Raw genomic sequence first — 56,585 nt, forward strand, 5'->3', positions numbered from 1 at the left:
AAAATGGAAGCTCTGGTTGAGCGTCGCTTCGCGATCGATATCCTTCTTGTGCTTCAGGGCCCGGATCTCGTCCCACTCGCCCAGCATGGCTTCGATCGACGCGATCTGGCGCGGGCTCATGCGCCTGGCCGCAAGCGCGATCGCTTCGCCTTCGATGAGGGAGCGGGCACGCAGGAGGTCGTCGATGCGCTCCAGCGTGATCGGCGGCACGCGCACCGAGCGGTTGGGCAGCGCCTCCAGCGCCTTTTCCGTGATCAGCCGGCCGAGCGCTTCGCGTACCGGCATGGTCGAGGTGACCAGCGCATCGGCAAGACCGCGGATGGTCAGCACCTGGTTCGGCTCGAAAAGGCCACCGATCAGGGCACGGCGCAGCTCGGAATAGACGCGATCCTGCACGGTCTCGCGGCCGACCGGCGTAAGCTGGGCTGCGATCGTCTCGTTGTTCTTTTCGATGGCAGCCTTCTGCATTACCGGCATTTGCCCCGTTTTCGGCTTGCGAATGAAATTAAAGCCGAATAGCGTGATCAAAGCAAGTGTGATCACAAATCAAAAATCAGGAGGCGACAACGATCGTCTTCGGCCAGAGGGTTTGATGAGCGATGCAGCGGAGCGCCAACGGCAGGAGACCCGTGCGCCGGTTCTGACGGCACGAAACGTCGTCAGGCGTTTTGGCGGCCTTGTCGCCGTCAACGATGTCTCGTTTGATGTCAAAGCGGGCGAAATCCTCGGCCTGATCGGGCCGAATGGCGCCGGCAAGACGACGATGTTCGATCTGTTGGCGGGCAGCATATTGCCAACCAGCGGCGATATCCTGCTCAATGGCACGCGCGTCTCCGGCGAAGCCGCTCATCTGCGTATCGGCCGTGGTCTTGGCCGCACCTTCCAGATCCCGCGCCCCCTGCCCAATCTGACGCTGATCGAAAACATCATGCTGGCGGCGCAGGGCCAAGCCGGCGAAAAATTGCTCGCCAACTTCGTCACGCCTTGGCGGGTCGCAGCACAAGAAAGGGCTGCCAGGACAAAGGCGCTCGAGCTGCTGGAGTTGGTCACTCTCACCCATCTCGCGCACGAGCCCGCACGCGTGCTTTCCGGCGGCCAGCGCAAGCTGCTCGAACTCGCCCGCGTCATGATGGCCGACCCGGCGATCATCCTGCTCGACGAGCCGGCGGCCGGCGTCAACGCGACGCTGCTCGAGATCATCATCGACCGCATCCGCGACATCAACGCGCACGGCATCACCTTTCTGCTGATCGAGCACAATATCGACATGGTGACGCGGCTCTGCCATCGCGTCCTCGTCATGGCGAGCGGTCAACTGCTCAGCGAAGGCACGGCGGAAGAGGTCGCCCGCGACCCGCGCGTCATCGAGGCTTATCTCGGGGGCGCCACATGAACGAGACCGTCCTCCACGTGCGCAACCTCGAAGCCGGCTACGAGCCCGGCGTGCCGATCGTGCGCGGCGCCTCGATCACCGTCGGCAAGGGCGAGATCGTCGTCGTGCTCGGTCCCAACGGCGCCGGCAAGTCGAGCTTCATCAAGGCGATCGCCGGCCTTGTCCCGATCACCGGCGGCGCCGTGCTCCTGGACGGCAAGGACATAACTGCTGCTCCCGCCCACACCATGGTTCGGCTCGGCCTGGCCTTCGTACCGCAGACGGAGAACATCTTCCCGCTGATGTCGGTCGAGGACAATCTGAAAGTCGCCTGCGGCATCCTCGAGCGACGCGAAATCCCTGCCCGCATCGAGGAAATGTACACGGCCTTCCCCGACCTCGTCCGCCAGCGCCGCACCGCCGCCGGCAATCTGTCGGGCGGACAGCGGCAGATGCTTGCCGTCGCGCGCGCCCTGATCGTCCATCCCAAGGTGCTGGTACTCGACGAACCGTCGGCCGGCCTGTCGCCGAAATTCGTATCGACGGTGTTCGAGATGCTGGCCGGCATCCGCAAGTCCGGCGTCACCATCCTGCTGGTCGAACAGAACGCCAAGGCAGCGCTGGCCATCGGCGACCGCGCCTATGTGCTGGTCGAAGGCAGGGACCGGCACGAGGGTGTGGCATCCGAATTGTGGAACGATCCTGTCGTCGCCGAACTCTATCTCGGCCAACGCCCGTCCCCCGTCGGCAAGGGAGGCGCGGCATGAGCCTGCAATTTGTCGTCGATGGGCTGCTGACCGGCTCGATGATCGGCCTTGGCGCCATCGGCGTGACGCTGACCTACTCGATCCTGCGCTTCTCGAACTTCGCCCATGGCGACTTCATGGCCTGGGGCACCTATGCGACGCTCGCCGTCGTCAGCGCCATCGGCGCGATGTTCGGCAAGGTGGCGCCCATTGGTCCGCTGTCCTTCGGGTGGCCGCTGCTGGTTGCGCTGCTTGTCGGCATGGCTTTCACCGCCCTGCTGGCGCTGTTGCTCGACAAGGTGCTGTTTTCGCGGCTGCGCTCGCAGGGGCAAGCGATCATCGTGGTGATGGCGAGCTTCGGCGCCTCGATGGCGCTGCGCAGCCTGCTCGAATTCACCTTCAGCTCACGCCCGACCTATTTCAGCCGGGCGATCCAGATCGCCATGCCGGTCGGCTTCGGCATCCGCATCACGCCCGATCAGATCGCGCTGCTGCTGCTGACCGCAGTGCTGGTGCTCGGCGTGCATCTGTTGATGACACGCACGCAGACCGGCCGCTCCATGCAGGCGCTGAGCCAGAATGCAGCGCTGGCCCGCATCGTCGGTATCGACGTTGCCTCCGTTGTGCGTGTCACCTGGATCATCGGCGGGGCGCTGGCCTGCGTGGCCGGCGTGATGATCGGCATTCTGGTGCAGATCCGCCCGTTCATGGGCTTCGACATGCTGCTGCCGATGTTTGCAGCAGCCATCCTCGGCGGCATCGGCAGCATTCCGGGCGCTGTGCTCGGCGGCTTGATCATCGGTCTTGCCGAAGCCGGTGCGGTGCAGCTGATCGGCGCCGAATGGCGCGCTGCAATCTCCTTCATCATCCTGATGGCGGTGCTGTTCGTGCGGCCGATCGGCCTGTTTGGTGTGAGGGAACGCTGATGGACCTGCTCGGCTACGGCGCCTTCTTCCTGACCACCGCGCTGATCTTTTCGCTGGTCACACTGGGGCTCAATCTGCAGTGGGGGCTGACTGGCCTTTTCAATGTCGGCCTTGCCGGATTCCTCGCCATCGGCGCCTATACATCGGCGCTGCTGACGACCCCGGACGATGCCGCGCGCTTCGGCGGCTTCGGTCTGCCGATCCTGGTCGGCTGGGCGGGCGCCATGGTCGTCGGCGGTATCGCCGCAGCACTTACCGGCATGGCCACGCTGCGTCTGCGATCCGACTACCTGGCGATCACCACCTTCGGCGTCGCCGTCGTCGTGCAACTGGTCGCGCTCAATGCGCAGAAGCTGACCGGCGGGCCGTTCGGCATCGGTTTCATCCCACGCCCGTTCGGCAGCCTTGCCGAAACGCCGCTGCTGTTCAACCTGTCGAACCTTGCGGTCGTTTCGGCTGTGACGCTGATCGCCTATCTCGCTCTGGAGCACCTGTCGCGCAGTCCGTGGGGCCGCGTGCTCAAGGCGCTGCGCGAGGACGAGCGAGCGGCGATTTCGCTAGGCAAGAGCGCGCGCTTCTACCGCGTCCAGGCCTTCGCCGTCGGCGGCGCCATCATGGCGCTGGCCGGCGCTTTGCAGGCGCATTTCACCGGCTTCATCGCGCCGGACAATTACCTGCCGATCCTGACCTTCCAGATCTGGGTGATGCTGATCGTCGGCGGCTCGGGCAGCAATGCCGGCGCCATCGCCGGCAGCATCCTGGTCTGGGCGATATGGGCGGGGTCGGGCACGCTGACCAGCGTGCTGTTTGCGCCCGAGCAGCAGGCACGCGCGGCCTCACTGCAGATCGTCGCCATCGGCGTCATGCTCTGCGTCATCCTGCTGATCCGGCCGAACGGATTGTTCGGCGACCGGCCGCGCCGGCCGAAGCCCGGCAAACAGACAAAGGTGGCGGCCAGCGAGAACGAGGCCGGACCATGAATGCCATGATCCGGCAAGACGTGCATGGCGTTTCACTCTGGCATGCCGTCAGCCGCAACCGCCGCGACCGGGGCACGCTGCAAGGCGGGCTCGACGTCGATCTCGCAATCGTTGGCGGCGGCTTTTCCGGCCTGTCGACGGCATTGCATGCCGCCGAGAAAGGGCTTTCGGTCGCGGTCCTTGAAGCCGAATTCCTTGCCTGGGGTGCGACCGGCCGGAATGCCGGCTTCGTCGTTCCGAACTTCGCCAAGCGGGATCCAGACGACATCATCGCCGAACTCGGACCCGAGCGCGGCGGGCGCCTGGTTGACTTCGCCGCCGGCAGCGCCGACCTGGTCTTCGGGCTGATCAAGCGGCACGGCATCGAATGCGACGCTGTGCAGAATGGTTGGATCCAGCCGGCGCATTCGTCCGCCGCGCTGGAAAAGACGCGATCGCGCGCCGAGCAATGGGCGGCGCGGGGCAGGCCGACCGTTGCGCTCGATGCCATGGCGGTCACGGAGCTCACCGGCATCGACGGCTATGCCGGCGGCTGGATGGACAGATCTGGCGGCGTCCTCAATCCGGTCGAGTATGCGCGCAGCCTGGCCGATGCCGCCGAAAAAGCCGGCGCGCGGATCTTCGAGCAGACGCGCGTCGCTTCCATTGACCGCGCTGCGGATGGCTGGACCTTGACGACCGCATCCGGCGCCGTGCGTGCGGGCAAGGTGGTGATCGCCACCAACGCCTATGGTGGAGCGCTGAACCCGACACTGGCGCGGACCTACATCCCGCTGAAAGTCTTCCAGATCGCCACCGCGCCGCTGCCGCGCGCCATACGCGCGCGCCTGCTGCCGGGCGGCCAGGGCGTCGGCGACACCAGGCGCAACCTGTTCACGTGCCGCTTCGATGGCCAGAACCGGCTGATCAGCGGCGGCATGCATGTCGTCGGAGCCGGCGCTGAGACGCGCATGCCGCAAACGATCTGGCGACGGCTCGCCAGGCATCTCGATTTGCCTGACCTGCCGCCGCTTGCCTACAGCTGGACAGGCGTGGCGGCGGTGGTGCCGGATTTCCTGCCGCGTCTCATCGACCTCGGCCCGGGCCTGATCGCCGGCTTCGCCTGCAACGGTCGCGGCATCGCCATGACCACGGCAATGGGCAAAGTGCTGGCGGACTGGGCGAGCGGAACGGACCCCCGATATCTGCCGCTCCCCTTCGCGCCGCCAGCGCCGATCCCGCTGCATAAGCTCGTGCGCTATGCACCGAATATGCTGCTCCCCTGGAGCATCCTGCGCGACCGGCTGGATTAGACAGCCAAGCCAGGTGATCCCCCTGCCGGCGCGCTCATGGCGACCCGAAAAGGACCGCCACCACCTTCCGCAATCGATGACCATGGTGGCCCAAGAGGATATCGTCAGATCCCCTCCCCAGCCAGCCGCATCTACTCCGCAGCCTGAACCCGATTGGCCCGGATGACCGCCCGGATCTCGGACCGGCAGGAGCCGCAATTTGTGCCGGCCTTCAGGGCGCCGCCTACGGCTTCGACTGTCGTGCACCCGGCCGCCACTGCCGCCACGATCTGGTTGACCCCGACGCTGAAACAGGAGCAGACGGTCGCGCCCGCATCGGGCCGATCGGCGCCGGCGCGACCGGCGACGATCCTGAAGCGTTCGCGCTGGCTGGTGTGAACCTCCTGGAGTTGCTGTGCCGCCCAACCCCGCGAAACCGCCACCGGTCCCGACGCGATAAACAAAGCCCCGGCGAGGTGCTGGTCGTCGAAGGCAGCAATACGATGCTGGCCGGTATCGCGGTCGTGATAAGCGAGCGTATCGGCTACGGGAACATCGAAAAGCGAACCAGCAAAACCAGCCCAGTCGATGTCGTCGTCAGCAAAGGCAAGCTCCACCCGCCAGCCGCCCTTGCATTTGGCCACGGCCCAGTAATCTGCTGCGACCGCCACCGGCTTGCGGCGCACCACGGCGAAGCCGAAGGCTCTCGCGGCGAACTTCTCGATGCGGGCGCCGACATGTTTCAGCGCAGGCTGACCGGAAACCGGATCGGTCAGAGGCGCGGTCAGCGTGTCGAGCCGGCCTTTTGCCGAAAACTGGTCAGTCCAGTGCATCGGCGCAAACACGCTGCCCTGGCGCTGGCGTGCCGTCACCAGCGCGCGCACCAGCACATCGCCGCGCGGGCTGGAGACGCGCACGATGTCGGCGTCGCCAATGCCGTGATGCGTGGCATCCGCCGGGTGGATCTCGACGAAGGGCTCGGCCATGTGCTGGGAGAGACGTGGGCTTTTCCCAGTGCGGGTCATCGTGTGCCAATGGTCGCGAACACGGCCGGTGTTGAGGATCAGCGGATAGTCCGGGCTGGTGCGTGTCTCGACGATGGGACGAATGGCGATGAAGCGGGCCTTGCGGTCGGGATTGTAGAAATTGCCGTTGGCGAAGAAGCGGGTGCTGGAAGGGTCAAGTCCCGCTTGAACACCCCCCTCTGTCCTGCCGGACATCTCCCCCGCAAGGGGGGAGATTGGCAGCTTTGACGCCGGCATATCTTCTGCATCGTTGGTAATTGGCGAAGGCCGAGGCGACGGCTGATCTCCCCCCTTGCGGGGGAGATGGCCGGCAGGCCAGAGGGGGGTGGCTGTGCTCGGCGCCGGCCATTGGAAAGGCTCAAGCGCTGCATAGGCCTCCTTATCAACACCAGCATAAGCGCCAATATCAAAATCCCGTGCGCCGTCATTCTCGAACCCGGACAGCGCGGCGTGTCCGGCGAAGATTTCCGCTGGCGACGAATAGGAAAACGCCTCGTCAAACCCCATCCGCTTGCCCACCTCGGCGACGATCAACCAATCCGGCCGCGCCTCACCGGGCACAGCAAGAAAGCTGCGCTGGCGCGAGATGCGGCGCTCTGAATTGGTCACGGTGCCGTCCTTCTCGCCCCATGCGGCGGCGGGCAGCCGCACATGGGCGTGGCGCATGGTGTCCGTGCTCGCCAGCACATCCGAAACCACGACGAACGGGCAAGCCTTGATCGCCGCCTCGACGGCATCGGCATCCGGCATCGAGTCGACCGGGTTGGTGGCCATGATCCACAATGCCTTGATGCGGCCGGCGGCGATCGCCTGAAACGTCTCGACCGCCTTCAGACCGGGCTTTGGGGCGACGGCCGGCGCATTCCAGAAACGCTGCACGCGGTCGCGGTGCTCGGGGTTTTCGATCTCCATATGGGCGGCCAGCATATTGGCCATGCCGCCGACCTCGCGGCCGCCCATGGCGTTGGGCTGGCCGGTCACTGAAAACGGTCCTGCCCCAGGTTTGCCGATGCGGCCGGTGGCGAGATGGCAGTTGATGATGGCGTTGACCTTGTCAGTGCCCGAAGACGACTGGTTCACGCCTTGGCTGTAGACCGTCACTGTCTTTGCGGTGGTGGCAAACAGGCTATAGAAGCGGGCAAGCTCCTCTTCGCTCAAGCCGGTGGCGGCGGCAACGCCGGCAAGATCGAGTTTCGAGGCAGCGAAGAGCGCTTGCCCGAAGCCGGTCGTGTGGGCGGTGATGTAAGCGCGGTCGAGTGCGTTGTGCTGGCCGAGCCAGGCGAGCAGACCAGTGAACAAAGCAACGTCGCCATCCGGCGCGATCGCCAGGTGAATGTCGGCGATATCAGCGGTCATGGTGCGGCGCGGGTCGACCAGCACGACCTTCATCTCCGGTCGTTTTTCCCGGGCCGCCGCGATGCGCTGGAAGAGCACGGGATGGCACCAGGCGAGATTGGAGCCGACCAGCACGATCAGGTCGGCGAGCTCGAGATCCTCGTAGGTGCCGGGCACGGTGTCGGAGCCGAAGGCGCGGCGGTGGCCGGCAACCGAGGAGGCCATGCATAGCCGCGAATTGGTGTCGATGTTGGCCGAGCCGATGAAGCCCTTCATCAGCTTGTTGGCGACATAGTAGTCTTCGGTCAGCAACTGGCCGGAGACATAGAAGGCGACGGAGTCAGGACCGTGCTCGGCGATGGTTTGCGAAAAGGTCGAAGCGACGCGGTCGAGCGCCTCGTCCCAGCCGGCACGGCGACCGTGGATTTCGGGGTAGAGCAGCCTGCCATCGAGGTCGATGGTTTCGCCCAGGGCCGAGCCCTTGGAGCAGAGCCGGCCGAAATTCGCTGGATGGTCTGGGTCGCCGCGGAGGCTGACTTCACCGTCCGCGGCGACTTTCGCCAGCACGCCGCAACCCACCCCGCAATAGGGGCAGGTGGTCCTCACCTCGCGCGCTTCGCCAAGTTCCATGCTTCAGGCCGCGCGGCTGGCCAGCGCTTTCAGCGCAATGAACAGGTGCTCGCCCTCGATGCGCACAGGAATGGTGCGCACCGCGCCCTCGTCGGCGCCGAGCGCCTTGCCCGTCTCCAGCGAAATGACCCAATTGTGCAAGGGGCAGGTGACGGCGGTGCCGTGGACAATGCCTTGGCTCAGCGGCCCACCCTTGTGCGGGCAATGGTCGTCGATGGCATAGACCTGATCGTCCTGCGTGCGGAAGACGGCGATCTTACCCTCGGGTGTAGCGATGCAGCGCGCGCCGCGGCGGGGGATGTCGGAGAGTGAGCCGATTGCGATCCAGTCCATTTTAATCACTCCGCAGCCTGCGCAAACCCGACAGAAGCCATTGGCCGGAACTCGTGCTTGTCCTTGCCGGAGACGCGTTCCGACCACGGGTCGACCTGGGCGAATTTCTGGCTGAAGACGAAGCGTTCGTAATAGGCCTTGCGCTTGGCACCGTCGTCCATGATCTGGCGCTTGATCTCGGGGATGCCGATGCGCTTGGCCCATTTGTAGATGCGCTCGAGATAGCGGCCCTGCTCGCGATACATCTGCGTCAGCGCCACGATATGCTCCAGCGCCTCGTCCTCGGTCTTGACCAGGCCAAGCACTTCGGTGCCCTTGATGTCGAGGCCGGCGGCGCCGGCGAAATGGATCTCGTAGCCACTGTCGACACAGATCACGCCGACATCCTTGCAGGTCGCCTCGGCGCAGTTGCGCGGACAGCCCGACACCGCCATTTTGACCTTGGCCGGCGTCCACGAGCCCCACATGAATTTCTCGATGCGAATGCCGAAGCCGGTCGAATCCTGCGTGCCGAAGCGGCACCAGTCGGAGCCGACACAGGTCTTCACCGTGCGCAGGCCCTTGGCGTAAGCATGGCCTGAGACGAAGCCGGCCTGGCCGAGATCGCCCCACACCGCCGGCAGATCCTCCTTGCGGATGCCCAGCATGTCGATGCGCTGGCCGCCGGTGACCTTGACCATCGGTATCTCGAACTTGTCGACGACGTCGGCGATGGCGCGCAGTTCGGCGGCGTTGGTGACGCCGCCCCACATGCGCGGCACCACCGAATAGGTGCCGTCCTTCTGGATGTTGGCGTGGACGCGTTCGTTGATGAAGCGCGACTGATAGTCGTCGGCGTAATCGTTCGGCCAGTCGCAGACGAGGTAGTAGTTGAGCGCCGGCCGACATTTTGCGCAGCCGCAGGAGGTCGTCCATTCCAGCTCCTGCATCACGGCGGGAATGGTCTTCAGGCTCTTGGCGATGATCAGCCGGCGCACCTCGTCATGGCCGAGCGTGGTGCAGCCGCACATCGGTTGCACGGCGGCCGGGTTGTATTTGTCGCCGATGGTCAGCACCATCAGCTTCTCGACCAGCCCGGTGCACGAACCGCAGGAAGCCGATGCCTTGGTGTGGGCGCGCACGTCGTCGAGCGAAGCCAGGCCCTTGGCCGTGATCGCGCCGGTGATCTTGCCCTTGCAAACGCCGTTGCAGCCGCAGATTTCCGCATCATCCGGCAAGGCTGCAACGGCCGCCATAGGGTCCAGCGGGGCACCCCCCTGGTAGGACTGGCCGAAGATGAGCGTGTCGCGCATCTCCGATATGTCGGTCTGCTTCTTCTTGAGATCGTTGAACCAGGCCCCATCCGCCGTCTCGCCATAAAGCACGGTGCCGATGATGCGGTCGTCTTTCAGGACAAGGCGCTTGTAGACGCCGGCGGCGGCATCGCGCAGCACGATCTCCTGGCGGTCCTCGCCTTCGGCGAAGTCGCCAAGCGAGAACAGGTCGATGCCGGTGACCTTGAGCTTGGTCGGCGTGTCCATGTGGACGAAGGCCGCTGCCTCGTTGCCGGCCAACTGGTTCGCGGCAACGCGCGCCATCTCGTAGAGCGGCGCGACCAGCCCGTAGACCTGGCCGTTGACCTCGGCGCATTCGCCGAGCGCGTAGATGTCGGGGTCGTTGCTGCGCATGCCGGCATCGACGACAATACCACGATTGACGGCTATGCCGGCCTCCCTGGCCAGCGCCGCATTCGGCCGGATGCCGACCGCCATCACCACCAGCGTTGCCGGGATAATAGTGCCGTCGGCAAGCTCCACCTGCCCGACCTTGCCGTTGCCGGTGATCGCCTGGGTGTTGGCCTTGGTGATGACCTTGATGCCGCGCTGTTCCACCGCGCGCTGCAGGAGATAGCCGGCGGCTGGATCGAGCTGACGCTCCATCAATGTCGGCATGACATGCAGCACGGTGACGTCCATGCCTTGGGCGTTCAAACCTGCTGCCGCCTCCAGCCCGAGCAGGCCGCCGCCGATGACCACGGCCTTGGCGCGCGACTGGGCGGCAAGCATCATGGCCTGAACATCGTCGAGGTCGCGATAGGTCAGCACCCCCGGCAGATCATGGCCGGGCACCGGAATGATAAAGGGCACCGATCCGGTGGCGATGACGAGCTTGTCGTAAGGCTCGGTGACGCCGTGATCGGAGGTGACTGTCTTGGCCGCCCGGTCGATGGCGACGATCTTGTGACCTTTGTAGAGGGTGATGTTGTTGGCGATGTACCAGCCGTCGCCGTGGATGATGATTTCCTCATAGGCCTTTTCGCCGGAGAGAACCGGCGACAGCATGATGCGGTCGTAGTTCACCCGCGGCTCGGCGTTGAAAATGGTCACGGTGTAGCGGCCCGGCGCCTGTTCGAGCAGATGCTCCAGCATGCGCCCGGGGGCCATGCCGTTGCCGATGATGACGAGTTTTTCGGTCATGGCGTTACTCCGCGGCTTCGACGAAGCGGTGGCGTTCATAGAGGAACTTCAGCACCGCTTCGCGGCAGCGCAGGAAGGTGCGGTCGGAAGAGAGTTCGACGCGTCGACGCGGCCGCAGCAGCGGCACCGCAAGCACCTCGCCGATTGTCGCCGCCGGACCGTTGGTCATCATGACGATGCGGTCGGACAACAGCACCGCCTCGTCGACATCGTGGGTGATCATGATCGTCGTCGAGCCGAGCCTGGAATGGATGTCCATAACCGCATCCTGCAGATGGGCGCGCGTCAGCGCGTCGAGTGCCCCGAACGGCTCGTCGAGCAACAGGATCTTCGGCTCCATGGCAAGCGCCCGGGCAATGCCGACGCGCTGCTTCATGCCGCCCGATATTTCCGCCGGCCGCTTGTCCTTGGCATGGGCCATCTGCACGAGATCGAGATTGCGCATGATCCAGTCATGTCGCTCGGTCCTGCTCTTGGAACGGCCAAAGACTTTCGACACCGCCAGGCTGATGTTTTCGTAGACGGTGAGCCATGGCAGCAGGCTGTGGTTCTGGAACACCACGGCGCGCTCGGGTCCGGGGCTGTCGACCTCCTTGTTTTCAAGCAGCACGGCGCCGGCGGAAACCTTGGTCAGCCCGGCGATCAGATTGAGCAAGGTCGACTTGCCACAGCCGGAATGGCCGATGATGGAGACGAATTCGCCCTTGTCGATGGTCAGCCTGATGTCCTTGAGCACCTCGCTGACCTGACCGCCGCGGGCAAAGGATTTGTCGATATGGTCGAGCTTCAGATAGGCCGTCATCGCCCTCTCCTCACTTTGCCGATGTGCCGCGGGTGACGAAAGCGCCGACCGCAGCGACCAGGCGGTCGAGGCAGAAGCCGGTGACGCCGATATAGGCGAGCGCGACGATGATGTCGGGCAGCCGCGACGAGTTCCAGGCGTCCCAGATGAAGAAGCCGATGCCGACGCCGCCGGTCAGCATTTCGGCGGCGACGATGGCGAGCCAGGACAGGCCGATGCCGATTCTGAGGCCGGTGAAGATGTAGGGTGCGGCGGCCGGAACCATGATCTTGACGAAGAATTCGAACTGGTTGAGCCGCAAGATGCGCGAGACGTTGCGGTAGTCTTCCGGAATGTTTCGCACGCCGACGGCGGTGTTGATGATGATCGGCCAGATCGAGGTGATGAAGATAACGAACAGCGCCGACGGGCTGGAATCGCGGAAAGCAGCCAGCGACAGCGGCAACCAGGCCAGCGGCGGCACGGTGCGCAGTATCTGGAACACCGGATCGAGGCCACGCATGGCCCAGATCGACTGGCCGACCAGGGCGCCGAGCGCGACGCCGACGATCGCCGCCAGGCCGAAGCCGATGGCGACGCGCTGCAGAGAGATCAGCACCCGCCACGCAAGGCCGATATCCTGCGGACCGTTGTTGAAGAACGGATGCGCGATCAGGTCATAGGCCTCGTTCCACACCTGGCTGGGCGGCGGTAGGCTGGCGGTCGGCGACGAGCAGGCGATCTGCCACACGACCAGCATGAAGGCGATAACGATGACCGGCGGCACCAGGGCGGTGGCCAGCCTGCCGGCGATCGCGATCGGGTCGAAGCGGCGCCGCGCTTTGGCGGTGAAAGCGATGACTGCGGCAGGCTTGGCGGGGAACGCCTTCACCGTGGTTTCCTCAATGGCTTGGATGGACATGTCTGGGTATAACTCCGGGGTCGATGCGGGCGACAACGGCGAAGCGCCGTTGCGCTGGGGCGACAAACGGCGGAACGCGCCGTTTGCGCTGGTCAAGCCGATGCCTTGATCTTCAGGCTGTCGAGATAGGCCGACGGGTTGGCCGGGTCGAAAATCTTGCCGTCGAAGAAGGTCTCGACGCCGCGCGACGACGAGGCCGGAATGTCGGCTGCGGCAACGCCGAGATCCTTCGCCGCCTCGCGCCAGATATCCTCGCGATTGACCTGATCGACCAGCGTCTTGATGTCGGTGGTCGGCGCGAATTTTCCCCAACGGATGTTTTCGGCGAGGAACCAGCTGTCGTGGCTCTTGTAGGGATAGGAGACGCCACCCTTCCAGAATTTCATGTAGAGGTCAGTGCCGGTGGCCACGCGGCCGTTGCCGTAGTTGATGTCGCCCTTGAGGCGGCCGATAATGTCGGCGACAGGCACGTTCATCCATTGCCGCTTGCCGATGATGGCGGCCATCTCGTCCTTGTTCTCCGTGGCCTCGCACCATTGCTGGGCCTCCATGACGGCCATCACGATCGCCTTGGTGGCGTTCGGGTATTTGTCGATGAATTCGGCGCGCAGGCCGAGCGCCTTTTCGGGATGACCCTTCCACAGTTCGCCGGTGGTAGCGGCGGTGAAACCAACGCCCTGGTGGACGAGCTGTTCGTTCCACGGTTCGCCAACGCAGAACACGTCCATGTTGCCGACTTTCATGTTGGCGACCATCTGCGGCGGCGGCACGACAATGGTCGAGACGTCCTTGTCGGGATCGATGCCGCCGGCGGCCAGCCAGTAACGGAGCCACAAATCATGAGTGCCGCCCGGGAACGTCATGGCGGCCTTGATTTCCTTGCCTGCCGCCTTCTTGGCGGCGAAGGCGTCCTTCAGCTTGGAGGCGTCGAGGCCGACACCGGTGCCGGCGTATTCCTGCGCAACCGAAATGCCCTGGCAGTCGTAGTTGAGCCGCGCCACGATAGCCATCGGCATCGGCTGGTTGTTCTGCGTCACCTTGCCGGTGTGCATGAGATAGGGCAGCGGCGTCAGGATGTGAGCGCCGTCGATGCCGTTGGCTTCGCCGCCGAGCATCAGATTGTCGCGCGTCGCGCCCCAGGAGGCCTGCTTGAGCACCTCGACGTCGGGCATGCCGAACTTGGCGAACAGCCCCTTCTCCTTGGCGATCATCAGCGGCGCCGCGTCGGTCAGCGCGATGAAGCCGAGCTTGGCGCCGGTGGCCTCCGGAGCGGTCGTGGCGGCATAGGCGCCCGAGGGGCAGAGCTTGCGGGCCGCCACGAACAGGCCGGCCGTCATGGCGCTGCTGACAAGAAAATCGCGGCGCGTCACATCCTTGAGCGATGTTCCCGTCCCGATCCATTTCCCTATTTTTTCTTTCATCGTGATCTCCGGTTGAACGCTTCGTCGAGTGGCCCAAAACAAAAAAGCCGCCGTCCAGGCCTCGCGCGTCCGTACATCCGGGATCGCGTCGTTGACCTGAGCGGCAGCTTTGCCTGTGGCGCCCGCCATTGGACGCCTGTTCCGTGACCCGCGAAGGGCCTGGCTAATTCAAAGCAGGAACCGTGCCAGTTCTGAGTGAAACGAAAAACCTAAATGAAATCAACCGCGCCAGACGCCGGGACGCGAGGCGACATCGCAAGCAGGTCAAAGATTGTTCATTACAGCAATCGCACGCACATTTTTTGTGCAATGCACAAGAATGGCGCGAGAATGATCAGGCTTCCGCGCGAGCGGCTTTCTGGCGCGCTATATAGCCGTCGATCTCGTCGGGGTCGAAGGTCTGACCGTCGAAGAAGCCGTCTGGCCCAAGCACCAAGCCTGCCCCGGTCGCACCGACAGCCGTGGCGACCTTAAGCGCGCCCTCGACCTTCGCATTGGCGCCGGGAAGTGCAACGCCAAGCGGCTTTAGCGCCGAGCGGTAGAGGTCGGGACGGTAGCAGTCACGGGCGATAGCAAGGTTTTCCGGCGTGTGCTCGACATGCCCCCAGCGCACCATCTGCGTATAGAACCACAGCGCATGGCTCTTCCACGGAAAGTTCGCCGCCTTGTCGAAGGGCAGGAAGAAGTCGTCGACATCCAGTTCGGCGCCGCCGCCCAGTTCAAGATGGCCGGTCAGGATCGGCATCTGGACAGCTGGTGGCAGGCCGAGGAAGCCAGCTCGAGCCATCACAGCAGCCAGTTCGGCGTGGTTGCCCCGATCCTGGCACCAGCGCGCCGAATGATGCAGCGCGCGCAGCAATGCTGCCAGCGCGACCGGGTTCTCCTGCGACCAGGCCTTGCGCACGCCGATCACCTTCTCCGGACTGTTGCGCCACAGCAGCGCCTTGACGGTGACGATATGGCCGGTGCCGGCAGCGACCGAGGCGCTGTTCCAGGGCTCGCCGACGCAGTAGCCGTCGATCCGCCCAGCGGCCAGCGCATCGGCCATGAAGGGCGGCGGCACGATGACGATCTCGATCTCGCGCTCCGGATCAATGCCGCATCCGGCAAGCCAGTAGCGCAGTTCGTAATTATGCCCCGAATGCGGGTGCACCACGGAAAAGCGCAGCGGATCGCCGCCAGCCCCGGCGCGCTCGCGAATGAAGGCACGAAGGGCTGCGCCCGCGCGCGCGGGCTCGAGATCGGGTATGGCGCCGTGTGCCGCCATGCCTTCCCAGACGGCGTTGGAGATGGTGACGCAATTGCCGCCAAGCCCGAGCGAAAACGGCACGATGGTCTCGGAAGCAAGCGGCGTCAGCCCGAGATTGCAGGCGAGCGGCATCGGCCCCAGCATGTGCGCCAGGTGGAAATGGCCGATGGCGATGCGGTCACGGATGTTGGCCCAGGAGGTCTCGCGGTGCAGTGTGAGATCGATGCCCTCGCGCGCGGCAAATCCAAGCTCACCCGCCGCAACCAGCACGGCACTGTCGAAGAGCGGCATGAAGCCGGCGGTGATCTGGTGCTCGGCGCTCATGCTCATTCGTCCTCCGACGGCCCGAGCAGCCCGGCGGCAGTCACCAGGCTCTGGGCAATGTCGCCGATCTTGCGGTTCTGGTTCATCGCCGTCTTGCGCAGCAGCGTGTAGGCGGCCTCTTCGGTCAGGCCGCGCGACTTCATCAGGATGCCCTTGGCACGGTCGATCACCTTGCGGCTCTCAAGCTCCCCTCGAACCTCTTCCAGCTCGCGCGCCATGCGCGAGAAAGCGTTGAAGCGGCTGACCGCCATGTCCAGGATCGGCTTGACGCGCTCTTGCCTGAGGCCGTCGACGACATAGGCCGAAACGCCGGCATCGACCGCCGCTTCGATCGATGCCTGGTCCGATCGGTCGACGAACATGGCGATCGGCCGCTTCACCGCACGCGACAGCTGGAACATGTTTTCCAGCATGTCGCGGTTCGGGTTTTCCAGGTCGATGACGATGACGTCCGGCTCGATCTCGGCGATGCGCCGCGCAATGCCGGTCACGTCGTGGATGACGGTGACCCGCTCATGGCCGGCCTCGCGCAAACCTGCCTCGATGATCGCGGCGCGGATACGGTTTTCGTCGATGACCAGGACGGCGAGTGAGCTGCGGACCATGCGTGCATTGTGGGCAAGGTCGCAAAATTGTGCAATGCGGCATGGTCACAGGCTCCCGCCGCGGAGCAACCGACGACCGACAACGACCCGGTCTAGGTGGTCGGACAAGGAACGCAGCGCAACGCTGGCGCTGGTGATGACAGCCTTGCCGGTCGCCTGGTGCCCTACCCAACGGTCTAGGTGCGATGAGACTTGCACCGCAACATCGGCTTGTTAAAGGTGGGGGCAACGACGGACATAGCTGTCCTTGCTCGCCGATCTGACCGGAAGGTTACCGCACGATGCTGCTCATGAAACGACGATTGGGAGCCAGCAAGCTGGCGCGCCCGGCACGGCGTCCCGGAGGCCTGACGACGATGTTTGCCCTGATTGCCGGGCCGCTCATCCTTGGCATCGCCCTCCTGCTGGCTGGCCCGGCACAGGCGCAGTCACCGGCCGCCGTCGCGCCCGACAAGGTCAAACAGCTGTTCGAGCTTCTCGACGATCCGTCGGTGAAGGCCTGGGTGGCCGAGCAACGAAATCCGGCCGCTGGATCAACGGAAGCGCCTGCCGAGGCTGGCGCTCCGCCCGCCGACGCCGTGGCCGCACCGAGCCAGATGAATACAATGGCATCCTCGACGCTCGATCGGATCAAGCATCACATCGAGAAAATCATGCGAACCGTGCCCACACTGCCGGGCCAGTTCGCGCGCGTCAGGGCCCAGACAATGGACGATATGTCCAGCAAGGGCCCCGTCAGCATATTGGTGCTGATTGCGATCTTTATCGCTGCCGGCCTGGCGCTCACCTGGGCAATATACAAGCTCACCCGTCCATTTCGTCTTTGGATCATCGCGCAACCCAGAGATACGCCCATCGGGCGGGCCAAGAAGATCGGCGGCCGCACGCTTTATTCCAGCATGATGATCGGCTCGTTCGCGCTGGGCAGCGCCGGTGCGTTCATGCTGTTCGACTGGCCAGCGCTCATCCGCGAGATTGTGCTGACATTTCTGATGGCTGCGGTCTTTACGTGGGCTGTGCGCCTATACGTGATGGCCACGCTCGTCCCTTCTTTCATGGAGGTCGAGCACGCCATCGAGGTTCGTGCCCTGCCGATCACCAACGGAGCTGCTGACCATTGGGCTTATTGGCTGCCCCGGATCGTCGGCGTTTTCGCCTTCTTCGCCGCCGCGTTTGTCCTCTTGCCGGGTCTCGGCATAGACCAGGACGGAATGATGGTCCTGTCCGTCGGCGCCGATTTCATCCTGCTGTTGCTCTTCCTGCTGGCCATTTGGCGTCGGCCAAGAACGCAGCGAGACGGCGCGCGCCACAGCGGTCACACGGCAGTGACATGGTTGTTGACGGCTTATTTCGTCGTTCTGTTCCTCGAACGCATTGCCGGCCTCTACACATTCTTCTGGTTTACCTTCACCGCATTCTTCCTGCCTTTGGCAATTGTGCTGACAGAGCGCGGGGTTAATTTCGTCCTGCGGCCCGGTTCGGAAGATGCGGGCCGGCCGACGATCCCGGCGGTGACGATCGCTGTCATCGATCGCGGTATCCGGATGATTTTCATCCTCGCGGCGGCTTACCTTCTCGCACGCGTACTGGGCCTGGACATGCAATCCATGCGCGGCAGCGATACGACCACCATGCTCATATTGCGCGGCTTGATCAACGTCGTGGTCATTGCCCTTGCTGCCGATTTCGGCTGGTCGATCATCAAAGCCTTGATCGAACGAAAGCTGGGCGTCGCGATACCGCAAGCCGTGATGGGCGAGGAGGACATCCTCACCCTCGATCCGCATCAGGCGCGGCTGCACACGCTGTTGCCGATCATTCAGAACATTCTGCTAGCAGTGATCATCGTGATGGCGGTGCTGATGATGCTCGCTTCGATCGGCATCCAGATCGGCCCGCTGATCGCCGGCGCCGGCGTCGTCGGCGTCGCCGTGGGTTTTGGCGCGCAAACCATCGTCAAGGACGTGATCTCTGGCGTGTTTTATCTGCTCGACGATGCTTTCCGTGTCGGCGAATACATTTCATCGGGCAGCTACAGGGGTACGGTGGAGAGCTTTTCGCTGCGCTCGGTGAAGCTGCGCCACCATCGTGGTCCGCTGTTCACGATACCTTTCGGCGAACTCGGCGCCGTGCAGAACCAGAGCCGTGACTGGGTCACCGACAAATTCAACATCACCGTTGGCTATGACACCGATATCGACTTTGCTCGCAAACTGATCAAGCGAATTGGCCTGGAACTGGCGGAAGATCCGGAGTTCAAACACTGGGTGATCGAACCGATCAAGATGCAGGGGGTGCAGGAGTTCGGCGAGTACGGCATCGTCTTGAGGGTCAAGGTCACGACCAGACCTGGAGGCGCCTTCAGCATGAAAGGCAGGTTCTTTTTGCGCCTCCGCCAGGCCTTCAAGGAGCAGGGCATCGAGCTCCCATTCCCGACCGTCCACGTCCAGGGGCTGCAAGACCCGCATGGGACAGAGAATGCGCCTTTGAAGGTCACACCTGAATTACGAATGGCCGTCGCCCAGTCGCTCACCAATCGGCGCAGAAAAAAAGCCGGCACAACGGAGTAGGACGCTGTGATACCGGCCGGTCGCAACACGGCTTTCCGCGCAAAGCGTGGACCCGCGACACCACGCTAGTCGAGCTGCCGATAGCGACGACGCGATCGCCGCCAACCAGCACCAGCGTGGCGTTCTGAGGCCAAGCTTGACGAAAAGAGCAGATATGCTGGCCTTTCCGCGAGGCTCAGAGCGCAATCCAGGCGGTCTTGAGGTCGACAAATTTCTCCAGCGCATGCAGCGACTTGTCACGGCCGAAACCGGACTGTTTGACGCCGCCAAGCGGCACGGTGATATCGGCTCCGCCATAGGTGTTGACGTGGACGACACCGGCGTTGATGGCGCGCACCATGCGATGGGCCGTGGAAAGATTGGCGGTCCACACCGCCGAGGCAAGTCCGTAGACAGTGGAGTTGGCGAGATGCACCGCCTCCTCCTCGGTCCCGAAGCGCATCACGCCGAGCACCGGTCCGAACACCTCCTCGCGCGCCAACTGCATCTCTTGCGTCACGTTCTCGAAGATCGTCGGCGCCATGTAGCTGCCGCCAGTCTCGGTCAGTATCCGTTCGCCACCGGCGACGAGACGGGCGCCTTCGGCTTGCGCCATGGCGACGAAGCCGAGATTCTTGTCCAGCTGTTCGGCGCTCGATACCGCACCGATATCGCTGGCGAGATCGAGCGGGTCGCCGACCTTGAGCCGCGTGGTTGCCGAGACAAGTTCGTCCATGAAAAGATCATAGACCGACGACTGGACGAGCAGACGCGAGCCCGCCACGCAGACCTGGCCTGAATTGCGAAAGATGCCGTTGGCCGAGACGACCGCCGCCTGCTTCAGGTCCGGAGCGTCGGCAAAGACGATGTTGGGCGACTTGCCGCCAAGCTCGAGGAAGACCCGCTTCAAATTGGAACGGGCGGAGTATTCGAGCAGCCGCCGGCCGACCGGCCCCGATCCGGTAAAGGCGATGGCGTCGACGTCCATATGCAGGCCAAGCGCTTCGCCGGCGACAGAACCATGACCGGTAACGACGTTGAACACGCCTTCGGGAAGTCCAGCCTCGCTTGCGAGTTCGGCCAGCCGCAGCAAGGTCAGCGAGGCGATCTCCGGCGGCTTGACGACGACGCTGTTGCCGGTGGCCAGTGCGGGCGCAATCTTCCAGGCACCGATCATCAGCGGGAAGTTCCACGGCACGATGACGCCGACGACACCGAGTGGCTCCCTGTGGATCAGCCCGAGCACATTGTCGGCCGTCGGCGCGATCTCGCCATAGACCTTGTCGATCGCCTCGGCGTAGTAGCGGATGGTGCCGGCCGCCGACAGCGGCTCGGCCTTGTAGGCCATGCCGATCTCGGTGCCGTTGTCGCGCACGCCAAGCACGGCCAGCTCATCGACATGTTTTTCGATCAGCTCGGCAAATTTCGTCAGCACCTTCTTGCGATAGGCAGGGGCGGCGCGCGACCATGAACCCTTCTCGAATGCTTTTCGCGCCGATCGGACCGCGCGATCGATGTCAGCGGCATTGCCGTCAGCGATGCTGGCAAAAGGGCGGCCGTCGATCGGCGAAATCACCGCCAGCGTCGCGCCGCTCGTCGCTGCGGCCTGTACGCCGTCGATAAACAAGCCCCGCTCGCCGATCTCCGTCTTGCGCAGCGCGTCGATGGCATTCTGGCTGATCATTGGTGGCGGACTCCCAGGGAAACATACAACGTGGTTGGCGCGCGGAATTCCCAGCCGCGAAACACCGGCACCTTGCCTGGCACCAAGCTGAGATCGGGGAAGCGCAGGAGCAGCAGCCTTAACGCAAGGCACATCTGCTCGCGCGCGAAAAACCGGCCCGAACAGAAATGATGACCAAAGCCGAAGGCGGCATGATTGCCTTCCCTGCGGTTGATGTCGAAGCGGTCTGGATCGGCAAAGCGGCTCTCGTCGCGGCTTGCCGAGGAGACAAGTGCAGCGACCGCGGCGCCGGCAGGGATGGTTACGCCGCCAAGCTCGACCGCCTGCGTCGTCTGCCGCGTCTGGGTTCCGATCGGCGCCACCCAGCGCAAGCCTTCATTGACAGCCCTGGGCACAAAGGTCTCGGGATCGGCGAGCACCTGCCGCAATTGTTCGGGATGCGCAAGCAGGCCGGCGAGGATCGAACCGGCACCATGTCCGGGCTCCTGCATGCCGCCAAGCAGAATGACCTTGATGCTCGGCATCAAGAAATCGATCGGCCGCGTCGTGCCTTCCGGCATGCCGTCATGCAGCATATGCGACAGCGCCGAGCCGTCGGGGGGCGCGCGCAAGTCTATCCAGAGTCGGCCGGATGGCTGCGCCGACCTCGGCGCTGATCGCGTCGGCGATCTCTTGCCGCTTCGGGTCGTTCTCGAAATTGATGGCGCCCTGCGCAAGGCCATAGAACCAGCGGCGCAGCGTCGGCATGTCGATGTCGGCAAGGCCAAGCGAGCGCGCCAGGCTGAGCGTCGACACCGGCTCGAAATAATCCGCCATCAGCTCGGCGGAGCCTTGTTCGGCGATCCGGTCGAGAAAAGGTTCGGCAATCGACCGTACGAGATCGCCGGCATAGGCGGCGACGGTGCGCGGCCGGTATTTCGGATCGACGCCTTGGCGCAGCTGTCTATGCGTTGCGCCGTCGGTGGTCAGGATGGTCGGCTTGCCGAACGAGCGTTCGACCGGAGACGTACCGACGACGGCGGAGAAGATGTCGGGTGACTTTGCGACGGTCTCGACGTCCTTCCAGCGGGTGACGAACCAGAGATTGACCGCCGGCACGAAAGCGACAGGCGCGCTGCGCCGCAGTTTCGCATAGATCGGATACGGATCGGCTTCCAGCGCCTCAACGGTGATGCTCTCGGCAAAGCTCAACGCGGTTACTCCCTTGCGATGGAAAGGGGCGGCGCCGAACGCGCTACCCCCTTGTCCTTTGTCCTAGTCCTTCAGCGGCACGCCGAGATTTTCGAAGGCAACCGGATCCCGGCTCTTCAACGCACCGGCAAGCAGCAGGCCGACCACCGCGGCAATCAGCACCAACCCCGGCAGCAACGCGCCGAGGAAGCCGCTGGCGCCCGACAGGCCACCGAAATTAATGACGATCAGGTAGATGATGACGACGAAAGCGATGAAGGCCAGCCCAGGCAGGATGGTGGTCTTCAGCGCATTCTCCTGCGTCGACGGGTTGGCGCGGAAGTACATCACCACGGCGAGCGAGGCCACCGCCATCATGACGATGACTCCCAGCGTCGCGACATTGGTCAGCCAGGAAAACAGCGCCAGAACCGGATCGAGGCCGAGTATCGCGAACAGTCCGATGACGATCGCTGCCAACACGCTCTGGATGACGGAAGCGACATGCGGGCTCTGGTGCACTGAATGCGTCACGCCGATCGCTTCAGGCAACAGCTTCTCGCGGCCCGAGACGTAGATGTAGCGGGCAACCGCGTTGTGGAACGCCAGCACGCCGGCAAACAGGCTCGACACGAACAGGATGCCCATGGCGTGCGACAGCATGGTTCCGGCGTAGCGGTCGGACAGGCCGAACAGGAAAGTCGTCGGATCCTGAAGCTCCTGCAGTGCCGGCAACAATTTGTCGACGCCGGCGCCGACCGCCATCAGCCAGGCCGTGACCATGTAGAAGACGCCGATCAGCAGCACGGAGAAATAGGTGGCGCGCGGAATGGTCACCTTGGGGTCGCGGGCTTCCTCGGCGTAGATCGTCGTCGCCTCGAAACCGATGAAGGCGGCGAAACAGAACAGGATGGCGATGGCGGGCGAGCCGCTGACGATCTGGCTCCAGCTGAACGGCGCCGCCGAGAGGCCGCTGTCGCCACCGGTCTTGAGGATGGCGAGGTCTAACACCAGCACCACGATGTATTCGCACAGCACCAGCACCGTCAGGATCTTGGCCGAGAGGTCGACCTGGCGGTAGCCCAACACCGCGACGATGGCGACGGCGATGAAGCTCCACACCCACCAGGGCAGGTCGATGCCCCAGCCGGCGAACAGGCCGGCGGTCGCGGCCCCCAGCAGGCCCATGACCCCGATCTGCATGGCGTTGTAGGACAGGATCGCGATGATTGCGGTTGCGCCGCCGGCAAAACCGCCGAGCCCGCGCGCGGCATAGGCATAGAAGGCGCCGGCATTGCCGACATGGCGCGACATGGCGACGTAGCCGACCGCAAACAGCAGCAGCAACACGGTCACGATAAGATAGGTTCCGGCAAAGCCCGCCCCATTGCCCATAAGCATGCCGAGCGGCGTGCCGCCGGCGACCGCGGTGAGCGGCGCCGCCGCCGAAATCACCATGAAGGTGATAGCGCCGACGCCAAGACTGTTCTTGCGCAGCCTGTTGGCGGGCGCCTGTTCCGAAACTGCTGACATTTGTCCCTCCAGTTTTACGAACCCGTGGGTTCGCGGCCGCTCGGCCTGCTCTCTGAATGCCATCGGTTCATTATTTGAACCCTTATTTTGAATATAGACTTGCAAAGAATGCGGATGCCTGTCAAGTTAATTCACACATTAAGTTTCTATCCGAGCGGGAGGCTGGATGGGTACGGTCGGCAAGGCGATTTCACTTCTGGAGCTGTTCACGGCGGACGAGCCCGAGCTCGGACTTTCCGATCTCGCGCGGCGGTGCGCCTTGGACAAGGCGACGACGCGGCGGCTGCTGATGGCGCTGGGCGGCCATGGCTTCGTCGAGCAGGATGCCGGCACGCGGCACTATCGCCTCGGCGCCGGCCTGTCGCGGCTGGCGCGTATCCGCGAAGCCTGCTTCCCGTTCCTGCCAACGGCAATTCCCGTGGCGCAGGATTTGGCGGGTTCGACAACCGAGACGGTGCATCTGTCGGAATTCGGCGTCGACAGGCTGATCACCGTCCATGTCGAGCATTCAAGCTGGGCAAACCGGGTGAACATCGATGTCGGCCAGCTTCTGCCGCTGCATTCCACCGCCTCCGGCATCGCCTATCTCGCCTTCGCCGACAACGCGACCGTGAAAGCATGCCTGACAGGTTCGCTTGAGGCCTTCACCGATCATACCCTCGTCCAGCCGGCCGCCATTTCAAAGTCGATCGGCGAGGCGCGCGACCGCGGCTATTCAATCTGCGACCAGGGCCATGAGGACGGCGTGATCGGCGTCGCGGCTGCAATCCGCGCCGCCGATGGTCTTGCGCTGGGGACAATTGCGGTGGCAGCCCCGAAGGCCAGGACGACACCGGCTACGATCGTGGAACGAGGGCTTGCGGTTGTGACCGCAGCACGGGAGATTTCGATGCGCCTCAATGGCGAAAACCTGCAAACCCTGAGGAGGCAGGCCTGATGTCTGCAGATATGGCGACGCCCCGCATCCTGGTCATCGGCACGGGCGATACCAAGACCGACGAACTGCTGTTCATGAAAGCGTGTATCGAGGCATCCAGTGGCCGCGCCGTGATGATGGATGTCAGCGTGCTGGGCGACCCCGCCTATAGTCCCGATCACGACAAGCATGCCGTTGCGCGGGCCGCTGGCGTGACGATGGCCGAAATCGTCTCGAGCGGCGATGAAAACACCGCCATGACATTGATGGCCGTCGGCGCCGTTCAGCTGGTGCGCCAGCTTCACCAGCGCGGCGAGATCGACGCCTTCATCGCCATCGGTGGTTCGATGGGAACCGATTTGGCGCTCGATGTCGCGCTGTGCCTGCCGCTCGGCGTGCCGAAATTCGTCGTCTCGACCATCGCCTACTCGCACCTCATTCCGCCCGAGCGTGTCGCGCCCGACCTGATGATGATCCTGTGGGCAGGCGGGCTCTACGGCCTCAACACCATCTGCAAGCTGGTCCTTTCCCAGGCCTGCGGCGCGGTCGTCGGTGCGGCGAGGATCGTGCTTGCATCCCGTGCTTCGGCCCCGGCGGTCGGACCGACCATCGGCATGACTTCGCTGGGCAGCAGTTGCCTGCGCTATATGAAGACGCTGAAGCCGGCGTTGGAGCAGCGCGGCTATGATGTCGCGGTCTTTCACACCACCGGGATGGGCGGCCGGGCCTTCGAATCGGTCGCCAGCCAGGACCATTTCTGCGCGGTGTTCGACTTCAGCCTGCAGGAGATCACCAATCATCTTGCCGGCTCGGTCGTCAGCTCCGGCGCCGACCGGCTCGAGAATGCCGGCGCCCGCGGCATTCCGCAGATCGCAGCCCCTGGCGCCGTAGACATGGTCGATTTGCCGACCTGGCAGGCGCTGCCGACAAAGTTCGCGCAGCGGCCATTCCATGCTCATAACAGGTTGATCGGCTCGATTACCGTCGATGCCGCCGACCGCCGTGAAGTCGCCAGGACCATCGCCGCCAAGCTCGGTGCGTCGAAGGGGCGCTCCGCTTTCATCCTGCCCTCCGGCGGCATCCAGGAATGGGATGCGCAGGGCGAGCCGCTGTACGAACCCGAAGCCCTCGCGGCGTTCACCGATGAGATGCGCAAGGCCATTCCCGCCGGCGTCGAGTTCCACGAGATCGACGCCCACATTAACAGCGACGAGTTCGTCGGCAAGGCGCTCGAAATCTTCGACCGCTGGGTCGAGGAAGGCATCATCCCGCGCGGCATGCCGGCCAAGGGAGTGGCTGCGTGAGCGCTGTTCCTGCCCAGGCGCTCGTCCTCGATTTCGGCGGCGTCGTCACCCGGACCCTTTTCGAGACCCATGCCTTGACCGAACAGGCGCTCGGCCTCGCGCCGGGAACGCTGCAATGGTACGGGCCGTTCGACCCGGATTCAGATCCGCTGTGGCGCTCAATGCAGGCCGACGAGATCAGCGAGCGCGATTATTGGCGCACCCGCACCAGCGAAGTCGGCCGGCTCGTCGGCGAGGACTGGCAGGCGATGGAGACATTCGTCCAGCGCGCACGCGGAGCCGAGCCGGAAAAGATCGTGCGGCCCGAAGCCGTCCGCGCAATCCGGACCGTGCATGCGGCGGGATTTCGCCTGGCGATCGTGTCCAACGAGCTAGATCTGTTCTATGGCGCCGGCTTCCGTCAGCGGCTGCCGCTGCTCGAGCTGTTCGACACCATCGTCGACGCCACTTATACCGGCATCCTCAAGCCCGATCCGCGCGCCTATGCCTTGGTGACCGAGGCGCTTGGCCTGCCTGCCGGCGCCTGTGTGTTCGTTGACGACCAGCAGCGCAATGTCGATGGCGGCCGTGCCGCCGGCATGCGCACGGTTCATTTCGACGTCGCGCGACCGGCACTTTCCTATGCCGAGGCCCTCGGCCATTTCGACCTCATCTCCTGAGACATTTGCGGAGCCTTGCGATGCGCGACATCAATTTCCTCACCGAGAAAAACGCCAAGCCGATCTGGCATCCGATGGCACACCCGGCCGAGATGCGGGCCAACCCGCCAAAGGTGATCATGAAAGGCGAAGGCGTGATGGTCACAGACATCGACGGCAACACCGTGCTCGATGCGGTTGGCGGACTGTGGAACGTCAATCTCGGCTACTCCTGCGACCCGATCAAGAAGGCCATCGCCGACCAGCTCAGCGCCCTGCCCTACTATTCCGGGTTTCGCGGCACGTCGACCGGCCCGTCGATCGAGCTCGCTTACGAACTCAGCGAATGGTTCGAACCGGAAGGCATGGTGCGGACCTTCTTCACCTCGGGCGGCTCGGATTCGGTCGAAACCGCACTGCGGCTCGCCCGCCAATACTGGAAGATCCGCGGCCAGGGCGACCGGACAAAATTCCTCGCGCTGAAGAAGGGCTATCACGGCACCCATTTCGGTGGCGCGTCAGTCAACGGCAACGCCAATTTCCGCCGCAACTATGAGCCGCTTATGCCCGGCGTCTTCCACATTCCCGCACCCTGGACCTTCCGCAATCCGTTCGATGAGACCGATCCGGCGCGGCTGGCCAAACTGTGCGCCAAAGCGCTGGAGGATGAGATCGCCTTCCAGGGCGGCGACACCATTGCCGCCTTCATCATGGAGCCGGTTCTCGGCGCCGGCGGCGTCATCGTTCCGCATGACAGCTTCATGCCGCTGGTGCGCGAGATATGCGACCGCCACGAAATCCTGCTGATCGCCGACGAGGTGGTCACGGGCTTCGGTCGCACCGGCGCCTGGTCGGGTTCGCGGCTATCCGGCGTGAAGCCGGATTTCATGACCATCGCCAAGGCGATCACCTCGGGCTATTTCCCGCTCGGCGCCACCTTGATCGGCGCCAAGGTCGCCGACGTCTTCGAGGCCGACAAGACCAGCTTCGGGGCGATCGGTCATGGCTATACCTATTCCGGCCATCCTGTCGGCTGCGCGGCAGGGCTGGCTGCACTTGCCGAGACCAAACGGCTTCGCCTGGACGAGAACGCAGCCGCGCGCGGCATCGAGCTGGCGGCGATGCTGGAGGGGCTAAAAGCCAAGCACGCGATCGTCGGCGACATCAGGTACAAGGGCCTGATGGCTGCGCTAGAGCTGGTCTCCGATCGCACGACGAAAAAGCCGGTGGACAAGAAGACCATGGCCGTGGTTTCGGAAGCCACTTATGACGCCGGCGTCATGCTGCGCGTGTCCGGCAACAACATCATCCTGTCGCCGCCGCTGATCATCGGCGCCGCCGACGTGGCAAAGATCGGCGAGGCCATCGATGCAGGTCTGTCGAGGGCCTGATGGACCCGCTGACGCAATGGAGTTTGGTACGCAATGACACAATCTGAGAAGAACCCCAGCGAGGAAGCGCTCGTCAAGCGGCGTGCCCGCCTGCTCGGCGCGAAATCGCAATTGTTCTACGACGAGCCCGTGCACCTGGTGCGCGGCGAAGGCGTCTGGCTCTACGATGCCGACGGCCGCAAGTATCTCGATGCCTACAACAACGTCGCCCATGTCGGCCATTGCCACCCGCATGTGGTCGAGGCCTTGTGCCGTCAGGCAAGCCTGCTCAACACCCACACACGCTATCTGCACACCGCAATTCTCGACTATGTCGAGCGGCTGACGGCGACCTTCGATGCAAGCCTCGCCACCGCAATCCTGACCTGTACCGGCAGCGAGGCCAACGACATAGCGCTGCGCATGGCGCAGGCCGCCTCCGGCAATATGGGCATCATCGCCACCGACGCCACCTATCATGGCAACACGGCGGCGGTTTCGCAGCTCAGCACGCGCATGCCTCCGATCCGCGGCCGCGCCCCCCATGTCAGGCTGGTGCCGGCCCCCGACAGCTATCGCCATCCCGATGCGATGGCCAATGGCAAGGCCTTCGGCGACGCCGTGCGTCAAGCGATCGCTTCGCTGGCACAGGACGGCATTGGCCTGTCTGGCATCATCTTGTGTCCGCTGCTCGCCAATGAAGGTTTCCCGGCTCTGCCCACCGGATTTTTCGACGACGCCTTGGGGGCCGTGCGCGAAGCCGGTGGTCTGGTCATCGCCGACGAAGTGCAGCCCGGCTTCGGCCGCACCGGCAGCCATTTCTGGGGCCATCAGCGCGCCGGCTTCGTCCCCGACATCGTCACCATGGGCAAGCCGATGGGCAATGGCCATCCGATCGCGGCCGTGGTCACCACCAAGGAGATACTGGCGACCTTCCGCGACGCTTTCCGCTACTTCAACACCTTCGGCGGCAACCCGGTCTCCTGCGCGGTCGCCAATGCCGTCCTCGACGTCATCGAACAGGAAAACCTTGTCGCCAACGCGCAAGACGTCGGCGCTTATGCGCTTGGCCTGCTGCGCCCGCTGGCCGATCGGCATGAGTGCATCGGCGAGGTCAGGGGCGCCGGACTGTTCTTCGGCGCCGAGCTGGTCCACGACCGCGACACGCGCGAACCGGCGCCCGACATTGCCGAGCAGGTCGCCAATCGCATGCGCCATCGCGGCGTGCTGATGGGCAAGACCGGCATCCACGGCAATGTGCTCAAGATCCGCCCGCCCATGCCGTTCTCGCGTGACAATGCCGACTTCCTGATCGGCCTGCTGGACGAGGTGCTGGGCGAAGTCGGCGGAGTGCCGGCGTGAATTCTGTTTCCACCCAATCCGAGCCCGAAACGGCAGCCGATGTCACGGAGCTCGCCAGGCGTGCGCTCGAACATTGGGGCGTCCGCAACTCTGAGCCGGAACTTCTGAAGCACCGCGAGAACGCCGTCTTCCGCGTGCGGCTGCCGGATGGCCAGCCGGCAGCCATGCGCATCCACCGGCTCGGCTACCACACGGACGCCGCGCTGCGTTCGGAACTGCAATGGATGGGCTTCCTGCAATCCGCCGGCGTCGCCACGCCGTCTTGCGTCGCAACACAGGCCGGCGATCCGTTCGTACTTGTCAGCACGGCCACCTCGGCGCAGCCCCGACAGGCCGATTGCCTGAGCTGGCTGGAGGGCCGCGCCGTGGGCGCACGCGGCGTGCCACTGGCCTACACGGCCGACCAGTCGATCCAGATCTTCACGGCGATCGGGCGGACCATCGCCCATATGCACAATGTCACTGCCTCGTGGGCGCCGCCCGCGGGCTTCGCCCGCCATGCATGGGACTTCGACGGCTTCTTCGGTGCGAACCCGGTCTGGGGCCGGTTCGAGACCTCGCCCTTTCTCGATGGTCCTCGCCGCGCGCTGGTCTTGCAGGCGCGCGAGAAGGCAGTGAAGGCGCTGTCGGAACATGAGCGCAGCGCGCGCAATTTCGGCATCATCCACGCCGATCTGGTGCGCGAAAATGTGCTCATTCATGATGGTGCGGTGCGCATCATCGACTTCGATGATTGCGGCCATGGCTGGCACATGTACGACCTTGCCGTCGCCCTCTACCAGAACCGCGAGGAGGCGATCTACCCGCTGATCGAAACCGCTTTGCTTGACGGCTACCAGCAAGAGCGTGCGCTGATCCCGCAGGACATCGCCGCATTGCCTCTATTCGCCGCCTTGCGTGCCTTCGCGTTTCTTGGCTGGGTGCAAAGCCGCGTCGAAGGCGACATCACCAGGGATGTCGGCTTGCGCATGTCGACCATCGCAGCCGATGTGGTGATTGACTACTTGCGCGGCGAACAGCCCAACTGACGAGCCGATGAGAGCCATCAGCTCTTGGCGAAATGGATGCTGACCGTTCCCGAGCTGCCGAAGTCGGCGACGATCGTATCGCCGGGCCGCGCCTCGACCGGGCGCACAAACGATCCGGACAGCACCACCTCGCCGGCCGCGATGGACATGCCGTAGCGGGCGAGCCTGTCCGCCAGCCAGGCAATGCCCATCGCCGGATGGTTGAGCACGCCGGCGCCAAGCCCGGTCTCCTCGACCTCCGCATTGCGCGAGACGATGGCGCCGATCCAGCGCATATCGGCTTCATCGGGTCGTTGCGGCCGGCCGCCGACGACAATGCCGGCATTGGCGGCGTTGTCGGAAATCGTATCGAAGAAAGTGCGCGCCTTCTTTGTCTCGGCATTGACGCGTTCGATGCGCGTGTCGAGGATTTCGAGCGCCGGCGTGATATAATCGGTGGCGTTGAGCACGTCGAAGATGGTCACGCCTGGGCCCCTCAGCGGCGCCTTCATGACGAAGGCTATCTCGGCCTCGACGCGCGGCTGGATGAAGCGGCCGACGGGTATCGTCGCGCCGTCGTTGAAGAACATGTCGTCGAACAGCACGCCCGAATCCGGCGTGTCGATGGCGAGCGCATATTGCATCGCCTTCGATGTCAGGCCGATCTTCCAGCCCTTCGGGGTCAGCCCGGCATCGGTCTTGCGTTTCACCAGCGCTGCCTGGACGCGATAGGCATCCTCCATCGTCGCGTCGGGAAAATCGAGGCTGAGCAGACGGATCTGGCGGCGCGAACACTCGGCTTCGAACAGCCTTGCCGCGGCATCTTCAGCTTGCTCGGGGGTCACGATGCTACCTCGTCGACGACGCCGTTGCGGAGCACGCCGATGCCGTCGGCTTCGACTTCGATCACGTCGCCCGGCTTCAGCCAGATCGGCGGGTCGAAGCGGGCGCCGGCGCCGGTCGGCGTACCGGTGACGATGATATCGCCTGGCACCAGCGTGGTGAAGGTGGAGACATAGGCGATGATCTTGCGGAACGAGAAGATCATCCGGCTGGTGCGGTCCTGCTGGCGCAATTCGCCATTGACGCGGGTGGTCAGCGCGATGTCGGCAATCTGCGCCTCGTCGGTGAACGGCACCAGCCACGGACCGAGCGAGCCGGTGCGGTCGAAATTCTTGCCCTGCGTGACGTTGAACTTGGCGTGCCGTACCCAATCGCGAATGGTGCCTTCGTTGCACAGGGATAGTGCCGCGATATGGTCAAGCGCATCCCTCTCGGCGATGCGTCGTCCACCCTTGCCGATGACGATGACGATCTCGCCCTCATAGTCCAGCTGCGGCGATTCCGGCGGCCGCACCAGCGGCGCGTCGTGGCCGACGAAGGAGCGGGGGAAGCGGATGAACAGCGACGGATTGGAGGGCGCTGCCTGGCCGTCCTTGTACTCCTCGTTGCGGTCGGGATAGTTGACGCCGACGCAGACGATCTTTTCCGGGGACGGCACAGGGATTTCATAAGCGACGGCGTCGACTGGAAAATCGACGGCGTAGGCTTCGGCCTCTTCCGCCAGCCGCCGTAGCACGCCGGCCTCGATCACTTCGCGCAGCGTCGGCCACTGGCTGTGCCGCGCCGACAGGTCGACGACGCCCTTATCTGTGACCGCGCCATAGCGCGTCTTGCCGCCGACAGTGAAGGTGGCGAGCCGCCCATGTGCAGTCATCCCGGTCTCCGTCAGGTTCGCGTCTGTGGTCACGGTGCGATGATCGGCGACGCCGTCAAATCCGGTTGGCGCGCGGCCGCGCCGGCAAAGATGCTACCCTCCTCGAACCAGCTTTTCGGCGCGGGCGCGCCCCACAGCGTCTGGCGCTGCGGGTCCTTGAGGTCCCACTTGATCGGCTCCAGATCCGGATCCACCGTCTGGTAGTCCGAGCAGTAGATCTCGATGCGGTGATTGTCCGGGTCTCTGACATAGAGGAAGAAGGCGTTGGAAATGCCATGCCGGCCGGGGCCGCGCTCGATATTTGCGAGGTAACCCGTCGTCGCCATCAGATCGAGCAGGTCGATGATGTTGAGCGGTGTCGGCACCCAGAAGGCGACGTGATGCAGGCGCGGACCCACACCGTTGGTGAAGGCGATGTCGTGGACGCCGCCCTTGCGGTGCGTCCAGGCCGCCCACAGCTTTCCGCTACTGGCATCCTCGGTGTATTCGGTGACGCGGAAGCCAAGCTCGTTGTAGAAGGCGACGGACTCGTCGACATTGGGCGAGAAGCAGTTGAAGTGGTCGATGCGCAGCGGCTTCACGCCCTTGTAGAGCGCATATTTCTGATGAATCGGCGGCAGCCTTTCCATTTGGGCAAAGAACTCGAGCGGAATGCCGTGCGGGTCGCGGGTGCGGAAGGTGCGCGACTGGTACGGTCGCTCGACCCACTCGACCGGCAGGCCTTTTGCCTTGAAGAAGTGCTCGGCCTTGTCGAGATCCTCATCCGAGAAAACCTTGAAGCCGAGATCGCGTGCTTCGGCGCTGCCGGCCCTCTTCAGCACGATGCAGTGGTGTCCGCGCTCTTCCAGAGCCCTTAGATAGATGGCGTCCGATGTCTCGTCGGTAACCTGCAGGCCGAGCGTGTCGACATAGAAGGCGCGGGATTTCGCAAGGTCGGTGGCCGCCAGTTCGACATGGCTGAGGCGCACGATGTTGAAGGCGGGATAGAGGTTTGGTTTGGGCAGTGGCATGCGATGTCCTCCGGTCAGCCGCCGAGTTTCTGGATCGTGTGCGCTGAAGTGGCGAAGGCGATGTTCTTCGTCTCCATGTAGAAATCGAAGGAATGGTCGCCGCCGTCGCGGCCGATGCCGGAATTCTTGACGCCGCCGAACGGCGTCGGCAAATGCCGCACATTCTCCGAATTGACCCAGATCATGCCGGCGTCCAGCGCATCGGTGAAGCGGAAGGCGCGGGTAACATCCGACGTCCAGAGATAGCCGGTCAGGCCGTATTGGGTGTCGTTGGCCAGCGCCAGCGCTTCGGCCTCGTCCTTGAAGGAAATGGCGGTCAGCACCGGCCCGAAAATCTCTTCCTGGGCAATGCGCATCCTGTTGGTGGCGCCGGTAAACAGCGTCGGGCTGACATAGCAGCCACCGCCCGGACCGGCGAACTTGCCGCCGCCGGCGGCTACCACCGCGCCTTCCGATTTGCCGATCTCGATATAGGAAAGCACCTTTTCCTCGTGCACCGGATGGATCAGCGGACCAACCACCGTTTTGGGATCGAGCGGATGGCCAACCTTGATGCGCTTTGCCTTCTCAGCAACCAGATCCGTGAATGTGTCGTAGACCGAGGCTTCGACCAGAAGCCGCGACGATGAGGTGCAGCGTTCGCCGTTGAGCGAGTAGATCATGAACACGGCCGCATCCGCCGCACGTTCGAGATCGGCGTCGGCGAAGACGATCACCGGGTTCTTCCCGCCCAGTTCGAAATGCACGCGCTTCAGCGTATCGGCGCCTTGTTTCATGATCATCGAGCCGGTGCGGCTCTCACCGACAAAACCGATCGCCTTGATGTCAGGGTGCTCGGTCAGCGCCTTGCCGGCGTGCTCGCCGAGGCCGTTGACCAGGTTCCACACGCCGTTCGGCAGGCCGGCCTCCTCCGCGATCTCGACCAGCAGGCGAGCGGTCAGCGGCGAAAATTCGGCCGGCTTGTGGACGACGGTGCAGCCTGCCGCCAGCGCCGGCGCGATCTTCCATGTCGACAGCATGAACGGCGTGTTCCACGGCGTGATGATGCCGACCGGGCCGATCGGCACGCGCGTGGTGATGTTGACCTGGCCTGTCGTGCGCAGCGTCTCGCCGTCGCGCGCTTCCGGCGCGCGGTCGGCGAAGAAGCGGAAATTCTCGGCGCCGCGCAGCGCGGCCTTGGCCATGAATTTCAGCGCCTGGCCGGTGTCCATGCACTCGACGAAGGCGATCTCCTCGGCGCGCGCTTCGATCGCATCGGCTATCTTGTGCAGCAGCTTCTTGCGCCCGTCGCCCGGCATGGCGGCCCAGGCCGGGAACGCCGCCTTTGCCGCCTTGGCGGCGCGGTCGATATCGGCGGCGCTGCCACGCGCGACCTTGGCCAGCGGCTTGAGATCGACCGGCGACATGGCCTCGAAGGTCGAGCCATCCACCGCCGGCACCGCTTCGCCGCCGATCTGGTTCAGCACGCCGTCGCGCTTGAAACGGGCCAGATAGGCCTCGGCCTTTTTCAGATTGCCTTCGAGGTCGGACATATCAGCTTCCGTCACTTGCCGCGCAGTCGCGGGTGGATTGCATTTTTCTTCCAGCTCAGGACCGGATCGATTTCCCTGATCTCCAGGGAAAGAGCGAAATGCGGGGTCTCGAACAGGGGGGCGAGGTATTCGCTCACGGCGGAGAAGACCGCCTCCCCGGTTCGTCTCTTGTCCTCGGCACTGCGGCCGGTTCCAATGCGAAACGACATGTCGAGAAAGGCGTTTTCCGGTAAGCTGTCGGCGATCGCATAGGCCTCCGCGCGGAAGGCCCGCACCCGCACCGCGCCGGTTTCAAACAGCCCGGTGCCGAGCACGGTGCGCAACACCAGCGCGCACAATTCGCTCATGTCGACCTTGGCATCGAGGTTGGCCGAATACTCGATGGAAAAGTGAGGCACCGCGTCTCGCTCCCCGTATTGTTCCACTGCTGTAGTTAACGCGTTAATTACATGCAGCATCACTGAAGTCAAGCCTTGCATCCAAGTTGAGGCGACGATACGGGATGGAAAGGTCAGGTTTTGGCGTGCGGTCCCGCCGACCGCCCGCATCATTGGGGACGCTGCTTCTTGCTGCCTGAAAACACCCGTCGTTCTCTGCCGATGGCGCTGCTCCATGCCCGCGAAGTGGTGATGGCGCGGTTTCGTCCAATGCTGGCGGCGCATGATGTGACCGAACAGCAATGGCGCGTGCTGCGCGTTCTGAGCGAGGCCGGCCCTGTCGAGGCGACGGAACTTGCCGATCGCGCTTCGGTGCTGCCGCCCAGCCTGACACGCATCATCAAGACGCTCGAGGGCCGAAAATTCATCACCCGCAACAAGGCGGAAGGCGATGGCCGCCGTGTCGTGCTGACGATCGCCCCGGCGGGTTCCGCCCTGATCGATGCCTTGTCGCCGGAACGCCTCGTCATCTACCGCGACATCGAACAGCGCTTCGGACATGAGAGGCTCGAGCAATTGCTCGATCTGCTGGAGAGCCTGATCGCCGGCGAGAGCTGATTGCTGCGGCTCAGCCGCCAAAGCTGCCAAGCCGCGTCGGCTGCGTGTAATTGCGGTCGACATAGAGCAAGGCCGAGCCGCCGCTGCCGTGCCTGACGTCGATAACGCGGCCGATCATGACATTATGCGTGCCGACGATGTGCACATCCTCGATCTCGCAATCGAAATTGACGATCGCATCGGACAGCGCTGGCGTCCCCGAGGTCAGCGTTTGCCAGCGCGCCGCCGAATAGCGTGCCTCCATGTCCCTGGTCGCGCCGGCGAACTTGCCGGCCAGGTGCATATGGTCATGCGTCAGCACGTTGACGCAGAAGCGCCGGTTGGCGAGAAACATGGCGGCCTGCGTCGAGCGGCCGTTCATGCACACCAGCAGCGTCGGCGGTTCGTCCGACACACTGCACATGGCGGTGGCGGTGAAGCCGCCGCGCCCGGCCGGGCCATCTGTCGTGACGATGTTGACCGGCGCGCAGACCCTTGCCATGGAGTCGCGGAAATCGGCCTTCGAAATCTGCGTGGCCATCTGACATCACCCGGCCGTAGAAGCGAGCGGATTGAGCCAGGTATCTCCCGTCCAGCCGTTCTCGTCATAGTCGGCCATGCAGGTGTCGACCAGTTCTTCCATGGCCTTCAGCCGGCCGCCGCGTTCGGCGCCCTTCAGCACCTGCAGCCGCACCTCTTCCGGCGCACCGGCATAGTTGAGTTCGTAGAGGGCGTGGCGGCCGCCGAACTCGGTGCCGGTCGCGTCCCACAACAGTTTCATGATCTTGATGCGCTCGACATGGCCCATGTCGTTGGAACCGCGCACATATTGCGCGAGGTATTTATCGATCTCGGGATTGTTGAAGTCGCGCACCGATGACGGCAGGTAGATCAAGCCGGAGGCGATCACCCGGCGCACCGTGTCGATGACGCGCGGATAGGCTTCCGACATGAAAGTCCGGTAGGCAAGGGCTGCTTCCAGGTTGGGCAGGACAGCGCCATTCGCCCACGGGATCGGATTGTAGGCCATGGCGTTGGAAAAGCTCCAGAACATGTGCCTGAGCGCGATGACCTCGCCCAGCGCCGCCTGGTTGCCTCGGAAGGCATCTCCGCCGGTGGCGCGCAGCGCCTTGGCCAGCAGGCCGGCGAGGAAGTCGAGCTTGACGGCAAAGCGTGTGCAGCCCTGGAAGCAATAGCCATGCATGAAGCCCGAAGCCGGATGGAAGGACAGGATTTTCTGCGCGTCGCGCAGGACCAGCACGTCCTCCCAGGGGATGAAGACATTGTCGAGCACCAGGATGGCATCGTTCTCGTCGAAGCGCGACGACAACGGATAGTCGAACGGAGCCGCCGCCGTGTTGGCCGTCTGCTCATAGGAGACGCGGCAGAACATCTTTACCCCCGGCGCATTCATCGGCACGATGAACATGACCGACAGCGACGGATCTTCGGTGACCGTCGCCGAACTCTGCGCCAGGAAATTGTAGTGGGTCAGCGCCGAGGACGTCGCCACCACCTTGGCGCCGGATACATAGATGCCGGCGTCGGTCTCCTTGGTGATGTGGACGAAGACATCCTTCACCTGTTCGGCCGGCTTGTGGCGGTCGATCGGCGGGTTGACAATGGCGTGGTTCATGAACAGCACGGCTTCCTGCGCACGCTTGTGCCAGGCGAGCGCATTGTCCTTGAACGGGCCGTACCAGTCGGCATTGGCGCCGAGCGTGTTCATCAGTGCCGCCTTGTAATCGGGCGTGCGGCCCATCCAGCCATAGGACATGCGTGACCACTCGGCGATCGCGGTCTGCTGGGCCGCGAGTTCGCCGGAGGATTTGGCAACGCGGAAATATTTGTGGGTGTAGCCGCCCGAACCGGTATCGGTAGGCGAGGTCAGCGTGCCCTGCCGCTTGGGATCGTGCAGCGCATCATAGAGGCGCGCCAGCGACCGCGCCGAATTGCGCATCGCCGGATGGGTGGTGACATCGGCAATGCGCTCGCCGTTGATGTAGACCTCGCGGCCGTCGCGCAGGCTCCCCATATACTCGGCCCCGGTGAACGGGCGCCCATTGTCGGCACGAAAGTCTTCCGATCGCATGATGTTCCTCCACTTATGGCATCAACTCTAGCGCTCCTGGCAAGGATCGGTTAGGACGTAACGGCAAAACCGATTGGACTTTTTCCGGCGCTATGAGCCTCAATTCCATTCCTGATTTCTTTGTCTATGGCGAGCCGGTGCGGCCGCTCGATGTCGGCTTCCTGCATGTCGAGACGGTGCTTGCGCGCAGCAATATTCATCTCGGCCAGGTTGCCGCGCACAAGCATCCGCAAATGGGCCAGATCACCTACTGGACCAGCGGCTCCGGCACCTACCGCATCGAAGACCAATCCTGGGACTTTTCGGCACCGGCCGTCAGCTTCGTGCCGAGCACCATCGTGCATGGCTTCTCGATCGGGCCCGGCACCGACGCCATCGTCGTTTCGGTCGCCGATGATGCGCTTGCGGCAATAGCCGCTCACAGCCTGCTGCCATTGGACCGGCCGGTCTTTGCCGATAGCCTTCCTCAGCACGTCGCGTGGAAAAGGCTTGCGGCGGTGCTGGAGATGATCGCCACGGAATATGCCGAGGCGCAGGCCGGGAGTGACAAGACCCTGCCGGCGCTGATTGCCGTCGCGCTCTCGCACATCGCGCGCCTTGGTCCCGAGGTGAAGGATGCCACCGGTTCTTCCGATGCTGCATTGGCGCGCGGCTTGCGCCGTCTGGTCGATGCGCATTTCCGCGACAACTGGCCCGTCGACCGCTACGTCGAGGCGCTGGCCACGACACCGCATCTTCTCGACAAGGCCGCCCATACGGTGCTTGGCAGCGGCGTCAAGCGACCCATCGGCGAGCGACGGTTGCTGGAGGCCAAGCGCTTGCTGCTGTTCACCGTGCGCACCGTCGAGGACATCGCCTACGAAATCGGCTTCGAAGATCCGGCCTATTTCTCACGCTTCTTCCGGGAGCGGGTTGGCCAGGCGCCCGCCGCCTGGCGCCGCGCGCAGCTGGCGCAGAGTTGAAGCTTCCGCGCCGGCCAGGATCAGGCGTTTGGGCCGACACGCCGGCCAGGCACGGCGCCGCCGAGTTGATCCACCTGTTGATAGGTGTTGCCGCGCAGCATCACCCCGCGCACGGCGCGGCATCGAGATTGATGTCGCCGCGAAACTTGCTGGTGTTTTTTGTCGCTTCCAAACGGTTCGTTATTTGAACCACCATTTTATGTGCTATGAGCGCACTGCAAGGTGGATTGGCTTCCCTCCCATGCGAAGTATCTTGAGGATGCACGATGAGCACAGTCGGCAAAGCGATATCGCTGTTGGAACAGTTCACGCTCGGCGAACCGGAGATCGGCCTGTCCGAGCTCGCCCGCAAAACCGGCCTCGACAAGGCGACGGCGCGGCGCCTGCTGATGGCGATGGCCGACCACCGCCTGATCGAACAAGAGCCGGCAAGCCGCCGCTACCGGCTCGGCGCCGGCCTGTCGCGGCTGGCCCGGTTTCGCGACGCGCATTTTCCCTTCGTGCGCGTGGCAGCACCTGTGGTTCGCGAGCTGGCGCTGGAAACCGGCGAGACGGTGCATCTGTCGGAATTCAGCGCCGGCGCACTGCTGACGGTCCATGTCGAGCTGTCGGCAAAGGCCAACCGGGTCAATGTCGATGTCGGCCAGGTGCTGCCCTTGCACGGCACCGCCTCCGGCATCGCCTTTCTCGCCGCTTCGCCTCGGGAAGCGGCCGAGGCCTATGTCGACAAGCCGTTGCCGACCTTCACGCCACACACGGTGACGCAGCCCGACAGGCTGATGAAGGCGATCCGGCTTGCCGCCAAGCGCGGCTATTCCTCGAGCTCCCAAGGCTATGAAGAAGGCGTCCACAGCATAGCCGCGGCAATCCTCGGCTCCGATGGCCGTCCTTTAGGCACTCTGGCGGTGGCCTCGCCTGTGTCACGCGCCGATGACAGCATGGCGGCCAGCCAGGGCGAAGCGGTGATCAAGGCGGCGCGGCTGATTTCAGCGCGCCTGGCCGGCGAAGCCTGACATCTCTACCGTCGCAGGGGAGATGATTAGCGGGTTAAGTTCCCAGCGGCGCACCGGCCTTGCCGCGAGACCGGAACGCTTCGTCTGGGACAGGCGGCTGGAGCGCAGCAAGGAAGAATTGTTGTCGCCCGCCCGAGCGTCGCCCACGATCTCGGAAATCGCCTTTGCTTGGGGGTTCAATTCGAGTGCGCATTTTTCGCGCGCGTTCGAGAGCCGGTACGATGTGGCCCGCGGAAGTTGCGCCAGAGGCTGAGGGCGGGTGCATTGAGGGGTGGGCCGTTTGCCGGATCTCGGAGAGCGCCCTAGCTTGCCGAAAGCCGGCATCCGGCAGCAAGTTCTACATATTGGCAGCGGTTGGCCGTACGATCACTTCGTTGACGTCCACGCCATCGGGTTGATCAAGCGCAAAACGGATCGCCCGTGCAATGGCGTCCGGTGTGAGCGACTTCTGCCGCCATTCTTTCAGAGCCGTGGCGACCTGAGGATCGCTGATATCGTCGCCCAGTTCGGTTGCGGTCACTCCGGGGGAGATGATCGTGGCGCGGATGTCGTCATGCTCCTGCCGCAGCCCCTCGGTGATTGCCCAGACGGCATATTTCGTGCCGCAATAGACCGCCGCGGTGGGCAGCACGATATGCGCACCGACCGAGGCGACATTGACGATATGCCCATTCTTCTGGGCGACGAAGCGCGGCAGCACCGCGGCGATCCCGTTCAGCACGCCGCCGATGTTGACATTGATCATGCGAGACCACTCATCGCGCTTCAGCGCGGCAAGCGGCGACAGCGGCATGACGCCGGCATTGTTGACCAGCACATCGATCTGCCCGAATTCGGCATGGGCGGCATCGGCAAAGGCGTCGAAATTCGCCGCGTCAGTCACGTCGAGTTCGCGCCACGCGACGCCTTTGCCTATTTCTGCGGCCAGCGCCTTGAGCCGCTCGGTGCGGCGGGCCCCGATGAACAGTCTGGCGCCGGCACCGGCAAGTTCCCGAACCGTCGCTTCGCCGATGCCGCTGGAGGCGCCGGTGATGAGTACAACCTTGTCTTTAAGTCCCGTCATGATCGTTCCTTTTTCGCTGCGGTGACGGGGAGATAGATGGCGCGAACCGGCAAAGGCCGGTAGCGTGATCGTCCAAAGAGTTTGCACGATCCTCCAAATGAACTCGAAATGCCTTGCAACATTTCGCGCCATGAAGATTTATGCGGCATGGAGAAAATCAATGAACTCGCCGAGCTGATCACCCGCTTTGCGCCGAAATCTGGCATGGCCGGCACTGCGGTGCCGCGGCTGTCGCTCATTCGCGCCAACCAGCCCAGTGCACCCGTGCCTGCGGTCTACGAGGCGTCGCTTTGCATAATCGCCCAAGGATCGAAGCGCGTCTCGCTGGCCGACCAGAGCGTGGTCTATGACGCATCGAGCTACCTGCTCGTCTCGGTCGACCTGCCGCTGGTCGGGCATGTGTTGGAGGCGAGCCCGGCGGCGCCCTACCTCTGTTGCAAGATAGATTTTGATTCCACCGCGCTGGCCGAACTGCTTGTGAAAGAAGGACGTGCATCCCCCAGCAGGGATCTGCCGGTGTTAGCTGCCTATCCAAGTGACCCCGACCTGATTGATGCCGCCTGTCGGCTTGTCAGGCTGCTCGATCGCCCCGAGAGCATCACCGTGCTGGCGCCGCTGATCGAACGCGAAATCCTTTACCGGCTCCTCACCGGACCGCACGGTGACACGCTTCGCCAGATGGCGTCGGTGGACAGCCACCTGAACCAGGTCAGCCGCGCCATCGCCACGATCCGCAATCATTTCCAGGCACAACTGCGCATCGAAGAGATTGCGGCGGCATCAGGCATGAGCGCGTCGTCCCTTCATGCCCATTTCAAGGCGATTACGCGCATGACCCCGCTCGAATACCAGAAGCAGCTGCGCCTGCAGGAGGCGCGAAGGATTATGCTTGCCGGCGGCGCAAACGCAGGCACGGCCGGGTTCGCGGTGGGCTATGACAGCCCTTCGCAGTTCAGCCGAGAATATCGTCGCCTGTTCGGTGCGCCGCCCCGGAAAGATATTGACCGCCTTCAGGCGACACCCAGTTCGGCTGCGGCTTATTGAGTTTTCCGAGCGGCATGCGCCAGCCATGGCTGGTCAGGAGCCAGCCGCCTCCAGGTGGCGAAGCGTCCGATCATGCTCGGTAGAACTCCCGGTACCATTCGACAAAGCGCGGAACCCCTATTTCGATCGGGATTTTGGGCTTGAAGCCGGTCGCCTCCTCGAGCGAGCTGACATTGGCGAAAGTTGCCGGAACGTCGCCTGGCTGAAGTGGCCTGAGGTTGCGGTTTGCCTTGCGTCCCAGCGCGTCTTCGAGCACCTCGATCAATCGGTTCAGTTGAACGGGCGAATTGCCGCCGATGTTGTGAATCCTGAACGGGGCGTTGCTGGTCGCTGGGTCTGGCGCGTCACTTTTCCACTCAGGATTGGGTGTCGCGGGTTGCTGCATGACGCGGATAATGCCTTCGACAATGTCGTCGATATAGGTGAAATCCCGCTGCATATTGCCATAGTTGAAGACCTCGATCGGCTCGCCAGCGAGGATAGCCTTGGCGAAGATGAACAGCGCCATGTCCGGCCGCCCCCACGGACCATAGACGGTGAAAAAACGCAGCCCGGTGGTCGGCAGTCCAAACAGATGGCTGTATGTGTGCGCCATCAACTCGTTCGCCTTCTTGCTTGCGGCGTAAAGGCTGAGCGGATGGTCCGCCGGATCGTGCACGGAAAACGGCATGCGGGTGCTGCCGCCATAAATCGAACTCGACGATGCATAGACCAGATGGCCGACGGACGCCTGCCGGCATCCTTCCAGGATGTTGACAAAGCCGCTGAGGTTGCTTTCCACATAGGCGTGCGGATTGCTGATCGAATAGCGTACGCCGGCTTGCGCCGCGAGATTGACGACAACCTCCGGCGCGGCCGAAAGGAAGAGCTCCGAAATACGGTCCCGCTCCGTGAGATCGGCATGCTCGAAACAAAAATTCGAAAACGCTTTCAGCCGCTCGAGACGAGCCTGCTTCAGGCTGACGTCATAATACTCGTTCATGGAGTCGAGGCCGATAACCTGGCCTCCTTCGGCAAGCAGCCTCAGGCAAAGATGAAACCCTATGAACCCGGCTGCGCCGGTGATCAGTATCGGCCTGCTTGATGTCACTGCATATCCTAGCGTTAATTTCAGGCGAGCTTTACAAGCTCCAGTATTTTATGTTGTCGGGAACTTCATTGGGCTTGATGGCCGACTTGACATCGAACAGTGTCCCCCCCGGCCTGATCATTTGAAAAAGACGCGCTCTTTCGTTGGTGAGATATTGCCTGTGAGGCACCGCCAGAACAAGCGCCTGCAAATCGTTTATCTCATCGAGCGGCAGGATTGTTTCGCCGTGATCACGCCGAGCGGTTTCGACATCGGCAAGGGGATCATGGACTTTGGGGATAATTCCGAACTGCCTTAGTTCCTTGACCATGTCGAAAACGCGGCTGTTGCGCAAATCCGGCACGTCCTCCTTGAATGTCAGCCCGAGAATGCCGACAGAAGCCCCTTTGACGGGCGTGTCAGAACCAATCAGCCGTTTGACAACCTGCTGGGCGACGAAGGCCCCCATTCCGTCATTGATGCGACGTCCGGCGAGGATGATCTGCGGATGGTAACCTTCGGCCTCGGCCTTGGCGGTCAAATAATATGGATCGACGCTGATGCAGTGGCCGCCGACGAACCCCGGTTTGAAGGGAAGGAAGTTCCATTTCGTCGACGCAGCATCAAGAACATCCTGCGTCCGGATATCGAGCCGCTCGAAGATCATTGCCAGTTCGTTCATCAGCGCGATGTTCAGATCGCGCTGGGTGTTCTCGATAACCTTCGCTGCCTCGGCCACCTTGATCGACGGGGCGCGGTAGACGCCGGCATCTATGATACGGCCATAAACGTTCGCGACGCGCTCCAGCGTCTCGTTATTCTCGCCGGAGACGACTTTGACGATCTTTTGCAGCGAGTGTTCCCGATCGCCGGGGTTGGCGCGTTCGGGCGAATAGCCGAGGGCAAAGTCGCGGGGATGTCGCAGGCCGGAAACCTGCTCGATGATCGGCCCACAGAAATCTTCGGTCACACCTGGATAGACTGTCGACTCAAAAACGACGACGGCGCCTTTGCTCACCGCCTCGCCGACGAGTTCGGACGCCAGTTTCAAAGAAGCCAGATCGGGAGCGCGATTTGCGTCGATAGGGGTTGGCACGGCAACGATGAAGAAAGTAGCGCCTTTCAACATCTCCCGGTCGGTCGTCAGCCCTATCGAGGTCTCCTTGAGCGCCGTTGCATCAACTTCTCCCGTACGATCGACGCCGCCACGCAATTCCCCGATCCGACGCTCGCTGATGTCAAAAGCTATGGTGCCGGGGAAAACCTTCCCGAAGGCGATGGCTACCGGCAGGCCGACATAACCCAGGCCGATAACTGCAATGCGTTCGGACATCCGTGGGGTTCCTCGAGCCACCTGTTGAGCCGACGTGCTTGTATGGCAGGCTGTAGGCCAATTCAACGATGCTCTATCGCGAAGAAGAATGTCTCACGCAAATAGGCGTCACCGTTTTTTTCATGTTGCCATCCGCCGATGCCATCGATGTTGTGGATAAAATCCAGCAGGATCGGGTTTCGAGCCACTCTCTGCTGCGGATTGGGGTGAACCGTCAGGTTCTGCCGGCCATCTACGCAGCGGCGGCCCTGACGACAGGGCTGATATTCTCTGCTGCCAATCCATAGGCCACTATCGGCCTCAATCGTGCCTTCTGATCAAACCAAATGCCCGGATCGGAATTCGCATCGGCACCGAGCGGATCTGCGAAATTTCAGTTTGGTCCTTGTGCATTGGCTGCGGACACGTCGTATCCTGCGTGTGGCGACCGATATCTGGTCGATCAGCATTTGCCTGGGAGCAGAAATTGGCCAGACTCTATGACAGCCGCAGACGCATTCTCGTTACCGGGGGCGCAGGGTTTATCGGCTCGCATCTTATTGACCGCCTGTTGGAACGAGGCGACGAAATCTTGTGTGTCGACAACCTTTTCACCGGATCAAAGCGCAATATCGACCATTTGGCCAAGCATCCCCGCTTCGAATTCATGCGCCATGACGTGACCTTTCCGCTCTACGTCGAAGTCGATGAGATTTACAACCTGGCGTGTCCGGCCTCGCCTGTTCACTACCAGTACGACCCGGTTCAGACGATCAAGACCGCCGTGCACGGCGCCATCAATGTTCTTGGACTGGCAAAGCGGCTGAAATGCAAAGTCTTTCAGGCCTCCACCAGTGAGGTCTATGGTGACGCGTCTGTGCATCCGCAGCCCGAGAGTTACTGGGGCAATGTAAACCCGATCGGGCCGCGCTCATGCTACGATGAAGGCAAACGCTGCGCCGAAACGCTGTTCTTCGACTATCACCGACAACATGGCTTGTGGGTCAAGGTCGCGCGGATTTTCAATACGTTCGGGCCGCGCATGCACCCGGCAGACGGCAGGGTTGTCTCAAATTTCATCGTGCAGGCGCTTCGTGGTGAACCGATAACCATTTTCGGCGACGGCTCACAGACAAGGTCGTTTTGCTACGTCGACGACCTGGTGAGCGGCATGCTGCGCCTCATGGATACGGGGCCGGAGGTGACCGGTCCAGTAAACATCGGCAATCCAAGGGAAGTAACGATCAGGCGCTTGGCCGAACTGACGACGCAGATGACCGGATCAGGTTCGGATATAATTTACCGCGATCTTCCGCAAGACGATCCGCGGCACCGCCAGCCCGATATCACCCTTGCCAAAAGGCTTGTCGACTGGGAGCCGACGGTGACTTTGGAAGCCGGGCTGCAACAGACGATCGACTATTTCAAAGCCCTGCTGCCGAAGGTTTCCACAAACTCGCCTTGACCCGGCACCGCAGTGCAACCGTCAAGTCTGACCGATCACCGTCGTGGTAGCGACGCCTTTTGCAGTCGACTCCGGTAGGCTTGAAGTTTTTTGAATTCTAATTATTTTAAGCTTGAAATTATTTGAAGAACCCCATGGCGCTTCATCCGTCCGAGCCGGGACACCGGCATTTGGCGGAGAGCAGAAGGAGGAGGAAGATTTGCCGTCGTTCCGGGATAAAACTCCATGAACACAGCACGATTTTCCGAGAGTGTCACAGGCAAGATCGTCGATGGCGTTCTCGTCGTCACGATCGAAAATCCGCCGGCCAACGCGCTGTCCTTCCATGTCAGGGCCGGACTGATGGCTGCGCTTGGGCGTGCGGCGTCGGATGAAGTGTCTGCCGTGGTGCTGACCGCCATTGGGCGCACCTTCATCGGTGGCGCCGATATCAAGGAATTCGGCAAGCCCGCTATCGAGCCCACACTGCCTGAAGTGATCGAAGCGATCGAGAGCTTCGCGAAACCGGTCGTCGCGACAGTTGGCGGCGCGGCGCTCGGCGGCGGCTGCGAGATTGCGCTGGCCTGCCACTACCGGGTGGCCAGCAAGGCGGCCAGCTTCGGCCTGCCCGAGGTCAAGCTCGGGTTAGTGCCTGGGGCCGGCGGAACCCAACGCCTGCCCCGCCTCATCGGCACGGTCGCCGCAATCGACCTGATCGGCACGGGTCGGCCCGCGAAAGCCGACGAAGCGCTCACTCTCGGTCTGATCGATGCCATTGCAGACGATCTTCCCGAAGGCGCGCTCGATGTCGCCCGCCGTCTCGTTGGCCAACCGTTGCGGCGCACGGGCGCGCTTTCCGTCCCACGCTCGCAACCCGAAGCCGAAGCGGCAGCCGCAAGAAAGGTGCTTTCCCGCAGCCGTGGACAGATCGCGCCTTCAGAAGCCGTGAGACTGGTCCAGGCTGCGTCCGCGGCCAAACTTGAGGACGGTCTTGCGGACGAACGCGCGACCTTCCTGCGCCTCCGGGATTCTCGCGAGGCGGCAGCGTTGCGCCACGTCTTCTTTGCCGAGAGGCAAGCCAGCAAAGTCGACAGGCTGGAGGGTATCACGCCTCGCAAGGTCGAGACCGTCGGTATCGTCGGAACCGGCCTGATGGGTGCAGGCATCGCGGTCTCGGCCTTGAATGCCGGCTATCGCGTCATCGGCATCGAGCAGACCGACGACGCCGCGGCAAAAGGATACGAGCGGATCGCCGGCCTTCTCGACAAGTCGGTCCAATCCGGCCGACTCACCGATCATGCCCGCAGGGAGGCGCTGAGCCGGTTTGAAGCGGCCAGTGACGCCGGCAGGCTGGTGCAGGCCGATCTGGTCATCGAGGCAGTGTTCGACGATCTCGCGGTAAAAACCGAACTCTTCCGGAAGCTTGATCGTATCGTCCGCCCCGACGCCATACTGGCGACCAACACCAGCTACCTCAACCCCGACGAGATCGCCTCGGCAACCGCCCGGCCCGAACGGATCGCCGGCCTGCATTTTTTCTCCCCGGCCAACGTCATGCGGCTCACCGAAGTGGTGGATTGCGCGGCGACGGCGCCCGATGTGCTCGCCTCGGCTATCGCGTTCGTCAGGAAGCTCGGCAAGCTGCCTGTCGTGTGCGGCGTTACCGAGGGTTTCATCGGCAACCGCATCTATTCGGCCTACCGCCGCGAGGCGGAGTTCATGGTGGAGGATGGCGCAGCACCGGAAGAGGTGGATGCCGCGCTGGAGGCCTGGGGCTTCCCGATGGGGATCTTCGCGGTCAACGACATGGCTGGGCTGGAGATAGCCTGGGCGCGGCGCAAGCGACAGGCTGCGATGCGCGATCCGCAAGCACGTTATGTCGAGATCGCCGACCGGCTGTGCGAGGCCGGCCGCTTCGGCCGCAAGACCGGGCGCGGCTGGTACGATTATTCCGACGGCGAGCGCAGGAGCGACCCGCAAGTGGCCGCGCTGATCGAGGCCGTTCGGGCGGCCAAGGACATCGTGCCGCGCCGCTTTTCGCCCGATGAGATCGTCACGCGCTTGCTGGCGGCAATGGCCGAAGAGGGCAAGGCCTTGCTTGCCGAAGGCATCGCGGCGCGTGCCTCCGACATCGATCTGGTGATGATCAACGGCTATGGCTTCCCGGCCCACAAGGGCGGGCCGATGTTCCACGCCGGAGACATCTGACGGACAAGCTACGACAGCTTGGCTACGACGGCGCGCAACGCCTGGCCGAAACGCCTGACCTCGTCGACCGTGTTGTAATGGACCAGCGAGGCGCGGATGGCGCCGCTGTCCATCGACAGGTTGAGACGCTTCATCAACCGGGGCGCATACATATGGCCGTCGCGGATGCCGATCTGCATCTCAGCCATTTCCTCGACGATCCGCTGCGGCGACAGCTTGCCGATGTTGAAGCAGAAGGTCGGCACGCGCTCGTTGATGCGGGTCTCTTCCGAAACCCCGTAAATGGTCGCGCCGCAAGCTTTGAGCACCGCGAGCATCTCACGCGCCAGGAGCACTTCGTAGTCGCGGATAGCGCCCATGCCGGCAACGATGTTGTCGCGCCGCGAGCGGTTGTTGGAGGGCGCCAGATTGCGGCCGATCAGTTCCAGGTACTGCACCGCGGCATCCATGCCTGAGACGTTCTCGTAGATGAAGGTGCCGGCCTCGACCTTGTAAGGCGGCTCGTCGGGGATGAAATCCTCGCGGAAGGTCGGCAGCCGCTTCAGCGTTTCGAAGCGGCCCCACAGAAAGCCCATATGCGGCGAGAAATTCTTGTAGCCGGAGCAGACGAGATAGTCGCAGTCCCAGGCCTGCACGTCGATCAGCCCGTGCGGTCCGTAATGCACGCAGTCAAGGAACACTTCGGCGCCGGCCGCATGCGCGATCGCGGCCACCGAAGCGACGTCGACGATCGAGCCGATCGAATGCGCGGTCACCGTGCAGGCGACGAGACGGGTGCGATCGGAAACCAGCGGCTTGAGGTCGTCGACATGCAGGTTGCCGTCCTCGCGCATGCGCCACCATTTGAACTTGGCTCCGGCGGGCTCCAGCGCCAGCCACGTGGCGATGTTGGCGTCGTGGTCCATATCGGTGATGACGATCTCGTCGCGCTCTGTGTCCTTGGCCAGCATCTGGCCGATGCCGAGGCTGACCAGGCGAATGAACGAGGTGGCGTTCATGCCGAAGCAGATTTCCGACGGACTGTAGGCGTTGATCAGCAAGGCCACGCTCGTCCGAGCATCCGCAACCGATTGGTCGACCGTGACCGAGCGCCCATAGCGACCACCACGCTGCACATTGTGCGAGACCAGGTGATTGGTCACCGCGTCGAGCACGCTCTGCGGGATCTGCGCGCCGGCGGCGTTGTCCATGAAGATGAAATCACCGGCGCGCTGCAAGGCCGGAAACATGGCGCGGATGGTGTCGACCGGAAAGCCGCCGGCGGCTTGGGAATTGCTCAACTGTATCTCCTGCGAATGGCTTGGGAAGCGGGACGGTTGATGAGGTCAGCGCGTCTTCTCGGTCTTGAAGCGGTCTTCGAGCAGGCTGACGAGGCGGACCATCGGCCAGAGGAAGATGAGGTAGACCAAAGCGGCGCCGATCAGCGGCGAGGGATTGGCATAGAGCGACTGCGCGTTGGTCGCTTCCTTCAACAGTTCAGGCAGCGCAACGGTGGAAGCGAGCGACGTGTCCTTGAACATCGAGACGCAATTGCTGGTCATCGGCGGGATGACGACGCGGATCGCCTGCGGCAGCACCACCTTGCGCAAGGTCAAAAGGAAAGGCAGGCCGAGCGCCTGTGCTGCCTCGAATTGGCCTTTCGGGATGCTCTCAATGCCGGAGCGGAACACTTCTGCTGAATAGGCCGACATGATGATGGCGAACGCCGTCACGGCGGAGGCCCAGGACGACAGACGGATGCCGAGGAAGGGCAGCGCATAATAGATCAGGATCAGCACCACCAGCACCGGCAGGGCGCGGAAGATGTCGGTGTAGCCGACCGCCAGCCAGCGCAGCGGCTTCGGCGCATAGAGCCGCAACAGGCTGATCCCCAGGCCGATGGGAATGCCGATGCCGATACTCAAAATGCCGAGCAGCAGCGTGTTCAGGAAGCCACGCAACAGCGCCGGCAGGCTGGACATGATCACGTCAGGATTGAAGAAGGTGTCGATTAGCGACATGGGAGCGTTCCCGAACCCCAGAGCAAAGGATGCTCAAGTTAAAACCAATCGACCTTGCCTCCCATGAGGCTATCCGTGCGGCAGCAGGCGCCGGAGCGTGAAATGAATCGTGCCGGCCCGGGAGCCGGCACGATTTAAGTGCATTGCCGGTCAGGCCTTGGGCAGCGGCATTTCCTTGACCGTCGAGGAATCGGCTGGCGCGTCGCTGCCGAACCACTTCTTGTGGATCGCGGCCAGCGTTCCGTCCTTCTTCATCGCGGTCAGCGCGTCGTTCAGCTTGCCGAGCAGCGGATGGTCCTTGCTCATCATCAGGCCGTACTGTTCGCCGGTCTTGATGCGCTGCTTGACCTTGAGGTCCTTCATCTTGGTGAAGGAGTATTCCATGCCCGGAATATCGCTGACGGCGGCGTCCACGCGGCCCGCGCTGAGGTCGAGCAGCAGGTTCTGCTGCGTGTCATAGCCCTTCACGTCGCTGTAGCCGTCAGCCTCCTGATGCGCCTTGACCCAGGTCTCGCCGGTCGAGCCTGAAAGCACGCCGACGATCTTGCCCTTGAGGTCGGCCTCGGTGTTAACAGCGCTATCGGTCTTCGTCGCAATGCCCATGTCGGAGTCATAATAGGGCTGGGTGAAGGACAGCGTTTTCAGTCGCTCCGGCGTGATGGTGATCGAGGAGATCGCGACATCGATGCGGTTGGAACTGACAGCCGCGAACAGCGCCTGGAAGCCGAGGTCGGCAATGTCGGTGGTCATGCCGGCACGCTTGGCCGCTTCGTTGACGATGTCGACTTCAAAGCCCTCGAACGTGCCGCTCTCGTTCTTGTATTCGAAGGGCGGATTGGTCGGGTAGGCGCCGACATTGAGCACATCGGCGGCAAAGGCGGTGGCCGGGCCGGCAGCGATGCCGATCGTGGCGGCGAGAAGAAGCAGGTTGCGACGAGTGAAGCTCATTTTGTGTTCCCTCCGGTTGTTGATCGGGCGGGTTTGCTCCCGCACGGTTTGTTGCCGTCCCACCTCCCAGCGGGGCGTCAATTCATGGCGGCGACCATGCGCTCGAGCGCGGTCGCTATCTGGTCGCGTTCACGGCACACGCACATCCGCAGGAAGGCCGCTGCCGAATTTCCAAAGAGGTGTCCGGGAGCCAGCCCGACGCGCGCCGTCTCCAGTATCCTGGCGCAGGCCTGCCGGGCGTCGCTTTCGCCGTCCATGGCAAAGAAGGCATACATGCCTCCGCGCGGTTTCGTCGGCAGGATGATGCCGGGAATCTGGGCCAGCCTGTCATAGGCAAGGTCGAGGCCGGTTTTGATCCGCTGCCTGATCTCCTCGACCAGCGGCTCGCCTTGGCGGATGGCGGCGACAGCGCCTGCCTGGATAGGCGCGGCGGTGCCGCTGTTGATGTACTGCGTCATGGCGCCAAGCTGGTCGGCCACCCCCGACGGATGCGTCAGCCAGCCGATGCGCCAGCCGGTCATCGCCCACGCCTTCGAAAAACTGTTGACCGACAGCACCCGGTCGCCATCCTCGGCGATCTGCAGGATGGAAGGAGCAACATTGCCGTCGAAATAGAGCCGGCCATAGACCTCGTCGGAGATGATCCAGATGCCGGTGCGCCGGCTGAAGTCGAGCAGCGCCTGCATCTCCTCGCGCGACGCGGTCCAGCCGGTCGGGTTGGACGGCGTCGACAGGAAGATCGCGCGTGTGCGCGCATCGCAAGTGGCGAACAGCCGGTCGAGATCGAGATGCCAGTCGCCCTTGAAGTCGAGCGAAAACGGCCTTGGCTCGCCGCCGATCAGATGGATGGCGTTGTGGATGTTGGGCCATTGCGGCGCGACATAGACGACGTTGCTGCCGGTATCGACCAGCAGTTCCAGGGCCAGGTACAGCGCCTGCATGCCGCCGGGCGTGACCGTGGTGCGCGCAATCGGGATCGTCCGGCCGTGAATGCGCGTTTGGTATTCCGACAGCGCCTCGTTCAGTAGGGGGTGCCCACGCATGTTAGGGACGTAGAACGTCTGGCCTTCATCGAAGGCGGCCTTCGCCGCGTCGCGGATGAAAGCGGGCGTCACCATGTCGCCTTCGCCGTACCAGAGCGCGATCACGTCGCCCAGTTCTCGGGCGCGCACGGCAAGGTTGGCAATGTTTTCGGTGTGCAGGTCACGGATCTGGGCACGTACGCCGTCGAAAGCATAACGCGCGCTGGACGATGACTGGGGCAGTATGAACGACAAGGACTGAAACCCCTCCCACCCGGAGCACCGCGACGGACTGCCCGGCAAGCCCCACCGGCACGACAGTCGCCATCGAGTTTGGATGCTATCCAATGTGCTGCGCTTTTCAAGGAAAAAGTTTTAAGCTTAAAAAGTTTTTGTCCGATCCCGCCCGTCTACCGCAGCTCGGCGCGCGCAGCGGTGCAGTTGGCCGCAGCGCCGGCGCCAAGAAACATCGTATCGCTGGCCAGCACGAAGAAGCTCGCGCCGATAGCGGCCCACTGGCTGATCGTCTGTGGGCTGGCGCAAAATATGCCCGATGTCCTGCCATGCGCGACGGTCGCGCGGATGATCCTTGTGATCGCCTCATTGAGCTTGTCCACGCCTTTCGGCCCGATCGCATCGATCGACACGGAGAGATCGCCGGGGCCGACGAAGACCACATCGATGCCGTCTATGGCCGCGATCGCCTCGATGTTGGCCAGCCCCTCCGATGTCTCGACCTGGACCGCGACGACCACCCTGTCATTGGCCGCGGCCAGATATTCGGGAATGCGATAGCCATAGCCGGCCGCGCGGCCAGGCCCGACGCCGCGCTCGCCCAGCGGCGGATAGCGCGAGGCTTTCACCGCCGCCTCGGCCTGAGCAGCGGTCGAGACGCGCGGCACGAGCACGCCTTGTGCGCCGCTGTCGAGCGCCGCCTGGATAGCTTCCGGCGCATGACCGGGAACACGCACCATGGCCGGCACGCGATGCACGTCGGCCGCGCGCACCATGGTTTCGATCGTGTCGCGCGCGATCTGGGCATGTTCCCAGTCGATGCAGACGAAGTCGAGGCCGGTGAGCGCCATCACTTCGACGGCGACGGGATGGGGAATAGCGGCGAAGGAGCCGACGAGATTGGTCTTGCCGATGCACTTCTGACGGAACGCGCTCATATCCATCCCCCTTTTTTCCCCTCCGAATTGATATCCGCAATCGGCGGCGAGGCGAAGCTATTTCAGGCTTGAAATATTTTTGCGCGGGCCTAGCGTGTCGGTCTCCCGCCACGAGTTCCCATGATGATCAAAACGCATCCCCTGCACGGCTCGAACAAACTGAAGCTCGGCGTCTTTTCGACCAATGCCGATGGCGGTCTGGCCATCACCGATGTGCCGGAACGCTGGACGGCAAGCTGGCAGGACAATCTGACGGCGGCGCAGATCGCCGACCGCGCCGAGCTGGAATTTATGCTTCCGATCGCGCGCTGGCGTGGCTTTGGCGGCCGCAACAAGGTGCGCGAATGGTCGTTCGAGACCTTCACCTGGGCAGCAGCTCTGGCGGTGGCCACCGAGCAGATCGGCCTGTTCATGACCGTGCATGTGCCGCTGGTGCATCCGCTCTATGCCGCCAAGGCGCTGGCAACTGTCGACCATATCAGCCAGGGCCGCGCCGGCTTGAACATCGTCTGCGGCTGGAACCCGAAGGAATTCGGCATGTTCGGCACGCCTTTGGTCGAGAAGGGCTACGACCAGGCCGCCGAATGGATCGAAATCCTGGAAAAGCTCTACGCCTCGGACCAGCCTCTGGACTATGAAGGCACATACTATCGCCTCAAGGAGGCGGTGAGCCGGCCGGCGAGCCTGCAGGTTCCACGCCCGGTGACCATGAACGCTGCTTTCGGTGGCCCGGGCCGGGATTTCGCCGCCGCCCGATGCGATTATCTGTTCACGACCTTTTCGGAAATGAGCGATGCCGGCAAGCATGTCGCCGACATCAGCGAGCGGGCCGACAAGGTTGGCCGCAACGTCGGCGTCTACACGGTGGCGCATGTCGTCTGCCGTCCAACCATGGAAGAGGCGCAGGCCTACTACACGCGCTATGCCGTCGATCTGGTCGACCACGATGCGGTCGATGCTCATATGGCAGGCAAGAAGGAGTTCTCGCAGTCGCATGACCCGCATGCCTATGACCGCTACCGGCAGCGTTTCGCCGGCGGCGCCGGCACCTACCCGCTGGTTGGAACGCCGGAAACGATTGCCGCCGAGATGGCGGCAATAGCCGGGCATGGCTACCAGGGCATCGCGCTGTCGTTCGTCAACTACACCCAGGAACTGCCCTATTTCTGCGACCACGTATTGCCGCTGCTGAAGCGGGCGGGGCTGCGCTGCTGACAATCCGGGAATAACGAATTCGTTAATCCGGAATGACGGCGGTTGCCTGAATTTCGATCTTGGCGCGATCTTCCACCAGCGCCACCACCTGCATGGCGGCCATCGCTGGGAAATGCCGGCCGATCACCTCGCGATAGGCCTCGCCTATACCCTTGAGATTGCCGAGATATTCGGCCTTGTCGGTGAAATACCAGGTCATCGTGGTGATGTGCCGTGGCTCCGCGCCGGCTTCCGCCAGCACGGCGACGACGTTTTGCAGCGTCTGCCGCACCTGGCCGGCGAAATCGTCGGTCTCGAACTGGCACTGCCCGTTCCAGCCGACCTGTCCGCCGACGAAGACGAGCCTGCCGCGCGCGGCAATGCCGTTGGCGTAGCCGACCGGTTTCGCCCAGCCCTCCGGCTGCAGGATCTCGTGCATTTTCAAGCCTCCCCGGTATTCTTAAAACCAAATCTCAAAATCAAATACGTCGCTGTCAGGCCGCGCCCATCACCTGCCGTGCGATCACCACCTTCTGCACATCGGATGCGCCCTCGTAGATGCGTAGCGCGCGGATCTCGCGATAGAGGCTCTCGACGATATGGCCCTTGCGGACGCCGTCCCCCCCATGCAGCTGCACAGCCTTGTCGATCACCTCTTGCGCCTTGTCGGTGGCGAACAGCTTGGCCATCGCCGCCTCGCGGGTGACACGAGCCGCGCCCATGTCCTTGGTCCAGGCAGCGCGGTAGACCAGCAGCGCTGCGGCATCGATGTCCAGCGCCATGTCGGCGATATGGCCTTGCACCATCTGCAGCTCTGCCATCGGAGCGCCGAAAAGTTTGCGCTCGGCCACCCTGCTGATGCTTTCGTCCAGCGCCCGGCGGGCAAAGCCGAGTGCCGCCGCGCCGACCGTGGAGCGGAACACGTCAAGCACCGACATGGCGATGCGGAAGCCGTCTCCCGGTTTGCCGATCAGCGCCGAGGCCGGCACCCGGACCTGATCGAAGGAAAGCCGCGCCAGCGGATGCGGCGCGATCACTTCAAGGCGCTCGGCAATGCCAAGCCCCTTGGTATCAGCGGGTACGAGAAAGGCGGAAAGTCCCTTGGCACCCGGTGCCTCGGCGGTGCGGGCAAAGACGACGTAGAGATCGGCAATGCCGCCATTGGAAATCCAGGTCTTCTCGCCGCTGAGGATATAGAAGTCGCCATCGCGGCTCGCCGTCATTTCGGTGTTGGCGACATCCGACCCGGAGCGTGGCTCCGAAAGCGCGAAGGCGGAAATCGTCTTGCCGGCCCTGGTCTTTGCCAGCCATTGCTGCTGGTCGGGTGTGCCGAACAGGCTGAGCGCGCCGGTGCCGAGCCCCTGCATGGCGAAGGCGAAGTCGGCCAACCCGTCATGGCGCGCCAGCGTCTCGCGCGTGATGCACAAGGTGCGGACATCGAGCGGTCCCGGATTGTCGGTATCGAGCGCCGTCGGCTTCAGCCAGCCGTCGCGGCCAAGTTTCGCCACCAGCTCGCGGCAGGCGGCATCGACGTCGTGGTGATCGACGGGCAGGTTCCTGGCGCACCAGGCATCAAGGCGTTCGGCGAGTTCGCGATGCCGGTCTTCGAAAAACGGCCAGTTGAGGAAACTCTTGTCAGCCATCAATTGCCCTCGAACACCGGTTTCTCCTTGGCGAGGAAGGCCTTGTAGGCGCGCTCGAAGTCACGCGTCTGCATGCAGATCGCCTGCGCCTGCGCTTCCGCTTCGATCGCCTGGTCGAGGCCCATCGACCATTCCTGGTTGAGCTGCGTCTTGGTGATGCCGTGCGCGAAGGTCGGACCCGAGACGATGCGCGCCGCCATCTCGAGCGCGTCGGCCTCGAGCACTGCGGCATCGACCAGCCTGTTGTAGAAGCCCCAGCGCTCGCCTTCCGCTGCCGTCATCGTGCGGCCGGTGTAGAGCAATTCGGCGGCACGGCCCTGGCCGATGATGCGCGGCAGGATCGCGCAGGCGCCCATGTCGCAGCCGGCAAGGCCGACGCGGGTGAACAGGAAAGCGGTCTTGGCCTCCGACGTGGCGATGCGGATGTCGGCGCTCATGGCGATGATGGCGCCGGCGCCGACCGCGACACCGTCGACCGCCGCGATGATCGGCTTGCCGCAGTTGAGCATCGCCTTGACGAAATCGCCGGTCATGCGGGTGAAGGCGAGCAATTCCTTCATGTCCATCTTGACCAATGGGCCGATAATGTCGTGGACATCGCCGCCCGAGCAGAAATTGCCGCCATTGGGCAGGAACACCACGGCGTCGACGTCGTCGGCATAGACGAGATCGCGGAACGTGTCGCGCAGTTCCGCATAGCTGTCGAAGGTCAGCGGATTCTTGCGCTCCGGCCGGTCGAGCCGCACCTTGGCGATCCTGCCTTCGACTTCCCAAAGGAAGTGCTTCGGCTTGAGGCCGGCCATCGAACTCATTCGCGTCCCTCCCAGTTGCTGCGGAACGAGGTCAGCATGCCGGTCAGCCGGCGCGCATCCTCCTCGCTGACCTTGGCCAGCAATTCTCCGATCCAACCCTCATGCGCCGCGGCCATTGCGGCAAAAGATTTGGAACCCTCGTCGGTCAGTCGCACCATGGATGTGCGGCGATCGCCATTGCGGCGCGCGCGCGCGACCACCCCTTCCGAAACAAGCCGGTCGACGATGCCGGTGACATTGCCGTTGGATACCAGCAGGAAGCGCGACAGATCGCTCATCAGCATGCCTTCCGGCGCGCGGTAGAGGGCGGCCATGACGTCGAAACGCGGCAGCGTCGTATCGAATTCCTTCTTCAGGCGCTCGCGCAGCTCCGCTTCGATCGTGCGCGAGGCGCGCAGCAGCCTGATCCAGAGACGCAGCCGGTCCTTGCCGGGTCCCGACGGCG

At 63.5% G+C, this 56,585-nt stretch carries 53 protein-coding genes (2 of these 53 cut by a window edge); 21 read left to right on the forward strand and 32 right to left on the reverse strand.

The annotated features are described in order from the left end of the window. Positions 1-468 carry the 5' portion of a GntR family transcriptional regulator gene (locus NKI10_RS11610; protein ID WP_023714897.1) on the reverse strand. The gene continues 255 nt to the left of window position 1, outside the view, so only the first 468 of its 723 coding nucleotides appear in the window; the start codon lies at positions 466-468; the stop codon falls past the left edge of the window. A gap of 124 nt (positions 469-592) precedes the next feature. Between NKI10_RS11610 and NKI10_RS11615 the strand changes: the two genes are divergently transcribed. The 5 genes from NKI10_RS11615 to NKI10_RS11635 are packed head-to-tail and all read left to right on the forward strand — an operon-like array spanning position 593 to position 5,316. Beyond that, positions 593-1,393, forward strand: a complete 801-nt coding sequence (locus NKI10_RS11615) for an ABC transporter ATP-binding protein (protein ID WP_352859975.1) — start codon at positions 593-595, stop codon at positions 1,391-1,393. Then, positions 1,390-2,139: a branched-chain amino acid ABC transporter ATP-binding protein gene (locus NKI10_RS11620; protein WP_352859977.1), complete on the forward strand. Its 750-nt coding sequence runs from the start codon at positions 1,390-1,392 to the stop codon at positions 2,137-2,139. The genes NKI10_RS11615 and NKI10_RS11620 overlap by 4 nt, the downstream gene beginning before the upstream one ends. Beyond that, positions 2,136-3,044 carry a branched-chain amino acid ABC transporter permease gene (locus tag NKI10_RS11625; RefSeq protein WP_352723902.1) on the forward strand — a complete coding sequence of 303 codons (909 nt, stop codon included), beginning with the start codon at positions 2,136-2,138 and terminating at the stop codon, positions 3,042-3,044. Before NKI10_RS11620 ends, NKI10_RS11625 begins: the two co-directional genes overlap by 4 nt. Then, positions 3,041-4,024, forward strand: a complete 984-nt coding sequence (locus NKI10_RS11630) for a branched-chain amino acid ABC transporter permease (RefSeq protein WP_352860080.1) — start codon at positions 3,041-3,043, stop codon at positions 4,022-4,024. Before NKI10_RS11625 ends, NKI10_RS11630 begins: the two co-directional genes overlap by 4 nt. Beyond that, entirely contained in the window at positions 4,021-5,316 is a 1,296-nt protein-coding gene (locus tag NKI10_RS11635) for an NAD(P)/FAD-dependent oxidoreductase (protein WP_352859979.1), read from the forward strand. The genes NKI10_RS11630 and NKI10_RS11635 overlap by 4 nt, the downstream gene beginning before the upstream one ends. 131 nt (positions 5,317-5,447) lie before the next feature. Here NKI10_RS11635 and NKI10_RS11640 read toward each other — a convergent pair whose 3' ends face one another. The 8 genes from NKI10_RS11640 to NKI10_RS11675 all read right to left on the reverse strand — a co-directional run bounded on the left by NKI10_RS11640 (position 5,448) and on the right by NKI10_RS11675 (position 16,376). Then, positions 5,448-8,285, reverse strand: a complete 2,838-nt coding sequence (locus NKI10_RS11640; RefSeq protein ID WP_352859981.1) for a nitrate reductase — start codon at positions 8,283-8,285, stop codon at positions 5,448-5,450. Positions 8,286-8,288: 3 nt separating this feature from the next. After that, on the reverse strand, positions 8,289-8,618 hold the full coding sequence (nirD, locus tag NKI10_RS11645) for a nitrite reductase small subunit NirD (RefSeq protein WP_352859983.1): 330 nt from the start codon (positions 8,616-8,618) through the stop codon (positions 8,289-8,291). A gap of 5 nt (positions 8,619-8,623) precedes the next feature. Beyond that, the gene (gene nirB / locus NKI10_RS11650) at positions 8,624-11,074 is read right to left on the reverse strand and encodes a nitrite reductase large subunit NirB (RefSeq protein WP_352859985.1); all 2,451 of its coding nucleotides are present in this window, start codon (positions 11,072-11,074) and stop codon (positions 8,624-8,626) included. Positions 11,075-11,078: 4 nt separating this feature from the next. After that, positions 11,079-11,876 (reverse strand): ABC transporter ATP-binding protein, encoded by a 798-nt coding sequence (locus NKI10_RS11655; protein ID WP_023667847.1) that lies wholly within the window; start codon positions 11,874-11,876, stop codon positions 11,079-11,081. A gap of 10 nt (positions 11,877-11,886) precedes the next feature. Further along, positions 11,887-12,777, reverse strand: coding sequence for a nitrate ABC transporter permease (gene ntrB, locus NKI10_RS11660; RefSeq protein ID WP_352859987.1), 891 nt, complete (start codon positions 12,775-12,777; stop codon positions 11,887-11,889). Positions 12,778-12,869: 92 nt separating this feature from the next. Further along, positions 12,870-14,198: a CmpA/NrtA family ABC transporter substrate-binding protein gene (locus tag NKI10_RS11665; RefSeq protein WP_352859989.1), complete on the reverse strand. Its 1,329-nt coding sequence runs from the start codon at positions 14,196-14,198 to the stop codon at positions 12,870-12,872. A gap of 334 nt (positions 14,199-14,532) precedes the next feature. Next, a complete protein-coding gene (locus tag NKI10_RS11670) occupies positions 14,533-15,771 on the reverse strand; it encodes a CmpA/NrtA family ABC transporter substrate-binding protein (RefSeq protein WP_352860081.1) in 1,239 nt (412 codons plus the stop codon). Between the two features lie 2 nt (positions 15,772-15,773). After that, the gene (locus NKI10_RS11675; RefSeq protein ID WP_023667842.1) at positions 15,774-16,376 is read right to left on the reverse strand and encodes an ANTAR domain-containing response regulator; all 603 of its coding nucleotides are present in this window, start codon (positions 16,374-16,376) and stop codon (positions 15,774-15,776) included. Positions 16,377-16,657: 281 nt separating this feature from the next. On the opposite strand from NKI10_RS11675, the gene NKI10_RS11680 reads away from it, so the two are divergent. After that, positions 16,658-18,946: a mechanosensitive ion channel family protein gene (locus NKI10_RS11680; RefSeq protein WP_352859991.1), complete on the forward strand. Its 2,289-nt coding sequence runs from the start codon at positions 16,658-16,660 to the stop codon at positions 18,944-18,946. Positions 18,947-19,121: 175 nt separating this feature from the next. On the opposite strand, the gene NKI10_RS11685 is transcribed toward NKI10_RS11680, so the two are convergent. The 4 genes from NKI10_RS11685 to NKI10_RS11700 form a co-directional block, all read right to left on the reverse strand. Continuing rightward, positions 19,122-20,609: an aldehyde dehydrogenase gene (locus NKI10_RS11685; RefSeq protein WP_352859993.1), complete on the reverse strand. Its 1,488-nt coding sequence runs from the start codon at positions 20,607-20,609 to the stop codon at positions 19,122-19,124. Continuing rightward, a complete protein-coding gene (locus NKI10_RS11690) occupies positions 20,606-21,220 on the reverse strand; it encodes a cytochrome P450 (protein ID WP_352859995.1) in 615 nt (204 codons plus the stop codon). The genes NKI10_RS11685 and NKI10_RS11690 overlap by 4 nt, the downstream gene beginning before the upstream one ends. After that, positions 21,174-21,800, reverse strand: a complete 627-nt coding sequence (locus tag NKI10_RS11695) for a cytochrome P450 family protein (RefSeq protein WP_352859997.1) — start codon at positions 21,798-21,800, stop codon at positions 21,174-21,176. Before NKI10_RS11695 ends, NKI10_RS11690 begins: the two co-directional genes overlap by 47 nt. A 63-nt stretch (positions 21,801-21,863) precedes the next feature. Continuing rightward, entirely contained in the window at positions 21,864-23,312 is a 1,449-nt protein-coding gene (locus NKI10_RS11700) for an APC family permease (RefSeq protein ID WP_023710031.1), read from the reverse strand. A 166-nt stretch (positions 23,313-23,478) separates the two neighbouring features. On the opposite strand from NKI10_RS11700, the gene NKI10_RS11705 reads away from it, so the two are divergent. From NKI10_RS11705 to NKI10_RS11730, 6 genes are read left to right on the forward strand one after another with little or no spacing between them, the layout of a single operon-like run. Further along, the gene (locus NKI10_RS11705; protein ID WP_352859999.1) at positions 23,479-24,249 is read left to right on the forward strand and encodes an IclR family transcriptional regulator; all 771 of its coding nucleotides are present in this window, start codon (positions 23,479-23,481) and stop codon (positions 24,247-24,249) included. Next, entirely contained in the window at positions 24,249-25,532 is a 1,284-nt protein-coding gene (locus NKI10_RS11710; protein ID WP_352860001.1) for a Tm-1-like ATP-binding domain-containing protein, read from the forward strand. The genes NKI10_RS11705 and NKI10_RS11710 overlap by 1 nt, the downstream gene beginning before the upstream one ends. Next, a complete protein-coding gene (locus NKI10_RS11715; RefSeq protein WP_023745654.1) occupies positions 25,529-26,191 on the forward strand; it encodes an HAD family hydrolase in 663 nt (220 codons plus the stop codon). The genes NKI10_RS11710 and NKI10_RS11715 overlap by 4 nt, the downstream gene beginning before the upstream one ends. A 20-nt stretch (positions 26,192-26,211) precedes the next feature. Further along, positions 26,212-27,561: an aminotransferase class III-fold pyridoxal phosphate-dependent enzyme gene (locus tag NKI10_RS11720; protein ID WP_023710035.1), complete on the forward strand. Its 1,350-nt coding sequence runs from the start codon at positions 26,212-26,214 to the stop codon at positions 27,559-27,561. A gap of 33 nt (positions 27,562-27,594) precedes the next feature. Continuing rightward, entirely contained in the window at positions 27,595-28,902 is a 1,308-nt protein-coding gene (locus tag NKI10_RS11725) for an aminotransferase class III-fold pyridoxal phosphate-dependent enzyme (protein ID WP_023686940.1), read from the forward strand. Next, positions 28,899-29,930, forward strand: coding sequence for a phosphotransferase enzyme family protein (locus NKI10_RS11730; protein WP_352860004.1), 1,032 nt, complete (start codon positions 28,899-28,901; stop codon positions 29,928-29,930). The genes NKI10_RS11725 and NKI10_RS11730 overlap by 4 nt, the downstream gene beginning before the upstream one ends. 17 nt (positions 29,931-29,947) lie before the next feature. Here NKI10_RS11730 and hpaH read toward each other — a convergent pair whose 3' ends face one another. Genes hpaH through NKI10_RS11755 form a run of 5 tightly spaced genes read right to left on the reverse strand, consistent with a single transcriptional unit; the run spans position 29,948 to position 34,566 of the window. Beyond that, the gene (gene hpaH / locus NKI10_RS11735) at positions 29,948-30,757 is read right to left on the reverse strand and encodes a 2-oxo-hept-4-ene-1,7-dioate hydratase (protein WP_352860082.1); all 810 of its coding nucleotides are present in this window, start codon (positions 30,755-30,757) and stop codon (positions 29,948-29,950) included. After that, positions 30,751-31,626, reverse strand: coding sequence for a fumarylacetoacetate hydrolase family protein (locus NKI10_RS11740; RefSeq protein WP_352860006.1), 876 nt, complete (start codon positions 31,624-31,626; stop codon positions 30,751-30,753). The genes hpaH and NKI10_RS11740 overlap by 7 nt, the downstream gene beginning before the upstream one ends. A gap of 29 nt (positions 31,627-31,655) precedes the next feature. Next, positions 31,656-32,636: a 3,4-dihydroxyphenylacetate 2,3-dioxygenase gene (hpaD, locus tag NKI10_RS11745; protein ID WP_023820911.1), complete on the reverse strand. Its 981-nt coding sequence runs from the start codon at positions 32,634-32,636 to the stop codon at positions 31,656-31,658. Between the two features lie 14 nt (positions 32,637-32,650). Beyond that, positions 32,651-34,168: a 5-carboxymethyl-2-hydroxymuconate semialdehyde dehydrogenase gene (gene hpaE, locus NKI10_RS11750; protein WP_352860009.1), complete on the reverse strand. Its 1,518-nt coding sequence runs from the start codon at positions 34,166-34,168 to the stop codon at positions 32,651-32,653. Between the two features lie 11 nt (positions 34,169-34,179). Further along, positions 34,180-34,566 carry a 5-carboxymethyl-2-hydroxymuconate Delta-isomerase gene (locus NKI10_RS11755; protein ID WP_023695203.1) on the reverse strand — a complete coding sequence of 129 codons (387 nt, stop codon included), beginning with the start codon at positions 34,564-34,566 and terminating at the stop codon, positions 34,180-34,182. A gap of 201 nt (positions 34,567-34,767) precedes the next feature. Here NKI10_RS11755 and hpaR point away from each other — a divergent pair, with 201 nt between their 5' ends. Continuing rightward, positions 34,768-35,163 (forward strand): homoprotocatechuate degradation operon regulator HpaR, encoded by a 396-nt coding sequence (gene hpaR / locus NKI10_RS11760; RefSeq protein WP_023704722.1) that lies wholly within the window; start codon positions 34,768-34,770, stop codon positions 35,161-35,163. A gap of 10 nt (positions 35,164-35,173) precedes the next feature. Here the strand turns inward: hpaR and NKI10_RS11765 are convergent, their stop codons facing one another. Next, positions 35,174-35,683, reverse strand: coding sequence for a flavin reductase (locus tag NKI10_RS11765; protein WP_352860011.1), 510 nt, complete (start codon positions 35,681-35,683; stop codon positions 35,174-35,176). A gap of 6 nt (positions 35,684-35,689) precedes the next feature. Continuing rightward, on the reverse strand, positions 35,690-37,234 hold the full coding sequence (locus NKI10_RS11770) for a 4-hydroxyphenylacetate 3-hydroxylase N-terminal domain-containing protein (RefSeq protein ID WP_352519547.1): 1,545 nt from the start codon (positions 37,232-37,234) through the stop codon (positions 35,690-35,692). Positions 37,235-37,326: 92 nt separating this feature from the next. Here NKI10_RS11770 and NKI10_RS11775 point away from each other — a divergent pair, with 92 nt between their 5' ends. The 3 genes from NKI10_RS11775 (at position 37,327) to NKI10_RS11785 (ending at position 39,462) form a co-directional block, all read left to right on the forward strand. Next, a complete protein-coding gene (locus NKI10_RS11775) occupies positions 37,327-38,196 on the forward strand; it encodes a helix-turn-helix domain-containing protein (RefSeq protein ID WP_352860013.1) in 870 nt (289 codons plus the stop codon). Positions 38,197-38,462: 266 nt separating this feature from the next. Beyond that, complete coding sequence (locus tag NKI10_RS11780; protein ID WP_023686930.1) at positions 38,463-39,209, forward strand: IclR family transcriptional regulator; 747 nt, start codon at positions 38,463-38,465, stop codon at positions 39,207-39,209. 22 nt (positions 39,210-39,231) lie between these two features. Continuing rightward, a complete protein-coding gene (locus NKI10_RS11785; protein ID WP_084014283.1) occupies positions 39,232-39,462 on the forward strand; it encodes a helix-turn-helix domain-containing protein in 231 nt (76 codons plus the stop codon). An 84-nt stretch (positions 39,463-39,546) separates the two neighbouring features. On the opposite strand, the gene NKI10_RS11790 is transcribed toward NKI10_RS11785, so the two are convergent. Next, positions 39,547-40,272, reverse strand: coding sequence for an SDR family oxidoreductase (locus tag NKI10_RS11790; RefSeq protein ID WP_023682721.1), 726 nt, complete (start codon positions 40,270-40,272; stop codon positions 39,547-39,549). 147 nt (positions 40,273-40,419) lie between these two features. Here NKI10_RS11790 and NKI10_RS11795 point away from each other — a divergent pair, with 147 nt between their 5' ends. Then, positions 40,420-41,316: an AraC family transcriptional regulator gene (locus tag NKI10_RS11795; protein ID WP_023686927.1), complete on the forward strand. Its 897-nt coding sequence runs from the start codon at positions 40,420-40,422 to the stop codon at positions 41,314-41,316. Positions 41,317-41,386: 70 nt separating this feature from the next. On the opposite strand, the gene NKI10_RS11800 is transcribed toward NKI10_RS11795, so the two are convergent. Both NKI10_RS11800 and NKI10_RS11805 read right to left on the reverse strand, forming a co-directional pair. Then, positions 41,387-42,406, reverse strand: a complete 1,020-nt coding sequence (locus tag NKI10_RS11800; protein WP_352860016.1) for an NAD-dependent epimerase — start codon at positions 42,404-42,406, stop codon at positions 41,387-41,389. A gap of 31 nt (positions 42,407-42,437) precedes the next feature. Further along, positions 42,438-43,718 (reverse strand): nucleotide sugar dehydrogenase, encoded by a 1,281-nt coding sequence (locus NKI10_RS11805; protein WP_023682723.1) that lies wholly within the window; start codon positions 43,716-43,718, stop codon positions 42,438-42,440. Positions 43,719-43,786: 68 nt separating this feature from the next. On the opposite strand from NKI10_RS11805, the gene NKI10_RS11810 reads away from it, so the two are divergent. The 3 genes from NKI10_RS11810 (at position 43,787) to NKI10_RS11820 (ending at position 47,349) form a co-directional block, all read left to right on the forward strand. Then, on the forward strand, positions 43,787-44,005 hold the full coding sequence (locus NKI10_RS11810) for a hypothetical protein (RefSeq protein ID WP_023695197.1): 219 nt from the start codon (positions 43,787-43,789) through the stop codon (positions 44,003-44,005). A gap of 179 nt (positions 44,006-44,184) precedes the next feature. Then, positions 44,185-45,162 (forward strand): UDP-glucuronic acid decarboxylase family protein, encoded by a 978-nt coding sequence (locus tag NKI10_RS11815; RefSeq protein ID WP_352860019.1) that lies wholly within the window; start codon positions 44,185-44,187, stop codon positions 45,160-45,162. Between the two features lie 225 nt (positions 45,163-45,387). After that, positions 45,388-47,349: a 3-hydroxyacyl-CoA dehydrogenase NAD-binding domain-containing protein gene (locus NKI10_RS11820; protein ID WP_352860021.1), complete on the forward strand. Its 1,962-nt coding sequence runs from the start codon at positions 45,388-45,390 to the stop codon at positions 47,347-47,349. Between the two features lie 8 nt (positions 47,350-47,357). On the opposite strand, the gene NKI10_RS11825 is transcribed toward NKI10_RS11820, so the two are convergent. The 5 genes from NKI10_RS11825 to NKI10_RS11845 form a co-directional block, all read right to left on the reverse strand. Beyond that, positions 47,358-48,629: a cysteine desulfurase-like protein gene (locus tag NKI10_RS11825; protein WP_352860023.1), complete on the reverse strand. Its 1,272-nt coding sequence runs from the start codon at positions 48,627-48,629 to the stop codon at positions 47,358-47,360. Positions 48,630-48,674: 45 nt separating this feature from the next. Next, entirely contained in the window at positions 48,675-49,349 is a 675-nt protein-coding gene (locus NKI10_RS11830) for an amino acid ABC transporter permease (protein ID WP_023667812.1), read from the reverse strand. Positions 49,350-49,499: 150 nt separating this feature from the next. After that, positions 49,500-50,297, reverse strand: coding sequence for an ABC transporter substrate-binding protein (locus NKI10_RS11835; protein ID WP_023682726.1), 798 nt, complete (start codon positions 50,295-50,297; stop codon positions 49,500-49,502). A 77-nt stretch (positions 50,298-50,374) separates the two neighbouring features. Continuing rightward, positions 50,375-51,574, reverse strand: a complete 1,200-nt coding sequence (locus NKI10_RS11840; RefSeq protein ID WP_023667810.1) for a pyridoxal phosphate-dependent aminotransferase — start codon at positions 51,572-51,574, stop codon at positions 50,375-50,377. 155 nt (positions 51,575-51,729) lie between these two features. Continuing rightward, positions 51,730-52,491, reverse strand: a complete 762-nt coding sequence (locus NKI10_RS11845; RefSeq protein ID WP_023686922.1) for an HpcH/HpaI aldolase family protein — start codon at positions 52,489-52,491, stop codon at positions 51,730-51,732. 123 nt (positions 52,492-52,614) lie between these two features. Between NKI10_RS11845 and NKI10_RS11850 the strand changes: the two genes are divergently transcribed. After that, a complete protein-coding gene (locus tag NKI10_RS11850; protein WP_352860083.1) occupies positions 52,615-53,706 on the forward strand; it encodes an LLM class flavin-dependent oxidoreductase in 1,092 nt (363 codons plus the stop codon). 22 nt (positions 53,707-53,728) lie between these two features. On the opposite strand, the gene NKI10_RS11855 is transcribed toward NKI10_RS11850, so the two are convergent. The 4 genes in view from NKI10_RS11855 to NKI10_RS11870 are tightly spaced (at most 55 nt apart) and all read right to left on the reverse strand, a layout consistent with a single transcriptional unit that may run on beyond the window. Continuing rightward, on the reverse strand, positions 53,729-54,124 hold the full coding sequence (locus tag NKI10_RS11855; RefSeq protein WP_352860026.1) for a RidA family protein: 396 nt from the start codon (positions 54,122-54,124) through the stop codon (positions 53,729-53,731). Between the two features lie 55 nt (positions 54,125-54,179). Continuing rightward, the gene (locus NKI10_RS11860; protein ID WP_023667805.1) at positions 54,180-55,328 is read right to left on the reverse strand and encodes an acyl-CoA dehydrogenase family protein; all 1,149 of its coding nucleotides are present in this window, start codon (positions 55,326-55,328) and stop codon (positions 54,180-54,182) included. Then, positions 55,328-56,140 (reverse strand): enoyl-CoA hydratase family protein, encoded by an 813-nt coding sequence (locus NKI10_RS11865; RefSeq protein ID WP_352860028.1) that lies wholly within the window; start codon positions 56,138-56,140, stop codon positions 55,328-55,330. Before NKI10_RS11865 ends, NKI10_RS11860 begins: the two co-directional genes overlap by 1 nt. Next, a protein-coding gene (locus tag NKI10_RS11870; RefSeq protein WP_023667803.1) for a MarR family winged helix-turn-helix transcriptional regulator crosses the window boundary here: on the reverse strand, positions 56,137-56,585 show its 3' portion. 22 nt of this gene lie beyond the right edge of the window; only the last 449 of its 471 coding nucleotides appear in the window; the start codon falls outside the window, past its right edge — the gene reads right to left on this strand; it ends in the stop codon at positions 56,137-56,139. Before NKI10_RS11870 ends, NKI10_RS11865 begins: the two co-directional genes overlap by 4 nt.

Source organism: Mesorhizobium sp. M0802, from assembly GCF_040320115.1.
Lineage (GTDB): Bacteria > Pseudomonadota > Alphaproteobacteria > Rhizobiales > Rhizobiaceae > Mesorhizobium.

Coding starts and splice junctions, on each gene's coding strand:
- NKI10_RS11615 (WP_352859975.1), top strand. CDS start 593: ATGAGCGATGCAGCGGAGCGCCAACGGCAGGAGACCCGTGCGCCGGTT.
- NKI10_RS11620 (WP_352859977.1), top strand. CDS start 1,390: ATGAACGAGACCGTCCTCCACGTGCGCAACCTCGAAGCCGGCTACGAG.
- NKI10_RS11625 (WP_352723902.1), top strand. CDS start 2,136: ATGAGCCTGCAATTTGTCGTCGATGGGCTGCTGACCGGCTCGATGATC.
- NKI10_RS11635 (WP_352859979.1), top strand. CDS start 4,021: ATGAATGCCATGATCCGGCAAGACGTGCATGGCGTTTCACTCTGGCAT.
- NKI10_RS11640 (WP_352859981.1), bottom strand. CDS start 8,285: ATGGAACTTGGCGAAGCGCGCGAGGTGAGGACCACCTGCCCCTATTGC.
- nirD (WP_352859983.1), bottom strand. CDS start 8,618: ATGGACTGGATCGCAATCGGCTCACTCTCCGACATCCCCCGCCGCGGC.
- nirB (WP_352859985.1), bottom strand. CDS start 11,074: ATGACCGAAAAACTCGTCATCATCGGCAACGGCATGGCCCCCGGGCGC.
- NKI10_RS11655 (WP_023667847.1), bottom strand. CDS start 11,876: ATGACGGCCTATCTGAAGCTCGACCATATCGACAAATCCTTTGCCCGC.
- ntrB (WP_352859987.1), bottom strand. CDS start 12,777: ATGTCCATCCAAGCCATTGAGGAAACCACGGTGAAGGCGTTCCCCGCC.
- NKI10_RS11665 (WP_352859989.1), bottom strand. CDS start 14,198: ATGAAAGAAAAAATAGGGAAATGGATCGGGACGGGAACATCGCTCAAG.
- NKI10_RS11670 (WP_352860081.1), bottom strand. CDS start 15,771: ATGAGCGCCGAGCACCAGATCACCGCCGGCTTCATGCCGCTCTTCGAC.
- NKI10_RS11675 (WP_023667842.1), bottom strand. CDS start 16,376: ATGGTCCGCAGCTCACTCGCCGTCCTGGTCATCGACGAAAACCGTATC.
- NKI10_RS11680 (WP_352859991.1), top strand. CDS start 16,658: ATGCTGCTCATGAAACGACGATTGGGAGCCAGCAAGCTGGCGCGCCCG.
- NKI10_RS11685 (WP_352859993.1), bottom strand. CDS start 20,609: ATGATCAGCCAGAATGCCATCGACGCGCTGCGCAAGACGGAGATCGGC.
- NKI10_RS11700 (WP_023710031.1), bottom strand. CDS start 23,312: ATGTCAGCAGTTTCGGAACAGGCGCCCGCCAACAGGCTGCGCAAGAAC.
- NKI10_RS11705 (WP_352859999.1), top strand. CDS start 23,479: ATGGGTACGGTCGGCAAGGCGATTTCACTTCTGGAGCTGTTCACGGCG.
- NKI10_RS11710 (WP_352860001.1), top strand. CDS start 24,249: ATGTCTGCAGATATGGCGACGCCCCGCATCCTGGTCATCGGCACGGGC.
- NKI10_RS11720 (WP_023710035.1), top strand. CDS start 26,212: ATGCGCGACATCAATTTCCTCACCGAGAAAAACGCCAAGCCGATCTGG.
- NKI10_RS11725 (WP_023686940.1), top strand. CDS start 27,595: ATGACACAATCTGAGAAGAACCCCAGCGAGGAAGCGCTCGTCAAGCGG.
- NKI10_RS11740 (WP_352860006.1), bottom strand. CDS start 31,626: ATGACTGCACATGGGCGGCTCGCCACCTTCACTGTCGGCGGCAAGACG.
- hpaD (WP_023820911.1), bottom strand. CDS start 32,636: ATGCCACTGCCCAAACCAAACCTCTATCCCGCCTTCAACATCGTGCGC.
- hpaE (WP_352860009.1), bottom strand. CDS start 34,168: ATGTCCGACCTCGAAGGCAATCTGAAAAAGGCCGAGGCCTATCTGGCC.
- hpaR (WP_023704722.1), top strand. CDS start 34,768: ATGGCGCTGCTCCATGCCCGCGAAGTGGTGATGGCGCGGTTTCGTCCA.
- NKI10_RS11765 (WP_352860011.1), bottom strand. CDS start 35,683: ATGGCCACGCAGATTTCGAAGGCCGATTTCCGCGACTCCATGGCAAGG.
- NKI10_RS11770 (WP_352519547.1), bottom strand. CDS start 37,234: ATGCGATCGGAAGACTTTCGTGCCGACAATGGGCGCCCGTTCACCGGG.
- NKI10_RS11775 (WP_352860013.1), top strand. CDS start 37,327: ATGAGCCTCAATTCCATTCCTGATTTCTTTGTCTATGGCGAGCCGGTG.
- NKI10_RS11780 (WP_023686930.1), top strand. CDS start 38,463: ATGAGCACAGTCGGCAAAGCGATATCGCTGTTGGAACAGTTCACGCTC.
- NKI10_RS11785 (WP_084014283.1), top strand. CDS start 39,232: ATGATTAGCGGGTTAAGTTCCCAGCGGCGCACCGGCCTTGCCGCGAGA.
- NKI10_RS11790 (WP_023682721.1), bottom strand. CDS start 40,272: ATGACGGGACTTAAAGACAAGGTTGTACTCATCACCGGCGCCTCCAGC.
- NKI10_RS11795 (WP_023686927.1), top strand. CDS start 40,420: ATGGAGAAAATCAATGAACTCGCCGAGCTGATCACCCGCTTTGCGCCG.
- NKI10_RS11805 (WP_023682723.1), bottom strand. CDS start 43,718: ATGTCCGAACGCATTGCAGTTATCGGCCTGGGTTATGTCGGCCTGCCG.
- NKI10_RS11810 (WP_023695197.1), top strand. CDS start 43,787: ATGCTCTATCGCGAAGAAGAATGTCTCACGCAAATAGGCGTCACCGTT.
- NKI10_RS11820 (WP_352860021.1), top strand. CDS start 45,388: ATGAACACAGCACGATTTTCCGAGAGTGTCACAGGCAAGATCGTCGAT.
- NKI10_RS11830 (WP_023667812.1), bottom strand. CDS start 49,349: ATGTCGCTAATCGACACCTTCTTCAATCCTGACGTGATCATGTCCAGC.
- NKI10_RS11835 (WP_023682726.1), bottom strand. CDS start 50,297: ATGAGCTTCACTCGTCGCAACCTGCTTCTTCTCGCCGCCACGATCGGC.
- NKI10_RS11845 (WP_023686922.1), bottom strand. CDS start 52,491: ATGAGCGCGTTCCGTCAGAAGTGCATCGGCAAGACCAATCTCGTCGGC.
- NKI10_RS11850 (WP_352860083.1), top strand. CDS start 52,615: ATGATCAAAACGCATCCCCTGCACGGCTCGAACAAACTGAAGCTCGGC.
- NKI10_RS11855 (WP_352860026.1), bottom strand. CDS start 54,124: ATGCACGAGATCCTGCAGCCGGAGGGCTGGGCGAAACCGGTCGGCTAC.
- NKI10_RS11860 (WP_023667805.1), bottom strand. CDS start 55,328: ATGGCTGACAAGAGTTTCCTCAACTGGCCGTTTTTCGAAGACCGGCAT.
- NKI10_RS11865 (WP_352860028.1), bottom strand. CDS start 56,140: ATGAGTTCGATGGCCGGCCTCAAGCCGAAGCACTTCCTTTGGGAAGTC.